Raw genomic sequence first — 57,671 nt, forward strand, 5'->3', positions numbered from 1 at the left:
GCTACGGTTCGGCAAAGCGTTGAGTACGGCGTCGACCACCTGAGCAATCGCCATAAACCCGATCTGGCGCGACAGGAACGCTTCAACAGCAATTTCGTTCGCGGCATTAAGGGCCGCGCTCGCCAGCCCGCCCTCGGCCAGCGCCTTCACGGCGAGCGCCAGACACGGGAAGCGCGTGTAGTCCGGTTTTTCGAACGAGAGCGACGCGACCTGCAGCAGATCGAGTTGCGCCACACCGGAATCGACCCGCTCCGGAAACGCCAGCGCATGCGCGATAGGCGTGCGCATATCGGGATTCCCCAATTGCGCGAGCACCGAACCGTCGGCGTATGACACCATCGAATGAATCACGCTTTGCGGGTGAATCAGCACCTCGATGCGCTCGCCCGGCACGTTGAAGAGCCAGTGCGCTTCGATCACCTCGAGGCCCTTGTTCATCATCGTGGCCGAGTCGACCGAAATCTTGCGGCCCATCACCCAGTTCGGATGCTTGCAGGCTTCGTCAGGCGTGACGTCGACCAGCGTGGCCGGTTCGCGCGTGCGGAACGGACCGCCCGAGGCAGTCAGGATGATCTTCGAGACGCCGCCGTGCAGAGCGGCTTCGCGCGGCAGGCATTGGAAAATCGCGTTGTGTTCGCTGTCGACCGGCAGCAGCACGGCGCCGTTGTCGCGCACCGCGTCCATGAAGATCGCGCCGGACATCACAAGCGCTTCCTTGTTGGCGAGCAGGATGCGCTTGCCGGCACGCGCCGCGGCGAGGCTCGGCGCGAGGCCTGCCGCGCCGACGATCGCCGCTACGACCGTATCGCAGCCATTGCTCTCCGATACGTCGACGAGCGCTTGCGGCCCGTACGTAACCTCGGTCTTGCAGCCGGCTTCTCGCAACTTCGCCGCGACCTGCGCGGCGGTATCGGCATCGCCGACTACCGCGACCTCAGGCTGAAAGCGCAGGCATTGCTCGACGAGCTTGTCGCCGTTGCGATGCGCAGTGAGCGCGTAAACCGAAAAGCGCTCCGGATGACGCGCGACGACGTCGAGCGTGCTGTCTCCAATCGAGCCCGTGGAACCGAGCAATGTCAGACGTTTTTGCATATCTCTTTCTCTAGCCGAGCAGCAGCATGGCAAGCGGCAGCACCGGCAATAATGCGTCGATGCGGTCGAGTACGCCACCGTGCCCAGGCAACAGGCCGCTTGAATCTTTCACTCCGGCCTGGCGTTTCATCATCGATTCGAACAGATCGCCCACCACGCTGAATGCCACCAGCAAGGTCAGTGCGAGCAGTGTACGTACGGCGCCTAATTGCGCCAGCAGCGCAGAATACAGGGTCGGCTCGAACGCATGCAAAAAGACCGCCGCAGCGGCGACGATCATCACGGCCAGCCAGCCGCCGATCGCGCCCTCCCAGGTCTTACCCGGGCTGATGGCAGGCGCGAGCTTGTGCTTGCCGAAAGCCTTACCTGAGAAGTATGCGCCGATATCGGCCAGCCAGACCAACAGCAGCAGCGACAACACGAAAGGCACGCCCTTCATGCGCGCGGCGACGAGAGCATGCCAGCACGCGACGAATACCACAATGCCGGCAAGAAACAGAAACCCGCGCCACGCGCCTTGCGCGAGGGTCGGCTTGCGCAAAAGCACATATGGCCCCGCGATCACCCAGAAAATAGCGGCCGCCTGAAACAGCGGCCGGGGCTCCTCGATACCGGTACCGAGACGGGTGCTCGCGACCAGCGCCACGGCGGCCACCAGCGCGTAAATGACCGGGCCGGCACCGCCGAGCTTCAGCAGGCGCGCCCATTCCCACGCCGCGAATACGACGACGAAGGCGATCAGCGCGCCAAACGCGCCAACCGGCGCGAACAACGTGACCGGCAAGAAAATCGCCAGCAGGATGATCGCCGTGATGACACGGGTTTTTAGCATGGAAGCGAATCGACGTTTTGCGATTGCGGCTCGAGTTGAGCACTGGTGCGGCCAAAGCGGCGCTCACGCTCCGCATAGGAAGCGATGGCGTGGCCGAGCGCGTCGGCGTCGAAATCCGGCCAGAAGGTGTCGGTGAAGTAGAACTCGGTGTAGGCAAGCTGCCACAGCAGGAAGTTGCTGACGCGGCGCTCGCCGCCGGTGCGGATGAAAAGATCCGGCTCCGGTGCATAGGCCATCGACAGGTGTTCGGCGAACGAATCCTCGTTCACTTCGACCGCTTTGCCCGCCAGCGCCGATTGCTCGGCAAGCTTGCGGGTGGCCTGCATGATGTCCCAACGGCCGCCGTAATTGGCGGCGATGGTGAGCGTCAGACGGGTATTGCGCGCGGTTTTGGTTTCCGCGCGCTTGATCAGGTCGCGAATGCGCGTATCGAATCGGGACAGATCGCCAACCACGCGCAGACGAATGCCATTCGCGTGCAGCTTGCCGATCTCGCGCTCCAGTGCGGTGACGAACAGGCGCATCAGGAACGACACCTCGTCGTTCGGGCGGCGCCAGTTTTCCGAACTGAAAGCAAACAGCGTCAGGTATTCGACGCCCTGCCGGGCGCAGGCCTCGACGGCCGCACGCACCGCGTCGACGCCGCGCGTATGGCCGGCCACGCGCGGCAGACGGCGCTGGGTCGCCCAACGGCCATTGCCGTCCATGATGATCGCGATATGTCGCGGCACCGCGGCGACATCAGGCACGCGCACGGTTGAGCTGGTATAGGTCATGGCCGTCGGGACAGTGACTGCAAAAAAAAGAAGTGGAAACCCTGAAGATGCTGAGCCAACCGGCCTCAGACCGTCATGATCTCGGCTTCTTTGGTCACGACGAGTTTGTCGATTTCCGTGACGAACTTGTCCGTCAGCTTCTGAACGTCGTCACCTGCGCGGCGCTCGTCGTCTTCCGAAATTTCCTTGTCCTTCACGAGCTTTTTCAGTTGCTCGTTTGCATCACGGCGCAGGTTACGAATCGCGACCTTGGCCGTTTCCGCTTCGCTCTTGACCACTTTGGTCAATTCGCGACGGCGTTCTTCGGTCAGCGCGGGCATCGGTACGCGAATCACGTCGCCCTGGGTCGCCGGGTTCAGACCGAGGTCCGACTCGCGGATCGCCTTCTCGACGACCTGGACCATCTTCTTTTCCCACGGCTGCACGCCGATCGTGCGAGCGTCGATCAACGTCAGGTTCGCAACCTGCGAAATCGGCACCGGCGAACCGTAGTAATCACACTGGATGTGATCGAGCAGGCCCGTATGCGCACGGCCCGTGCGGATCTTCGACAGGTCGTTCTTGAACGCGTCGATGGAACGCTGCATTTTTTGCTCAGCGCCCTTTCTGATATCAGCCACAGACATTTTTAAACCTCCGAACCTTCAAAACGGTGCGAGCCGGCCAGCGCGCGCATGATGCGGCGGCCTGGGCTCGCGTTAAAGCCCACGTTATGTGAACGAGAGTTTACACGTGGACGAGGGTGCCCTCGTCCTCGCCGAGTACGATGCGCTTGAGCGCGCCGGGTTTGACGATCGAAAATACCCGGATCGGCAGCTTCTGGTCGCGGCACAGCGCGAACGCCGTGGCGTCCATCACCTGCAGGTTGCGGCCGATTGCCTCGTCGAAGCTGATCGTGGCGTAACGGGTCGCACTCGGGTCTTTCTTCGGATCGGCCGAATAGACGCCGTCCACCTTGGTGGCCTTCAGCACGACTTCCGCGCCGACTTCCGAACCGCGCAGCGCAGCGGCCGTATCCGTCGTGAAGAACGGATTGCCGGTGCCGGCCGCGAAAATCACGACTTTGCCTTCTTCGAGCTGGCGAATCGCACGGGGCCGGATGTACGGCTCGACCACCTGGTCCATGCGCAGCGCGGACTGCACGCGCGCTTCGATACCGGCGTGGCGCATCGCGTCCTGCAGGGCCAGCGCATTCATCATGGTGGCCAGCATGCCCATGTAGTCAGCAGTGGCGCGATCCATACCGGCCGCGCCGCCCGCGACGCCGCGGAAAATATTGCCGCCGCCGATCACCACGGCCAGCTGCGTTCCGAGACGGACCACTTCGGCCACGTCCGCCACCATTCGTTCGATGGTCGCGCGATTGATGCCGAAGGCATCGTCGCCCATCAGAGCTTCACCGGAGAGTTTGAGCAGGACGCGTTTATAGGCTGTGGGCATAGGGGTATCCAGATCGCGCAGAACAGGGCAACAACAAGGGACTAATGTAGGGGTGAAATACTGATTCGGGCAAGCGCCGCCAAATTGACGAACCCTGGGGTTCGCCAGCGGCGTGCGTCGCGAGGGTCACCCGCGCGCAGCCTTGCGGCGCCGCCGACCGCGGCAAAGTCTTGCTCCGCCGCGGGTCCAACGGTACTAACTGAAGCTTAAGCGATACTTATTGTTGCTTTGCAGCAGCGACTTGAGCCGCCACTTCGGCTGCGAAGTCGTCCTGCTTCTTCTCAATGCCTTCGCCGACCACGAACAGCGCGAACTTCTGCACGCTCGCGTTGCCTGCCTTCAGCATCTGCTCGATCGTCTGCTTGTCGTTCTTAACGAACGTCTGGTTCAGCAGCGAGACTTCCTTCAGGTACTTCTGCACGCTGCCGTCGACCATCTTGGCGACGATTTCAGCCGGCTTGCCCGATTCAGCAGCCTTCTGCTCAGCAATGCTGCGCTCCTTGGCGATCAGATCCGCCGGCACGTCGTCCGACGACAGCGAGACCGGCTTCATTGCGGCAATGTGCATGGCCACGTCCTTGCCGACCTGCTCGTCCGCGCCGGTGTACTCGACCAGCACGCCGATGCGGGTGCCGTGCAGGTACGCTGCCAGCTTGTTCGACGTTTCGAAACGCACAAAACGGCGGATCGACAGGTTTTCGCCGATCTTGCCGACCAGCGCGAGACGCACGGCGTCGACCGTCGAGCCGTCCAGCGGCAATGCCGACAGCGCAGCGACGTCAGCCGGGTTTTGCGTAGCGACCAGCTCGGCGATCGTCTTCGAGAAAGCCAGGAAGTCGTCGTTCTTCGAAACGAAGTCGGTTTCGCAGTTCAGTTCGACCAGCGAACCCGCGTTGCCGCCGATGAACGATGCGACCACGCCTTCAGCCGTCACGCGCGACGCTGCCTTGCTGGCCTTGTTGCCCAGCTTCACGCGCAGCAGCTCTTCAGCGCGCGCCATGTCGCCTTCGGCTTCCGTCAGCGCTTTCTTGCATTCCATCATCGGCGCGTCGGTCTTTGCGCGCAGTTCTGCAACCATGCTTGCGGTAATTGCCGCCATCATTTGCTCCTTGAGTTCCGTCTGTCACACGCCGCCCGGACTTCGATACCGGCGGCAAGAATTCGTTTCAACGTTGCACGTATTTTTTACGGACTACGTTTGGGCACTACTCACAGCACACCACTACTTTGTCGCGGCTTAAAAAAAGGGGGCCTGTAGAAAGCCCCCTTTTTTGCCGGACACGGGGTAGCTTTACGCTTCCCCGTTGACCTCGACGAACTCGTCGCCGTCACCGCCACGGGCAGCCTGCACCACTTCGTTGACCGCGTTAGCACGGCCTTCCAGGATCGCGTCAGCCACGCCAGCCGTGTACAGAGCGACAGCCTTCGAAGCGTCGTCGTTACCCGGGATCACGTAGTCGATGCCTTCCGGCGAGTGGTTCGTGTCGACCACGGCGATGACCGGAATGCCGAGCTTGTTAGCTTCGGTCACGGCAATCTTGTGGTAGCCGACGTCGACCACGAAGATCGCGTCCGGAATGCCGCCCATGTCCTTCACGCCGCCGATCGACTTTTGCAGCTTGGCCATTTCCCGTTCGAACAGGAGCGCTTCTTTCTTGCTCATGCGTTCGGTTTCGCCTGCTTCCAGCGCTGCTTCCATGTCCTTCAGGCGCTTGATCGAGACCTTCAGCGTCTTGAAGTTGGTCAGCATGCCGCCGAGCCAGCGTGCGTTGACGAACGGCATGCCAGCGCGTTGTGCTTCTTCAGCGATCGTGTCGCGCGATTGACGCTTCGTGCCGACGAACAGGATCGTGCCGCGATTCGCTGCCAGTTGACGCGCGTACTTCAGCGCGTCGTTGTACATCGGCAGCGTCTTTTCGAGGTTGATAATGTGAATCTTGTTGCGATGACCGAAAATGAAGGGGGCCATCTTCGGGTTCCAGAAGCGCGTTTGGTGACCGAAGTGGACACCGGCTTCCAGCATTTGACGCATGGTAACTGCCATGAAAATCTCCGCGAGGGTTGGGTCTTAAGCCGGCTGCCGTATCGGCCGCGCCGCCATTGTGCTCATGCACTTTCTGGCTGAACGCAGCGGACACCCTGGGTGCGCCGGCTTGCGAGTCTGCTGCCTTGGTACTGCCCTATCCCGTAGCGCAGGCAACTATCGCCACGGGAAGCCATTTCCGCCTACTTGCGTTTCGCCCACTGCCTATTAGAACAGCGATACATCAACGAAATAAGACAGAGATCGACTTAGCCAAACATTATAGCACGCGACTATCGACCGACTCAACCCGCGCGGTAGCTCCTGTTTGCCGCGGGCGGTTGCACCCGGGCGCTCACGGCCGCCCCGGAAAGCCATTCGCAATCAGCCGCGAACACGGCAGCAAAGGCACCGCCCTGCTCGCAAAACCCTGCGGCAGGTGGAATATGGTGCGATAATCTTGCAATAAATTGCATTTCAGGCCCGACTCATGGCTATTACGCTGAAAAACGAACACGATATCGCGCAGATGCGCGTCGCCTGCAAACTCGCTAGCGAAGTGCTCGACTACATTACGCCGTTCGTTACAGCCGGCATCACGACCGGCGAACTCGACCGGTTGTGTCACGAATACATGCTCCAGGTTCAGGGCACGGTCCCGGCGCCGCTGAATTATCAGCCGCCCGGCTATCCGCCCTACCCGAAAGCCACCTGTATTTCGGTCAACGACGTGATCTGCCACGGCATTCCGGGCGACAAGACGCTCAAGAACGGCGACGCGCTGAATATCGACGTCACGGTGATCAAGGAAGGCTATTTCGGCGACACCAGCCGGATGTTCATCGTCGGCGAAGGCTCGATCATGGCCAAACGCCTTGTGCAGACCACCTTCGAATGCATGTGGCTCGGCATCGACCAGGTGCGCCCTGGCGCCCATCTCGGCGATATCGGCTACGCCATCCAGAAGCACGCCGAAGCGCAAGGCTACAGCGTGGTGCGCGAATATTGCGGCCACGGCATCGGCACGGTGTTTCACGAAGACCCGCAGATCCTGCACTACGGCCGTCCCGGCACCGGGCTGGAGCTGCAAGCCGGCATGATCTTCACGATCGAACCGATGATCAACGCCGGCCGGCGCGACATCCGCACCATGCCGGACCAGTGGACCGTCAAAACCAAGGACCGCAGCCTGTCGGCACAGTGGGAACACACCGTGCTCGTCACCGAAACCGGCTACGACGTGCTGACTGTCTCGGCCGGCACGCCCGCGCGTCCGCCGGTTGTCGCAGCCACGGCCTGACCGACTTCCGACCTCACCCGCCCATCTGCCAATGAGTAGTGTTCCAGCCGTCACCCAGTCCCACGCCACGTCGCTCAAGGCAGACTATAAAGTGGCCAAAGCCCAGTTGCTGGAACGCTTCAAGACCGCCTCCAACGTCGACTCGCTGATGGCCGCGCTCTCGCGCGCCACCGACGAATCGCTACGCGCCGCCTGGAACACCTGCGAACTGCCGCCCGAACTGGCGCTGCTGGCCGTGGGCGGTTACGGGCGCGGTGAACTCGCGCCCCACTCCGACATCGACATCCTGGTCCTGCTGCCCGACGCGCCGATCGAGCATCTCGCGGCGCGCATCGAGCGCTTTATCAGTCTCGCGTGGGATTTGGGGCTCGAACTCGGCAGCAGCGTGCGCAGCGTGGCGCAATGTATCGAAGAAGCGGCCAACGACGTCACCGTGCGCACCTCGCTGCTAGAAGCGCGGCGCATTACGGGCAGCGCCACGCTCTTCGACGACTTTGCGAAGCGCTACCGCGAAGCGCTCGACCCGCGCGCGTTTTTCCAGGCCAAAGTGCTGGAAATGCGGCAGCGGCACGCCAAGTTTCAGGACACGCCGTATTCACTCGAACCGAACATCAAGGAAAGTCCGGGCGGCCTGCGCGACCTGCAACTGATCCTGTGGATCACGCAGGCGGCCGGTTTCGGCAGCAGCTGGCGCGAGCTCGAAGCGCGCGGCCTGATCACCGAGCGTGAAGCGCGCGAACTGCGCCGCAACGAAGGCTTCCTGAAGACACTGCGGGCTCGCTTGCATGTGATCGCCGGGCGCCGCCAGGACATTCTGGTGTTCGATCTGCAAACGCCGGTCGCGGAAAGCTTCGGCTACAAGCCGACGGCCACCAAGCGCGCCAGCGAACAGCTGATGCGCCGCTATTACTGGGCCGCCAAGGCAGTCACGCAGCTCGCCACCATCCTGATCCAGAACATCGAAGCGCAGTTGTTCCCCAGCACAAGCGGCATCACGCGCGTGCTGTCGGATCGTTTCGTCGAGAAGCAAGGCATGCTGGAAATCGCCAGCGACGACGTATTCCAGCGCGAGCCGAACGCGATCCTCGAAGCTTTCCTGCTCTACGAACAGACGCCGGGCGTGAAGGGTTTGTCGGCGCGCACGCTGCGCGCGATCTACAACGCGCGCGACGTGATGGACCAGCATTGGCGGCGCGATCCGGAAAACCGCCGCCTGTTCATGGACATCCTGAAGCAGCCGGCCGGCATCACGCATGCGCTGCGCCTCATGAACCAGACCAGCGTGCTCGGACGCTATCTGCTGAACTTCCGGCGCATTGTCGGGCAGATGCAGCACGACCTGTATCACGTATACACGGTCGATCAGCACATCCTGATGGTGCTGCGCAATCTGCGCCGCTTCGCGGTAGCCGAGCATGCGCACGAGTATCCGTTCTGCAGCCAGTTGATCGCCAATTTCGACCGGCCGTGGGTGTTGTACGTGGCGGCGCTGTTTCACGACATCGCCAAGGGCCGGGGCGGCGACCATTCCACACTCGGCATGGCCGACGCGCGGCGCTTCTGCCGTAGCCACGGCATCGAGGGCGAGGACGGCGAACTGGTCGTCTGGCTGGTGCAGCAGCATCTGACCATGAGCCAGGTCGCCCAAAAGCAGGACACGAGCGACCCCGAAGTCATCAAGCGCTTTGCCGAACTGGTCGGCAACGAGCGCCGGCTGACCGCGCTCTACCTGCTGACCGTAGCCGACATTCGCGGCACCAGCCCGAAAGTCTGGAACACGTGGAAGGGCAAGCTGCTCGAGGACCTTTACCGCGCGACCCTCGCGGTGCTCGGCGGCGCGCGGCCTGATGCGCACTCCGAGCTGAAGTCGCGTCAGGAAGAAGCATTGGCCCTGCTGCGCCTCGAAACCGTGCCGGAAGGCGCCCAGAAAGCGCTGTGGGACAAGCTGGACATCGGCTACTTCCTGCGCCACGATGCGGCGGACATTGCCTGGCAGACCCGCGTGCTGTACCGGCACGTGGAAACCGCGACACCGATCGTGCGGGCACGTCCGTCGCCGATCGGCGAGGCGCTTCAGGTGCTGGTCTATGTGAAAGACCAGCCCGATCTGTTCGCCGGCATTTGTGCGTATTTCGACCGCAATGGCTTGTCGGTGCTCGATGCGCGGGTCAGCACGACCCGTCACGGGTACGCGCTCGATAATTTCCTCGTCGCGCATACCGAAGAAGACGTGCATTATCGCGATATTGCCAATCTGGTCGAACAGGAACTGACCGCACGCCTCACCGGCGACGGCACCCTGCTACCGGGACCGTCGAAAGGCCGTTTGTCGCGGCTGTCGCGGACCTTCCCTGTTACGCCGCGCGTCGATCTTCGGGCCGACGAGCGCGGCCAATATTACATCCTGTCCGTGTCAGCGAACGACCGGCCAGGCCTTCTTTATTCAATCGCGCGCGTGCTGGCCGAGCACCGGGTCGGCGTTGCGTCGGCGCGGATCAATACGCTCGGCGAACGTGTCGAAGACGTGTTCCTGCTGGATGGACACGGTCTGTCGGACAACCGCCTGCAAATTCAGGTCGAGACCGAACTGCTGCGCGCGATTGCAGTGTGAGATTTCATGCGAGTCAAATTAACAGCCAAGCACCCGCGGCCGGCTTCGTCCGAACGCGCCCCTGTCCGTACCGGAAGCACGTCGGCGCGTAAGCCGACGCGTCCGAGCGGACCACGGCCGTCTACACCGACGGCCGGGTTCAACGGAGCACGCGGTGAAGGCGCCGGCGCGGCAGGCGGCAAGCGGCCCGCCAGCGGTGGCAAGCCGGCAGGCGCTGGCGCGCGTGCGCCACGGGCTGAAGGATCGTTTTCCCGCGAGCGGGATGCGGGTGGCGCCGGCGCTGCACGCCGGGCACCGGCGGATCGGCCGCCGCGACGCGAAGGGACCGGCGGTGCGCCGCGCCGCTTCGAGGGCAGCGGTGATCGCGCGCCGCGCCGGGACGATGGCGAACGTGCGCCGCGTCGCTTTGAAGGCGGTGGCGAGCGTAGCGAACGTGCTCCGCATCGCGCTGATGGTGAACGCAGCCAAGGTGCGCCGCGCCGATTCGAAGGCGGCAGTGAGCGTGCTCCGCGCCGGGACGACGGTGCTCGTGCGCCCCGTAAGTTCGAAGATGGCGGCGAGCGTAGCGAACGTGCTCCGCGTCGCGCTGATGGTGAACGCAGCCAAGGCGCACCGCGCCGGTTTGAAGGCGGTGGCGACCGTGGTCCCCGTCGGGACGACAGTGAACGTGCGCCACGTCGGTTCGAAGGTGGCGCCGATCGCAGCGAACGTGCCCCGCGTCGCGCTGAGGGTGAACGCGGCCAAGGCGCCCCGCGTCGATTTGAAGGCGGTGCAGACCGCAGTGAACGCAGCACGGGCGCACCCCGGCGGTTCGAAGGAAGCTCGGATCGGAGCGAACGCGCACCCCGCAGTTTCGAAGGTAGCCGCGCCCCGCGCCGTGACGACGGCGAGCGCCGCTCGTTCAGTGGCCCGCGTCCGGGCGCAGGCCGGTCCTCAGAAGGCGGCCCACGTGGCGAGCGTCCGGCGCGCGACGCCTCGGATCGCCCCCGTTTCGGCAGCGACCGTGGCGCCCCGCAGGAACGCCGTGGCAGCGAACGCGGGCCGCGCAGCGATAGCGCACCGCGCCGTTTTGAAGGCGAGCGGGGTTCGTCAGGGCGTGGCGAGCGCACTTTCGCGAAGCCCGTCAAAAGCGGCTACGGTGACCGCACGGACCGCCCGGCGCGCGCGCCGCGCGACGACCGCGGCGAACGCGCACCGGCCCGGCGGGAATTCGGCGATCGTCCTGCTCGTGCCGGCGACCGCAGCGAACGTAGCGACCGGGGCGAACGTCCGGCTCGCAACTTCGACAAGGCACTGCCGGCCGCCGGCCGCCGCTTTGGCGACGACAGCCGCCCCGCGCGCGCCGACAAGCCGCGCGGCCCGGCGCCTGCCGCCAGAGCCGAACGCGACAGCGACGACGCCCCGCGCATCCCGCGTCGCGATTATGAAGACGCCCCCGGCACCCTGCGCCTGTCCAAGCTGATGTCGGAACTCGGTCTGTGCTCGCGCCGCGAAGCCGACGAGTGGATCGAAAAAGGCTGGGTGCTGGTCGACGGCGAGCGGGTCGATACGCTCGGCACCAAGGTTCGTCCGGACCAGCGCATCGAGATCGATCCTGCCGCTGAAGCAGCGCAAGCAAGCCAGGTAACGGTGCTGATCCACAAGACCGTGGGCTTCGTCTCCGGTCAGGCGGAAGACGGCTATCAGCCGGCGATCACCCTGGTGACGCCGGAAAACCGCTGGGAAGGCGACCGCTCCGACATCCGCTTCTCGGTCGCGCATCTGCGCCAACTCGCGCCGGCCGGACGTCTGGACATCGATTCGACGGGCCTGCTGGTGCTGACGCAGGACGGCCGCATCGCCAAGCAACTGATCGGCGGCCATTCGGAAATCGACAAGGAATATCTGGTGCGCGTGTCGTTCGGCGAGCACACCACCGACGTCGAAAGCCATTTCCCACCGGAAAGCCTCGCGCTATTGCGTCACGGCCTCTCGCTCGACGACGTGCCGCTGAAGCCCGCACAGGTCAGTTGGCAAAACGGCGAGCAACTGCGTTTCGTGTTGCGCGAAGGCAAGAAGCGCCAGATCCGCCGGATGTGCGAACTGGTCGGCCTCGAAGTGATCGGCCTGAAGCGCGTGCGGATGGGCCGGGTGATGCTGGGCGCACTCCCGCCGGGCCAATGGCGCTATCTGTCGGCGGACGAGTCGTTCTGATGCCGGAAGCTTGACGCTCAAAACAGCAAAAGGACCACGGCGCCCGCGCCGTGCCGTGCCGTTTGCCCAACAAAAAACCCACGCCGCGGCGTGGGTTTTTTGTTTCCAGCAAGACCCGCAGCAAGCAGTCATTGCGGGCGGGTTGCGAGTCATGACACAGCGTCAGTCGTCGCTATTCGGGTCCATGTCCGGAAACAGGACTTCAGTGAAACCGAACTTCGCGAAATCGTTGATCCGCATCGGGTACAGCTTGCCGATCAAGTGGTCGCATTCATGTTGCACGACGCGCGCATGAAAACCTTCGGCGACGCGATCGATCGGTTTGCCGTACTGGTCGAAGCCGTGGTACTTGATCATCGAAAACCGGCTCACCGCGCCCCGCAAACCCGGTACGGACAGACAGCCCTCCCAGCCCTCTTCCATGTCGAGCGAAACCGGCGTAATGGTCGGGTTGATCAGCACCGTCTCAGGCACCGGCGGCGCATCCGGATAGCGTTCGTTATGCCCGAAGCCGAAGATCACCACCTGCAGATTCACGCCGATCTGCGGCGCGGCGAGCCCCGCGCCGTTCGCGTCGTGCATGGTCTCGAACATGTCCTTGATGAGCTCATGCAACTCGGGGGTGTCGAAGTGATCGACCGGATCGGCAATTTGCAAAAGGCGCGGATCGCCCATCTTGAGAATTTCGCGGATCATAACTGCCCCTCCAGGAGCTTGCGCATACCATCTTCGTCGAGTACCGGGATACCGAGTTCCTCGGCTTTCGCCAATTTGCTGCCCGCTTCGGCCCCCGCCACCACGTAGTCCGTTTTCTTCGACACCGAGCCGGCCACTTTCGCGCCGGCCGCTTCGAGCATTTCTTTCGCCTCTTCGCGAGCGAGCGTGGGCAAGGTACCGGTCAATACAACCGTCTTGCCGGCCAGCACGCCTTGCGGCGCCTTGGGTGCGGGCGGTCCTTCCGGCCATGTGACCTTGCCCGGCGCGCGGAGTTGCTCGATCACCGTGCGGTTGTGTTCTTCGGCAAAGAACCGATGAATCGACTCGGCCACCACAGGGCCCACGTCGTTCACCTCGAGCAATTCTTCGACCGAGGCATCCATGATCGGCGTCAGCGAACCGAAATGTTTGGCCAGATCTTTCGCCGTCGATTCGCCCACATGGCGGATACCGAGTGCGTAAATAAAGCGCGCCAGCGTGGTGTGCTTGGCTTTCTCAAGCGAGTCGAGCAGATTCTGCGCGGACTTTTCGGCGAAGCGGTCAAGCTCGGCAAGCGTCGCAAAGCCAAGGTTGAACAGATCGGCCGGCGTCCGCACCAGATTCTGCTCGACGAGTTGATCGATGATCTTTTCACCGAGCCCGTCGATATCCAGCGCGCGCCGCTGCGCAAAATGCCACAAGGCCTGTTTGCGCTGCGCCGGACAGAACAAGCCGCCCGTGCAGCGCGCAATCGTCTCGTCCGGCAGCCGTTCGATGCTCGAACCGCACACCGGGCAATGGGTGGGCATGACAAACTCGCGGGCGTCGTCCGGGCGGCGGTCGAGCAGCGCACCCACCACCTCGGGAATCACGTCGCCGGCCCGCCGCACGATGACCGTGTCGCCGATGCGAATATCCTTGCGGCGCACTTCATCTTCATTGTGCAAGGTGGCGTTCGTTACCGTCGCGCCGCCGACAAACACCGGTTCCAGCCGCGCAACCGGCGTAATCGCGCCGGTACGGCCGACCTGCACGTCGATCGCGAGGAGTGTGGTCAGCGCTTCCTGGGCAGGAAATTTGTGAGCCAAGGCGAAACGGGGCGCCCGCGACACGAAGCCGAGCACGTCCTGTTCATCGCGCCGGTTGACCTTGTACACGACACCGTCGATATCGTAAGGCAGCGCGTCGCGCTTCTCGCCCACCGAGTGGAAGAACTTCAGCAAACCTGCGGCGCCTTGCACCACCGCCCGCTCGCCATTCACCGGCAAGCCAAGTTCCTTGTACCAATCGAGCAGTTCGCTATGGGTGGCCGGCATCTCGAATCCTTCGAGCACACCGATTCCATAAGCAAAAAACGACAGCGGCCGCTGCGCGGTGATCTTCGAATCGAGCTGCCGCAAGCTGCCGGCGGCAGCGTTACGCGGATTGGCGAACTCCTTTTGCTGCGCAGCCCGCTGGCGCTCGTTCAGACGTTCGAAATCGCGCTTGAACATGAGTACTTCGCCACGCACGTCGAGCACGTGCGGGATGCGCTTGCCTTTGAGCTTGAGCGGAATGGAGCGGATCGTGCGGATGTTCTGGGTAACGTTCTCGCCGGTCGTGCCGTCGCCGCGTGTGGACGCCTGAACGAACACGCCGTCGACGTAACGCAGCGACACGGCCAGGCCGTCGAACTTCAACTCTGCCGCGTATTCCACCGGCACCGGCGGTTCGCTCGCATTCTTGCCGAGCGCGTCGCCGACGCGCTTGTCGAAAGCGATGATGTCTTCGTCTGCGAAACCGTTGTTGAGCGAAAGCATGGGTTGATCGTGCACAACCGGCTCGAAGCCGCTTGACGCCTCGCCACCCACGCGCTGGGTGGGCGAATCCGGCACGATCAGGTCCGGATGCTCGGCCTCGATCTGCTCCAGTTCCTTGAAAAGCTTGTCGTATTCCGCGTCCGGCAGGTCCGGCTGGTCGAGCACGTAGTACGCGTAATTGGCGCGTTCAAGTTCCGCGCGCAGCCACGCGGCCCGCTCCGCGGGAGCGCTGGTTGCAGGGTTTGAGGCGGGGGTTCGGACCATGCTGTCGGAAGCTTCTTCAAAGGAATTCAGACATTGGATTATCGCAGGAAGCGTGCCCCTTTACATCGGCCGAATGGCCAGTTTTGGACTAGCCCTAAACGCCAACGGCCGCACATCGTGCGGCCGTTGAATACTGCATGTAAAACTGGCTTGCTGCGAGACGCGTTACTGGCTGAATAAACGCCGGGTGGCCGGCGAACCTGCCGGGATACCCGCCTGTTCAAGCTTCGCGTAGAGCGTCATCAACTGCTTTTCGATCGCCAGCAACGCGGTTTCCGGCAGCGGACGGCGCCCGTCGTCGACCACCCGGCCACCGATTCGCTCAGCCAACGATTTCGCATAGTCGCACATCAGGCGGAACGGCAGAATGTCTTCGTCCGCAACCGGCACGTCGAGCACCAGCGTGATCATCTGGCCGCCCTTATAGGTCAGGTCGTCGCGCAGGAAATTGGTGTCGCCGAATTGCAGCATGAACACCGGGCTCTGCTTCGCGTCGAGCTTGACGAAGCGCGTGCCGTCACGCGAGAGCAGCAAACCATCTTGCGACGCGACCGCCTGCACATAGTTGGCTGACCACGGCGCGCCGTCGGAGAGTACGTTGATCGACAGTTGTGCATCGCACTGCGCGGCGAAACCGTCGAGCTCACGCGCCATGGCAACTGTTTCGAGCATGTCGGGAAATTCCGGCGCCGCATCCAGCGCGTCGGCAAACTGCTGCACGCCGGTCACGAACTCAGAGAATTCCAGTTCGTTGAGCGCGCCACTCCGATTGGCCAGTTGCGCGGCCGCGCGCAGTTCCTCGTAGCGTGCACCGTTTTGCAGCAATTCCCATGTGCCGCCTTCGAGCTTGCCTTCGATATGCACAGGCTTGCTGCCGGCGCGGCGTAGACGTTGCGCGAGCGGAATCACCTTGTCGCCCGCCACCGGGCCGTTCAGACGAATCGGCACGATGCAGTCGATACGGCGATCAACGATAGCCGGCGGCGCCGACGAAATGGTCGTGGCAGCGGGCAGGATCGGCTCGACCGGCTCGTCGGCATTCGCCGCGTGGCCACTTTCGGCTTGCGCAATGCCTTCCGCTTCCGGAAAGCCGTTCGGCGTGGTTGTCTCCGCCTGAATATCGGCCGGCGTATCGAGCGGCGCGGCCGTAGCGCCAAACGTCGGCTCGACGCGCGCCGCCGCGGTGTCCGCCACCGGGTCCGCGCCCACTACCGGCTCGCGCCGCGTGGTCGGCCGGGCCGGTTCGATAAACGGACTCTGCTCTTCCTGATCGTCTCGCGCGAAACTTTCGGCGGTATCGGCCGGCATCGGACGCGGCATCTTGCGACGCACCTTCGCGCCTTGCCATGCGTTGTACACGACCACGCCCCCGACCACCACGGCACCCGCGCCGATCAAACCGAGTGTCAACTCGTCCATGCATGCTCCATCAGCAATTCTTCTGTCTGCGCGGCTATGCGCCCGCTCCACGTGTCGCGCGGCCACCGGCCGCTGCGCTGAACGCGGGCACCCGCGATGATCAACCTAACCGAAAACTCAAACGATATTCTGGGCGAAACCAGCCGCCGTTTCCATGTCGACCGCAACGATGCGCGATACACCCTGCTCCTGCATGGTCACGCCGATCAGTTGCTGCGCCATTTCCATCGCGATCTTGTTGTGCGAAATGAACAGGAACTGCGTCTTGTCCGACATCGCGCGCACGAGGTTCGCGAAACGTTCCGTGTTGGCGTCGTCGAGCGGCGCGTCCACTTCGTCGAGCAGACAGAACGGCGCGGGATTCAACTGGAACATCGCGAACACCAGCGCGGTGGCGGTCAAGGCCTTTTCGCCGCCCGACAGCAGGTGAATCGTCGAATTCTTCTTGCCCGGCGGTTGCGCCATTACCTGCACGCCGGCGTCGAGAATCTCGTCGCCAGTCATGATCAGCCTCGCCTGGCCACCGCCAAAGAGACGCGGGAACAGTTCGCCGAAATGACGGTTCACTTCGTCGAAGGTGCCTTGCAGCAGCGTGCGCGTTTCGCCGTCGATCTTGCGGATCGCGTCTTCAAGCGTTTCGATTGCGTTGTTCAGGTCGGCCGACTGCGAATCGAGGAACGTCTTGCGCTCGGTCGCGGCCTTCAGCTCATCAAGCGCGGCCATGTTGACCGGCCCAAGCGCCGTGATCGCGTTGTTGATGCGCGTGACTTCGCCTTGCAGGTAGGACGGCTTCATGTCCGGCGTGAGCTTGGCCTGCAACTCGGCTTCGTCGACGCCGGCCGCGGCCAGTTGCTCGATGAACTGCTCGCCGTTCAGGCGCGCGGCCTGTTCCTTCAACTGCAATTCGTTGATGCGGTCGCGCAGCGGTTGCAGCGCGCGCTCGGCGGTGAGCCGCGTTTCGTCGGCGGCACGCAGCTTGGCCGTCAGATCGTCCAGTTCGAGACGCGCGGCATGCAGCGCCTCTTCCTTGACCGCGCGGATGTCGAGCGCGTCCTGCAAGCCGGTATGCGCGGTTTGCTCGTTGATCGTTTCCAGCTCGGCGCGCGCATCTTCCAGCGACGCGGCGACGCGTTCGCTCTGCTCGTGCGAGACCTGGATGCTGCGTTTCAATTCGTCGATGCGGTTCGCCATGTTGCGCGCGGCGAAACGCGCGTCGGTAGCGGCCCGATCGAGGTCGCGCGCCTGGGCACGCGCGGCGGTCAGCGTTTCGTCGAGTGCTTCGAAAGCCAGTTGATGGTCTTCGAAACGTGCCTGCAATTCGGCGAGTTCGGCGTCGTGACGCTCGAAGTTCGCTTCCGATTCGCCACGCAGCGCACGCTGCTCTTCGATCTGCGCGGTGATTTCTTCGAGTTCTTCGCGAATTTGCGTGCTGCGTTGCGTGTAGCGCTCATGCGCTTGCGCGAGCTTGAGCACGTCCATCTGCAACGCATGCACGCGCTGCGTCGCGCGCTCCGACTGCTGACGCACGTCGCTCAGCGCCTGCGCGGCTTGCGTGTGCGCAGCTTCAGCGCGGATCGCGGCAGCCTTCGCCTCATCGGCGAGCAAGGCTTGCGCGCGGACCTGGCGCGCCAGGTTTTCGATTTCCTGCTGACGGGCCAGCATGCCGGCCTGCTCGGAATCGGCGGCATATAACTGGACGCCGACCCGCGTCACCACGTGGCCGGCCTTCACGACGAACGAACCGCCTTCCGGCAATTGCGCGCGCATGGCGAGCGCCTGTTGCAGATCGTCGGCGACGAAAGCGAGGCCGAGCCAGTCGTTCAGCACCGCGCGAATGCCTGCATCGTCGATACGAACCAGCGACAGCAGCGGCCGCAAACCCGGCGGCGTAGCAACCGGCTGACCGGCTGCGGGCGGCGCGTAGAACGCGAGCTTGGCCGGCGGCGCGTCGGTGGCGAACGCCTTGACCCAATCGAGGTTCGACACTTCCAGCGCGGCGAGCCGCTCGCGCAGCACGGCTTCAAGCGCGGCTTCCCAGCCCGCCTCGACGTGCAGCTTCTTCCACAGACGCGGCAGGCCGCTCAGCTCGTGCTTTTCAAGCCACGGCTGGATCTTGCCTTCGGTCTGGACGTTTTCCTGCAGTTGCTTGAGCGCGGCAAGGCGTGCGTCGAGCTGATGAATCTGGGCGCTTTCCGACTGCACGCGCTCCTGGGCGGCGCGCCGTTCGCCGTCGAGGCGCGGCAGCGTTTCCTGCGCGTCGGCGAGGCGGGTCTGCGCGTCATGCAGGATTTCTTCGTGCTCGGCGAGTTGCATACGCAGATCTTCGAGCTGCGCTTCGTCGGGCGCGTCGAGGCCGCCCGCTTCCGACTTCAGCCGCTCGTGACGCTGCTGCAACTGCTGCAATTGCTGATCCGCATTGCGCTGATGCGCGGCTTCGAGCTTCAGCGCCTGTTCCGTCTGCGCGATACCGCCGCGCTCGGCGTTCAGTTCGGTCTGCGCGTCGCGCCAGCGCGCTTCGAGCGCCGGCATCGCATCGTGCTTGGCGGCGGCCTCGTCTTCGGCCAGCGCGGCCTTTTCTTCGGCGACAGCCAGTTGTTCTTCAGCGTCTTCGAGATCGTCCTGGGCCTTCTGGGCTTGCGACTGCCATTGCTCACGCTGCGCGGTCAACGCCGCGATTTGCGCCTGCACGCGGTTACGCGATTCGACGATGAACTTGATCTCGGCTTCGAGGCGGCTGACTTCGGCATTCGCCTCGTACAACGCCCCTTGCGCGCCCTGCATCGCGTCGCTGGCGGAGTAATGCGCGACACGCAGCGTTTCGAGTTGCGCTTCGACTTCGCGCAGCTTCGCGGTTTGCGCCTCGAGGTCGATCTGCGCCTGTTCGATCGCGCGTTGCTGGCGTTCCTGCTCACTGCCCGCTTCGTTCTTGCGCAACAGCCACAGCAGACGCTGCTTCTCTTCGCCGTCGGCCTGCAAGTCCTTGTATTTGGTCGCGACAATCGCCTGCGCTTCCAGCTTCTCGAGGTTCGCCCCCAGTTCGCGGACGATGTCTTCGACCCGCGTCAGATTCTCGCGCGTGTCGTGCAGGCGGTTCTCGGTTTCGCGGCGGCGTTCCTTGTACTTCGAGACGCCCGCGGCTTCTTCGAGGAACACGCGCAGCTCTTCCGGCTTCGCCTCGATCAGGCGAGCGATCATGCCCTGCCCGATGATCGCGTAGGCACGCGGCCCGAGACCCGTACCGAGGAAGATGTCCTGAATGTCGCGGCGGCGCGCCGGCAAGTTGTTGATGTAGTAGCTCGAAGTGCCGTCGCGCGTGAGCACGCGCTTCACGGCGATTTCGGCATACTGGCCCCACTGCCCGGCGGCACGGCCGTCGGCGTTGTCGAACACGAGTTCGACGCTGGCGCGGCTGCCGGGCTTGCGCGCGGTCGAGCCATTGAAGATCACGTCCTGCATCGACTCGCCGCGCAGCTCGGAAGCGCGCGATTCGCCGAGCACCCAGCGCACGGCGTCGATGATATTGGACTTGCCGCACCCATTCGGCCCGACCACGCCGACTAGCTGGCCCGGAACCTGGAAATGCGTGGGATCGACGAATGACTTGAAGCCAGCGAGTTTGATCGAGGTCAGACGCACGGCGATTTCGCTGTTTGAAAAGGGAAAATAAAAGGTGGCTCGTGAAGGCTGCGTCAGCCGTTCGCCGATGCTGCGAAACGGCTCGCGAAACTCCGCGATACGGGCACCAGACGCACGCGGTGAAGCGTGCGCCGGCTAATGAGGGGCAATCATACCATCGCGCGGGAGCGGTTCTTACCGTCCTTACGGTCTGCGCTGCCGTTGCTGTCGAGACCCGCGTCCTGATTGGCCGGATCGGGCGGCAATGCCTTGCTCCGGTGCACCCAACTCGAGAGCGCCGACGCCAGCACGATGCACACGCCACCGGCCCATTCGCGCGGACCCGGCGTCTCGCCGGCGAACAGCCACGCCGACAAGGCCGTCACCACGATCTCGAACAGCATGATGATCGAGGCCCGGTTGGCCGGCACCCGGGAAAGTCCGTATTGGACGAGCATATTGTTCGACGCGAGCAGGAAACCGAGGCCGAGCACTAACAGCGCGGCCGTGCCCAGATGTGCGCCGGTGGGTGGCGCGGGCATCGCCTCGAACAGCGACGCGCAGGCGCTGAAAAGCGCCGCGCCGCCGAAGATCGTCGCGGTGCGCATTTCCGGCTTCATCTCGGGCAGCACGCGGCTCGTCTTGAGAATCAGCACGTTGCTCATCGCGAAGCCCATACCGCCGGCCAAACCTGCCCATTCGGCGAGATTGCCGGGCACCGGAATGCCCAGTTGCGGCGACCACAGCATGGTCATCGCCCCGGCCAGCGACAGCGCGGCGAGGCCGGCGCCCGCCCAGGTCAGGCGTTCATGCAGGATGAAGTGGGCAAAGAGCGCGGTCCAGGCAGGGGTGAGATAGAACAGCAGCAGGACGCGCATGACCTCGCCGTGGATCGAGCCCCACACGAAGCCGAGATTGGTCACGCCCGCTGCCAGTGCGAGAGCCGGTAGCAGCCAGTGCCAACGCACGGTCCTGAGCGCGCGATAGCGGACCAGCAGAACGAACAGGCAACCGGCGCCGCTTGTGAGCGCGCTCGCCGCCGTGCCGGTTACGCCGAGCGCATTGAGCATGCGCAGCGGGTACCAGATCATCCCCCACACCGAGGCGCCGAGCATGATCGCGAGCGTGGGCCAGCCATTACGGAGCCAGTTGCTCATGGTGCGAGCCCCTCATGGCTGTTGGGGCTGTAGGGCTTGCTGCGTAAGCCGTACCGGGCCATTTTGCCGGTTTTGCGGAGTCTGCCGAAGGCGGCGGCGTTGCGCCCGCTTCGTCTGAGTGTCCCCATTGCTGCTACGACCATTGCTGCTCCTGCTTTCTTGTTTCGCGAACCGTCCGCGGTTCGCGTCGTTCCCGCTGCGTCGCATGCCTGCGCTGCCTGGCGGGTTCTGCCGCTTTTCAACATCCTGTACACCGGTTGCGCGACCTGCCTGCGCCGCGGCGCGCTGCAGCCCGCGAAGGGCGGCGCGCCACGCTATAATCCTCCACTCGCCGCCGCTGCCGCCCTTTTTCGCGTCACTCACGCAATTTGCGGTCAGCGCGCGTTGCCAGCCTCTCCCAGCATCCGTCTGCGACCATCCTCGATCAGGCTCGATCCGCCCAGTGAACCCGCTACTCGACTCCCTTCAGCCCTACCCGTTCGAAAAGCTGCGCGCGCTTTTCAGTGAAGTCACGCCGCCGGCCGGCCTCGCGCACATCAGCTTTGGCATCGGCGAACCGAAACATCCCACGCCCGCGCTGATTCGCGACGCGGTGATTGCCTCGCTCGGCGGTTTGTCGGCGTATCCGGCTACCATCGGTTCGCCGGCCCTGCGCGAGTCGATCGCCAAATGGGTGACGCAGCGCTACAACCTGCCGCCGGTCGATCCGGCCACCCAGGTGCTGCCGGTGTCTGGTTCGCGCGAGGCGCTGTTTGCGCTCGCACAAACGGTCATCGACCCGAGTCGCGGTGCCGACGGTGAGCCTGCGATCGTACTCTGTCCGAACCCGTTCTACCAAATCTATGAAGGCGCGGCGATTCTCGCCGGCGCGCAGCCGTACTTCGTGAATAGCGACCCGGCGCGCAACTTTGCCTGCGACTATGCGGCGGTGCCGGCCGACATCTGGGCGCGCACGCAGCTGCTGTACGTGTGCTCGCCGGGCAATCCCACGGGTGCCGTGCTCACGCTCGACGACTGGCGCGAACTGTTCGCGCTGTCGGACCGCTACGGCTTCGTGATCGCGTCCGACGAGTGCTACTCGGAAATCTACTTCGACGAAGCCAATCCGCCGCTCGGCGGCCTACAGGCGGCCCACCAGCTCGGCCGCGGCTTCGAGCGCCTCGTGATGCTCTCGAGCCTGTCCAAGCGCTCGAACGTACCGGGCATGCGCTCGGGCTTCGTGGCGGGCGACGCGGCGCTCCTGAAAGACTTCCTGCTATACCGGACATACCACGGCGCGGCCTTGTCGACCGTGTTCCAGAATGCCAGCATCGCGGCCTGGAATGACGAAACGCACGTGCGCGAGAACCGCGCGAAGTACCTGCAGAAGTTTTCCACCGTGACGCCGATGCTCGCCGAGGTGCTCGACGTACGTCTGCCGGACGCCGCGTTCTACCTGTGGGCGGACGTCTCGCGCACGGGCCTGTCGGACACCGGGTTCGCCCAGCGCCTCTACGCCGACTATAATGTGACGGTTCTGCCGGGCTCATTCCTCGCGCGCACCGCGCACGGGGTGAACCCCGGCCGCAATTTCGTGCGCCTCGCGCTCGTCGCCGATGTCGACGAATGCACGCAAGGCGCACAACGGATCGTCGATTTTTGCCGCGCGCTCGCGGGCTGAATTTTTCACTGGGTTTTTCATATTCGGCAACCCCGCGCACCGCACTCCCTTCTTCAGACTTCAACTCTTCAGAAAAGCACGCATATGTCGCAACAACTTCAGCAGATCATTGATACCGCCTGGGAAAACCGCGCCGAACTGTCGCCGAAGGCCGCCCCGGCCGACGTGCGCGAAGCCGTCGCCCACGCCATCGAGCAACTGGACAAGGGCGCGCTGCGCGTGGCCGAAAAGAAGGACGGCGACTGGGTCGTCAATCAATGGCTGAAGAAAGCCGTGCTGCTGTCGTTCCGTCTGGAAGACAACGCGCCGATGCCGGCTGGCGGCTACTCCCAGTTCTACGACAAGGTGCCGTCGAAGTTCGCCAACTACACCGCTGAAGATTTCGCCGCCGGCGGCTTCCGCGTGGTGCCGCCCGCCATCGCGCGCCGCGGTTCGTTCATCGCGAAGAACGTCGTGCTGATGCCGTCGTACACCAACATTGGCGCCTACGTGGACGAAGGCACGATGGTCGACACGTGGGCCACCGTCGGCTCGTGCGCGCAGATCGGCAAGAACGTCCACCTGTCGGGCGGCGTGGGCATCGGCGGCGTGCTGGAGCCGCTGCAGGCGAACCCGGTCATCATCGAGGACAACTGCTTCATCGGCGCGCGTTCGGAAGTGGTGGAAGGCGTGATCGTCGAAGAAAATTCGGTGATCTCGATGGGCGTGTACCTCGGCCAAAGCACCAAGATCTACGACCGCGAAACCGGCGAAGTGACGTACGGCCGCATTCCGGCGGGCTCCGTGGTGGTGGCGGGCAACCTGCCGTCGAAGGACGGCTCGCACAGCCTGTACTGCGCGGTGATCGTCAAGAAGGTCGACGCCAAGACACGTGCGAAGGTCGGCCTGAACGAGCTGCTGCGAGGCGATTGATGGCACGCGGCACCAAAACCGTCGTCTACGGCATCCCGAACTGCGACACCGTGAAGAAAGCCCGTGTGTGGCTCGAAGAGCATAACGTCGAGTTCGAATTTCACGACTTCAAGAAACACGGTGTGACCGAGCCGCTGGTGCAGGACTGGCTCAAGGACGTGAAGCTCGACGCGCTGCTGAACCGTCGCGGCACGACGTGGCGCGGCCTGTCCGACGACATGAAGGCGGCGGCGGACACGCAACCGGGCGCGATCGCGTTGATGATCCACAAGCCGTCGGTGATCAAGCGGCCGGTGCTGGTGGTCAACGGCCGGGTCAAGTCGCTCGGTTTTTCCGCGGACGAATACGCGGCGCTGTTTGCCTGATTTGCGAAGATCGAAAACGCAACGAGTAGCAACAAGCAACAACCAGCAGTAAAACGCGGCCTCGCCGCGTCGCTTAAAAGCTGTTGCCGGCTGCGGTGTCCAACCGCCAGCCGGCATTTTTTCATTTCAACGTGGCTAGCACTGAATCCATGTCCGGCACCCTCGCCCTTACCGAACAACTGATCGCACGCGCCTCTGTGACGCCTGATGACCAGCACTGCCAGCGTCTGCTGATCGAACGCCTGTCCGCGCTCGGCTTCGAGCACGAGACGATCGAATCGAATGGCGTGACCAACCTGTGGGCCGTCAAACGCGGCGTCGACGGCACGCGCGGCAAGCTGCTCGCCTTCGCCGGCCACACGGACGTTGTGCCGACCGGCCCGCTCGAACAATGGCACTCGGCGCCGTTCGAGCCGACCCATCGCGACGGCAAGCTCTACGGCCGCGGCGCGGCGGACATGAAGACGTCGATTGCCGGCTTCGTGGTGGCGAGCGAGGAGTTCGTCGCGGCGCACCCCGCGCATCGCGGCTCGATCGCATTCCTGATTACCAGCGACGAAGAAGGTCCCGCGACCGACGGCACCGTCAAGGTTGTCGAAGCGCTGCAGGCGCGCGGCGAGCGCATGGACTACTGCATCGTCGGCGAACCGACCTCGAGCGCGCAGTTCGGCGACATGGTGAAGAACGGCCGGCGCGGTTCGATGTCAGGCACGCTGATCGTCAAGGGCGTGCAAGGACATATCGCCTACCCGCATCTGGCGAAAAACCCGGTGCACCTGCTCGCGCCCGCATTGGCCGAACTGGTGGCCGAGCGCTGGGACGACGGCAACGAATATTTCCCGCCCACCACCTGGCAGGTTTCGAACATTCATAGCGGCACCGGCGCGACCAACGTGATTCCCGGCCACGCGGACGTAATGTTCAATTTCCGCTTCTCCACGGCCAGCACGGTGGAAGGCCTGCAGGCTCGCGTCCATGCAATCCTCGACAGGCACGGTCTCGTATACGACCTGAAATGGACCGTGAGCGGCCTGCCGTTCCTCACGCCGCGCGGCGATCTGTCAAACGCGCTGGCCAAAGCGATCAAGGACGAAACCGGCGTCACGACGGAACTGTCGACCACCGGCGGCACCTCGGATGGCCGCTTCATTGCCCGCATCTGCGAGCAGGTAATCGAATTCGGCCCGCTGAACGCCAGCATCCACAAGATCGACGAACATATCGAAGTCGCACACATCGAGCCGCTGAAGAACGTGTATCGCCGCGTGCTCGAACAACTGATCGCCTGACCAAGGAATTTCCGCGATGACGCTCCCCTTTTCCACCGTTCGCGACCTGCTGCGTTTCGCGGTGTCGCGCTTCAACCAGGCCGAGTTGTCGTTCGGCCACGGCTCGGCCAACGCCTACGACGAAGCCGCTTATCTGATCCTGCATACGCTGCATCTGCCGCTCGACCTGCTTGAACCGTTTCTCGACGCACGTCTTTCCGCGGCCGAAATCGACGCCGTGCTGAATGTGATCGAGCGCCGCGCCGGCCAGCGCGTGCCGGCGGCCTACATCACGCAGGAAGCGTGGATGCACGGCTTTCGCTTCTACGTGGACGAACGCGTGATCGTGCCGCGCTCGTTCATCGGCGAATTGCTGCAGGACGGGCTGCAACCGTATGTGGAAGATCCCGAGCAGGTGGGCGCGGTGCTGGAACTGTGCACCGGCTCCGGCTGCCTGGCGATTCTCGCGGCGCACGCGTTCCCGAACGCGGATATCGACGCGGTCGACCTCTCCGCCCCGGCTCTCGAAGTCGCCACACGCAACGTCGCGGACTACCATCTCGACGATCGCATCGCCCTGTTCGAAGGCGACCTGTACGCGCCGCTCGCCGAGCGCCGCTACGACGTGATCATCAGCAATCCGCCGTATGTGAACGCCGCTTCCATGCAGGAACTGCCCGCCGAGTACAAGCACGAGCCGGACATGGCTTTGGCAGGCGGGCCGGACGGCATGGATATCGTGCGCCGGATCATCGCCGAAGCACGTAACTGGCTGACCGAAGACGGCGTGCTGGCGGTCGAGATCGGCAACGAGCGCGCAAACGTCGAAGCAGCCTTCGGCGGCCTCGATCTGGTGTGGCTATCGACAAGTGCCGGCGACGATAACGTATTCCTGATTCAGGCCGCGGATCTGCCCGTCTGACGTTTTATTGCAGCACCCTCGAAACGCGCGGCAGGCAATCGGTGCCTGCCGCGCGTTTTGCTTATGGGTGACCTGTGGGTTGCACGTCAGTCACTCCCCCAACACACCCGCGTTCGGTAAGATGGGCCCGGTCTGCTGTGCGCGGCGCCATCGAGCAGCCGCGGCGGCGCTTCGCCAACCCTTCAACCGCCTATGCAATTCGACCTGCTTCATATCGGCCCGCTAGTCGCCCTCGCCCATATCCTCGGACTGGTCGCGGCGTGCCACGCGATTCTGTACACCCGTACGTCGCAAGGCGCGATCGCGTGGGCGGTGTCGCTGGTTGCCATGCCGTATCTGACACTGGTGCCGTATCTGTTTCTCGGCCGCAGCAAGTTTCAGGGTTACGCGGACGCCCGCCGCGTCGAAAACGAATTGCTGCGCACGCGCGCGCATCCTCAGGTCTGGGATACGCAGGCTTCCTCCGCAGGGTTGCCCACCCAGGAACTTGGCGCGCGGCTCGTGCATTCGCTGACACGCCTGGGGGGCATGCCGTTCCTGCCGGGCAATTCCGTACGCACGCTCGTGAACGGCGCGGCAACCTTCGAGGCCATCTTCGAAGCGATCGAAGGGGCTCGCCATTACGTGATCGTGCAGTTCTTCATCGTGCGCGACGACGCGCTCGGCGAAATGCTCAAAGACGCACTGATCGCAAAGGCCCAGCAAGGCGTGCGTGTCTACTTCCTGTACGACAGCATCGGCAGTTTCGACCTGCCCCACCGCTACGTGGCGGCGCTGCGCGCGGCCGGCGTAGAGACGCACCCGTTCGCCACCAATCGCCGCTTCGTCAATCGCCTGCAACTAAACTTCCGCAATCACCGCAAGATCGTCTCGGTGGACGGCGAGCGCGCGTTTGTCGGCGGACATAACGTGGGCGTCGAATATCTCGGCAACAAGCCGCCATTGTCGCCATGGCGCGATACGCATATCGAAGTGCGCGGCCCGGCCGTCGCCAGCATCCAGTTCGTGTTCACCGAAGACTGGCACTGGGCGACCCAACAGCTACCCGATTTCGCCATGCCGGCCTCCCAGCCCGCCGACGAGGGCATGCACTGCCTCGTCATGCCGAGCGGCCCGGCCGACAAGCAGGAGACCTGTTCGCTGTTTTTCGTCGAGGCGATCAATGCGGCGCGCGAGCGGATCTGGATCACCACCCCCTATCTCGTGCCCGACGAAGCCGTATTCGCCGCGCTGCGACTGGCCGTGCTACGCGGCGTGGACGTGCGCATTCTGATTCCGTGCCGGCGCGATCACCGCGTGGTGTTCGCCGCTTCGAAACTGTATGCCTACGATTCGCTGCGCGCGGGCATCCGCATCTTCCGCTACCAGCCGGGCTTCCTGCATCAGAAGGTCGTGCTGATCGACAGCGTGGCGGCGGCAATCGGCAGCGCCAATCTCGACAACCGCTCGTTCCGGCTGAACTTCGAAATCATGGTGCTGACCGTGGACCGCGGCTTCGCCAAAGAAGTCGAAGCGATGCTGCTCAAGGACTTCGCGGAGTCGCTCGAAATCGACCGCAACGAGTACCGCAATGCGAGCGCGCTGCGGCGCGTGCTGATGCACGTGGCGCGGTTGTTCTCGCCGATTCTGTAGCCTCCCTGCTGCCGCGCCAGCGGGGTCGGCACTGGCGCCGGCTCGCACCCGGTTCTTCAGCGCCAGCTTGATCCGCGTTCAACCGCGCCGAAGTGCCCTGCTTCGGCACACGTTACAGCAGCTTTTCGATGTCCTCGACAATCGCCTCAGGCTTGGTCAGCGGCGCATAGCGCTTCACCACATTGCCGTCGCGGCCGATCAGGAACTTGGTGAAATTCCATTTGATCGCTTCGAGCCCCAGCAGACCCGGCGCCTCGCCCGTCAGATAGCGAAACAGCGGATGCGCATTGGCGCCGTTCACGTCGATCTTCTCGAACATCGGGAAGGTCACGCCGTAATTCTTTTCGCAGAAACTGCCGATCTGCGCAGCGTCACCCGGTTCCTGCTTGCCGAACTGGTTGCACGGAAAACCCAGCACCGCGAGGCCGCGCGCCGCGTAGGTGTCATAGAGCTTTTGCAGACCCGCGTACTGAGGCGTGAAGCCACATTCACTTGCCGTATTGACGATCAGCAAGACCTTGCCTTGATAGCGCTCGAGACTCACTTCCTCGCCGCCCAGCGTGCGTGCCGAAAACGAATAAATCGATGTCATGTGCTCTCCCCGTGAAAGCCGTCAGTCTATGCCAAAAGCCGCGCCGGTACAGTCGGCCGAATGGCCGATCCCGGCCGGGCGCCCGGTGTCAGCCCCGGCAGTCTAAAATAGCGGTTTTCTTCAGTCGGCCTCTTCGTGATCCGCTTTAACCAGTTCAGCCTCGCGCGCGGCACCAAGCCGCTGTTTGAAAACACCACGTTCATCCTCAACCCTGGCGAGAAGGCCGGTCTGGTGGGAGCGAATGGCGCGGGCAAGTCGACGCTGTTTGCCGTGCTGCTCGGCGAACTGCATGCGGACGGCGGCGACTTTTCGATCCCGCCGACCTGGCAGATCGCCCACGTCGCGCAGGAAACGCCCGCCGCGGACAAGACCGCCCTCGCCTACACGCTCGACGGCGACGCCGCTTTGCGCACCATTGAAGCGCGCATCGCCGAAGCCTCGGCCGCGCATGACGGCGCAGCCGAAGGCGAAGCACACGCTGCGTTCGCCGACGCCGACGGCTACACCGCGCCCGCGCGCGCCGAGGCCCTGCTGCTCGGGCTCGGCTTTACGCTCGAACAGACGCGCGAGCCGGTCAGCAGTTTCTCGGGCGGCTGGCGCATGCGGCTGAATCTGGCGCAGGCGCTGATGTGCCGCTCCGACCTGCTGCTGCTCGACGAACCGACCAACCACCTGGATCTCGACGCGATCGTCTGGCTCGAGGACTGGCTGCACCGCTATCCGGGCACGCTGATCGTCATCTCGCACGACCGCGAATTTCTCGATTCGGTCTGCAATGTGACGCTGCATCTGGAGCATCAACAGATCAAGCGCTACGGCGGCAACTATTCGCAATTCGAGATTCTGCGCGCGCAACAAATCGCGTTGCAGCAAAGCGCGTATGAGAAGCAGCAGCGCACGGTCGAGCATTTGCAGAGCTACATCAACCGTTTCAAGGCACAGGCCACCAAGGCACGTCAGGCGCAGAGCCGTGTGAAAGCGCTCGAGAAAATGGAGCTAATCGCGCCGGCGCACGCGTCCTCGCCTTTCACGTTCGAATTCCGCACGCCCGATTCCGCGCCGAATCCGATGATGGTGATGGAGGACGTGCGCTGCGGCTATCGGGGTGAAGACGGTGAAATCCCGATCGTCGACCATGTGATGCTGTCAATCCAGAACGGCCAGCGCATCGGCCTGCTGGGCGCGAACGGCCAGGGCAAATCCACGCTGATCAAAACGCTCGCCGGCACACTCGAAGCGCTCGGCGGCCATGTGCGCGAAGGCAAGGGATTGCGTATCGGCTACTTCGCGCAGCACCAGCTCGAAACCCTGCGTCCGGACGACACGCCGTTGCAGCATCTGGCACGCCTCGCGCCGGATACGCGCGAACAGGAATTGCGCGACTTCCTCGGCAGTTTCAACTTTTCCGGTGAGATGGCGACCGCGAAAATCGCGCCCTTCTCGGGCGGCGAAAAGGCCCGCCTCGCGCTCGCACTGATCATCTGGCAGAAGCCGAATCTGCTGTTGCTCGACGAGCCGACCAACCACCTGGATCTCGAAACGCGTCACGCGCTGACCATGGCGCTCGCGCAATTCGAGGGCACGCTGATTCTGGTGTCGCACGACCGGCATCTACTGCGCGCCACCACCGACGTGTTCATGCTGGTCGCCAAACACCGCCTGCAGGAATTCGACGGCGACCTCGACGACTACCGCGACTGGCTGCTCCAGCACGCCGCGGAACAACGCGCGGCGCTGAAAGCGGGCACGGCGTCGAACAACGCGGAAGGTGCTGACAGCGGCGTCAATCGCAAGGAGCAACGCCGCCTCGAAGCGGAAACGCGCCAGAAGCTCGCGCACCTGAAAAAGCCGCTGCAAAGCCGCATTACGAAGATCGAAAAGGAAATGGACGCGCTCAACGCGGAAAAGGCGACGCTCGATGCGTTCGTCGTCGATCCGGCCAGTTACGAGCCCGAGCAGAAGAACAAACTGACGGAAGCGATCCGCCGTCAGGCAGATGTGAACGCGCGCCTCGAAGCGCTCGAAGCCGAATGGCTCGAGACTCACGAGGAACTCGAACAAATCGGCTAGCGGCAGGCTGTTGCTGGACCGCGCCGGCATCGATCGGAGGTAGCCCTTGTCACCCGTGAGCCCGTCTGCGTCTTCATCTGGGTCTTCATCTGAGTCTCCGTCGGGATCTTCAGCCGGGTCCTCACCCGAGTCCTCATCTGAATCCTCACCGGGATCTTCAGCCGGGCCGTCGGCTGCGGCCTCAGTAACGGCGGCGGCACCGGCGCCGCTGCAAGGCCTGCGCGTGCTGGATCTGACGCGCCTGCTGCCCGGCCCGGTCGCCGCCTTGCGGCTTGCGGAACTCGGCGCCGACGTGCTGAAGATCGAAGCGCCCGGCGCAGGCGACCCCACCCGCACGATGATGCAGTCGTCGAGCGACCGGGTGGCAGGCCGCCCTGGCGCGTTCTACCGGCTGGTGAACCGCGGCAAGCGCGAAACGCGCCTCGACCTCAAATCGCAAGCCGGACGCAACGTGCTGCGCGCGCTCGCAGCCGAAGCCGATGTGCTGATCGAGAGTTTCCGGCCCGGCGTAATGGAGCGTCTCGGTATCGGCTACGAAACGCTGCGCGCGCTCAATCCGCGGCTGGTCTACTGCGCGATCACCGGTTATGGCGCGAGCGGTCCGTTTGTCGACCATCCCGGACACGATCTGAACTATATCGGCTACGCGGGCGTGCTCGATCAACTGGCAAGCCGCGACGGCGTGCCGATTCTGCCGAACTTCCAGATTGCCGACCTGCTCGGCGGCGCATTAAGCGCGGTAACGCAGATTCTCGCCGCGTTATGGCATGTGTCGCGCGGCGGCTCTGGCCGCTTCGTCGATGTATCGATGACCCATGTCACGTATGCGCACAACGTCGTCGCGCAGGTGGCGCTCGCCAACGAGGGCGCCGCTCCAGTCGCAGGGGCCGGTCTGCTGAACGGCGGCGTGCCCTGCTACAACCTGTATCGGACGCTCGACAATCGCTGGCTCGCGGTCGGCGCGCTCGAATTGAAGTTCTGGGAAACGCTGTGCATGGCGCTGGACCGGCCTGAATGGGCGACGCGTCACTGGAGCCTCGGCCAGGCAATTGGCGGCCCGGACGCCGGCGCGTTGACGCAGGAGTTGGCCGATCTCATCGGCAAGCGCCCGCTGGAGGAATGGGTACTGCTGCTGGAGTCGCTGAACTGCTGCGTCTCGCCGGTGCTGACGCCGGCGGAAGCTGCGCAGCACCCGCTATTCAATCCTCAGGCGTATGCGGCTATGAGCGACGGCAAAGACAGCGACGATAAAGACGGCAACGACACTGGGGCGACCCGCGCCCGAGCGTAGGCCAAATCGCCCCCAAAATCTCAGCGCTTCAGCGCCGCACCGCCGTTTGCCGCGGCAAGACCTGGCGCGGCGATTTTTCGTCGTCGTACAGAAAATGCTTGCGGCCTTCCACGTGACGGTTGATCGTGGCGCGCACTTCCGCGGCGGTGACGTCTTCGGCTACGACCCGGCGCGAAATCTGCCCGGTCGTGTCGATCCACTCGACAATCCGGCAAGCGCCGCCCCAAGGCTGGCGAATCGGCTCGGAGACGCGGCAGCCGCGCACCTGCATCGGCCGCTCCGCCACGGTTTCATATGACTGTTTCAAGGCGCAATCCCTTTTTTCGGCATCAGAACGGATGCAACACCTTCGCAGCTTAGAAAAAAGGGATGGCGGACAGGTTACAGACAATCTGGCGATGTTTACGGCCCATTACGTTTGCAACAGCGCCCGCAGGTGCTGAAACCCCCGTCTATTCAAGTGTGCGGACCCGGTCGATAGCCTGCTCGATCCGTTCGACAGCAACAACCTGTAAGCCTTCGATGGGCTGCTTCGGCGCGTTGGCCTTCGGAATGACCGCGACTGAAAAACCCAGCTTGGCCGCTTCTTTAAGACGCTCCTGCCCACGGGGCGAGGGCCGGATTTCGCCGGCGAGACCCACTTCCCCGAATACCACAAGCCCCTTGGGCAGCGGCTTGTTACGCATGGAAGAATGGATTGCGAGTAAAACGGCCAGGTCCGCTGCGGGCTCGGTGATTTTCACGCCGCCCACGGCGTTCAGGAACACGTCCTGGTCGAAACAGGCGATGCCGGCATGCCGATGCAGCACCGCCAGCAGCATCGCAAGGCGATTCTGCTCCAGCCCTACCGCGAGACGCCGTGGGTTTGGCGCATTGGCCGCGTCAACCAGCGCCTGCACTTCGACCAGCAGCGGCCGCGTGCCTTCCTGCGTCACCAGCACGCAGGACCCCGGCACGGATTGCTCGTGCTGCGAGAGAAACAACGCCGACGGATTGGCCACGCCGCGCAAGCCACGCTCGGTCATCGCGAACACGCCGAGTTCGTTGACCGCGCCGAAGCGGTTCTTGATCGCCCGCACCAGCCGGTATGACGAATGCGTGTCGCCCTCGAAATACAACACCGTATCGACGATGTGCTCGAGCACACGCGGCCCGGCGAGCGCCCCTTCCTTGGTGACATGGCCGACCATGATGATCGTGGTGCCCGACTGTTTGGCGATGCGCGTCAATTGCGCCGCGCATTCACGCACCTGCGCAACCGAACCGGGGGCAGAGGTCAGCGCGTCGGAATAAACGGTTTGAATCGAGTCGATCACCGCAACGTCAGGCCGCTGCTCGGCGATCGTCGCCTGGATTTTCTCGAGCTGGATTTCCGCCAGCAGTTGCAGCTCGCTGGCCTTCGAGCCAGGTTCGAGCAATGAAAGCCGTTGTGCGCGCAACGCAATCTGCGCGGCAGATTCTTCGCCACTGATATAAAGCGCGCGTTTGTCCGCGGCAATTTCCGCGAGCGACTGCAGCAGCAACGTCGATTTGCCGATACCCGGATCGCCGCCGATCAGCACCACGCCGCCCGGCACGAGACCGCCGCCGAGCACGCGATCGAACTCGCTGACGCCGGTCGAAAAGCGCGGCACGTCGGACGCTTCGATATCGGCGAGACGCCGCACCGGCGCGCTCTTGGCGAGCGACTGGAAGCGATGGGTGGACGGCGCTTCCGCGACCGATTCCACCAGCGTGTTCCACGCATTGCATGACGGGCACTGCCCGGCCCACTTCGGCGATTGACCGCCGCATTCACTGCATATGTACAACGTCTTCTGTTTAGCCACGCGCCCTTGCCTGTGTTGCTGTTCTTTGGATTGATACGCTTGCCGTGCCTTACTCCGCACGCACCGCGACGCGCGGCGCGACCGCGCACATCAGCTCGTAGCCGATCGTGCCGCACGCCTGCGCGACGTCGTCGATCGGCAGTGCGTTGCCCCACAACTCGACACGCGAGCCGATGTTGGCCGTCGGGATCGGTGTGAGGTCGACCGTCAGCATGTCCATCGATACCCGCCCGACGATCCGCGTACGCACACCGTCGACGATCACCGGCGTGCCTTCCGGCGCGACCCGTGGATAACCGTCCGCGTAGCCGCAGGCCACCACGCCAATGCGCATCGGCGCGCGCGCCTTGAACGCCGACCCGTAGCCGACCGTATTGCCTTCGACAAGCGTCTGCACGGCGATCAGTTCGGAGGTGAGCATCATGGCCGGTTGCAGGCCGGTGCCGGCAATCGCCGACGTCACACCCGAGGGTGACGCGCCGTACAGCATGATGCCCGGTCGCACCCAGTCGAAGTGCGCGGCCGGATGCCACAGCGTTGCCGCGGAATTCGACAGACTGCGCGCCCCCGCAATGCCTTGCGCACCGCGCTCGAACGCTTCCATCTGATGGGCGATGCCGTGCTCGCCGTCGGCATCCGAGAAATGTGTCATCAATGTGATCTGGCCGACGCCCTGGCAGGCCCGTGCGCGCTCCCACGCCGAGCGGAATTTTTCCACCGTGTAGCCGAGCCGGTTCATGCCGGTGTTCATCTTCAACTGGATATTGACGGGCTTGGACAGGCGCGCCATTTCGAGCATGCGCAGTTGTTCGTCCGAATGCAGCGCCGTGGTGAGGCTGTAGCGGTCGATTACGTCGATATCGGTCGGACGAAAGAACCCTTCGAGCAAGAGAATTGGCCCGGCCCAGCCCAATTCACGCAACTTCACGGCTTCTTCGAGGTCCAGCAAACCAAAGCCGTCGGTGGCACGCAGCCCCGGAAAAGCGCGCGCAAGGCCATGTCCATAGGCATTCGCCTTGACCACAGCCCAGATTTTGGATTTCGGCGCATAGCGCCGGGCGACGGCGAGATTATTGGCGAGTGCGGAGGTATGAATCGTGGCTGAGAGCGGGCGCGGCATAGGTAATTTTCGTAAAGACGCTTGCGAATCAGGAGCTTACAGGGCGTTTTCAACGCTCGATAGCCCGCTGGGCGGTGCGATCAAGGATTTTGCTAGTCCGAATTCAGCTATTTTCGTGATATAAAGCCGTGCGCACAACCCATTTCGAACGGTATAAGCCCGGACGCCCAGCACGCGGCCGGGGCGGACAGACCGCAGCGAGGACAGCATCGCATCAGATGAAAAAAGGTTTTTACACCATCATGGCCGCGCAATTTTTTTCGTCGCTGGCCGACAATGCGCTTCTGATCGCCGCTATCGCACTGCTGAAAGATCTTCACGCCCCAAACTGGATGACGCCGCTGCTCAAGTTGTTCTTTGTGCTGTCGTACGTCGTTCTGGCTGCCTTCGTAGGCGCCTTCGCGGATTCCCGCCCGAAAGGGAACGTGATGTTCATCACCAATACCATCAAGGTAGTCGGTTGCATCACGATGCTGGTCGGCGCACACCCCTTGCTCGCCTATGGCATCGTGGGCTTCGGCGCGGCGGCCTATTCGCCCGCCAAATACGGGATTCTTACCGAACTGCTGCCGCCTGACCGGCTGGTCGCGGCGAACGGCTGGATCGAGGGCACCACGGTCGGCTCGATTATTCTCGGCACCGTGCTCGGCGGCGCGCTCATCAGTCCGCACATCGCCGCGCCTATCCTGCGGCATCACATTCCCACCGTGAACACGCCCGCCGAAGCGGCGATGCTGGTGATCATGGCCATCTACGTGATCGCGGCGTTGTTCAATCTGCGCATTCCCGACACCGGCGCGCGCTATCCGAAACAGGAACGCGGGCCGATCAAGCTGGTCACCGATTTCGCCGACTGCTTTCTGGTGCTGTGGCGCGACAAGCTCGGTCAGATCTCGCTTGCCGTCACCACGCTTTTCTGGGGCGCGGGGGCGACGCTGCAATTCATCGTGCTGAAGTGGGCCGAGGTGCAGTTGAACATGTCGCTTTCGGAAGCCGCGATTCTGCAGGCGGTCGTGGCGGTGGGCGTGGCGGCCGGCGCAATTTTCGCGGCCTCGCGCGTCCCGCTGAAGAAGTCGCTGACGGTGCTGCCGGTCGGCATCATGATGGGCATCGCCGTGATGCTGATGGCCTTCTACACGCGCAATCTGTTTCCCGCCCATTGGGGTCTGTATTTTGGCCGCGTGCACGTGCCGGGCTATCTGATCGTCGCGTATATTTTCCTGATGATCGTCGGCGGCCTGTCGGGCTTTTTCGTCGTACCGATGAATGCGCTGCTGCAACATCGCGGCCACGTGCTGCTGTCGGCGGGTCACTCGATCGCCGTGCAAAATTTCAATGAAAATCTCTCGGTGCTTGTGATGCTGTGCCTGTATGCCGTGCTGGTCTGGCTCGACGTGCCGGTCACGGCGGTCATCGTGCTATTCGGCACCTTCGTCTGCCTGATGATGTGGCTGGTCATGCGGCGCCACCAGGCGAATCAGCGCGCGTTCGATTCGGTCGCGCTGATCGGCGAAGTCAAGCATTGAACCGCGCCGGGCAGCGCACTGCCTGTCCGCGCCTCTCTCCTTTCCTCGCTTTGCCATGACTCAATCCATTCCCAACGTGCTGACGATCGCCGGTTCCGATTCCGGCGGCGGCGCCGGCATTCAGGCCGATCTGAAGGCTTTCTCGGCGCTCGGCGCCTACGGCGCGAGCGTGATCACCGCGCTCACGGCACAGAACACGCGTGGCGTCACGGCAATTCATGCGCCAGACGCCGCCTTCGTCACCGCGCAACTCGATGCGGTGTTCGACGACATCCGTATCGACGCCGTGAAAATCGGCATGCTGGCGAATGCGCAGATTGCGCGTGCGGTCGCCGACGCGCTGCGGCGGCACAAGCCGAAGCACGTCGTGCTCGACACGGTGATGATTTCGAAGAGCAATCACGCGCTGCTGCTGCCGGATGCGGTCGCGGCCGTGCGCGACGAGTTGTTGCCGCTGGCCGACCTGCTGACGCCCAATCTGCCGGAAGCCGCAGCCTTGCTAGGTGTGCAGGCGGCCACCGATGAAGCGGCCATGGTCGAACAGGGTGAAGCGCTGCGCGCGCTTGGCGCGCGGGCGGTGCTGATGAAGGGTGGCCATCTGAGCGCGGCGGACAGTCCCGACTGGCTCGTTCAGGATAGCGGGACGCTGCGCCTGGGCGGCCCGCGCGTGCCGGTGAAGAATACGCATGGGACGGGCTGCACGCTGTCGTCGGCGATTGCGGCGCTGATTCCCCAGCGCGCCGATCTGGCAAGCGCGGTCGCTGACGCCAAGCTGTACCTGACCGGCGCGTTGCAAGCGAGCGACCGGCTCGACGTGGGCAGCGGCGTCGGGCCGGTGCATCATTTTTATCGGTGGTGGTGAGAGGCGAAAGCGCTTTGGCCTCGCGGCGGCGCTGGGCGTAGAGGTGTAACAGCCGGCTTCAGGCCGCTAATGCTGGCGGCCGCCCTATTTTCCCGCGGTTCCTGCGCCTCTCGCGCCTTCCGCGACGCGCGCGATTTCTACGACGCACGTAACTCGTGCGGCTCCCGCGCATAGGCCTGCGCCAACTCGGGCCACGTATCCGGCACGATAAAACCACGCGAAAGTTCGATCAGCTTGCCGCTGCTATCGGCAGCAAACGCGGCGACCATGGTCGGCCCGTGCTGGGATGACGTTTGCTCTGCCAGCTTCTGCGGATCGACAAAGGCGAATGCGAGAGCCTGCTCTTTACCCTGCTCATGACGCCGCGGCGCAAGCCATTCCAACCGGGGCAACACGCGCCATATCCGCGCATGCGCCGCGGCAAAGTCCGGCCAGTCGCTGCGTGTGACCCACCAGCCTCGTTCGTGCGACGGATCGAGTTCGGCAGGATCGGCAGGCGTTTCGCCCGCCCGATAGAACAGCCAGCCCTTGATAAACATCTGCGGCGTCCACGGCCCTGCATAGCCGACCGAGGCAAACTCTTCACGCGCGCTCAACGGCAGTTGATGATTCAGCACATGCGCGAGCTTCAGATCGAAGCGGTCCTTCAGATTTGGACCGACGTAATCGGCTAATCGCGCTGGCGACTGCGAGCCACCCTCGCCCGCATGGAGATAGCACTTCACCGCCAACTCCCAATGCAGGCGCGCACCGTGCCGCGTCTGCACCAGAAAATCGCATTCGCCCAGCGTCACGCCCGAGCGCCGCAACGGTACGCCGGCAGCGACCAGACGCGCCGCCGGCCCATGTTGCAGAAACCATCCAAGGAGCCGCTCGGCGTAGCGGCCAAGACGGGTGATACGCGTGGCGGCGAGCTCACGCTGCAAATCGGACGGCTCGACATCCAGCGCGCGTAACCAGTCAACGGTCGCCGCCGCTTCCTGCGACGAGCCGAAAGGGCTGGCGAGTGCGCCGACCGGTGGTTGCGCGCGCAACAAATCGGCGCTGAGCAGCAGCCAGGCGAGATCGCGCACGGCCGGCACGCGCAAGGTGTCGAGCAAAGTCCCTAGAATCGCAGCGGATGGGCTCGGCGCGGCAGCAACACGCGCAGCCGGCCCGCTCGCCTCCGTCACTTTGCCACGCCGGACGGCACGCCGCCCGCCGCGAGCCACGTGTCGCGCGCGAGGCACAGGTCCGCCCAAGCCTTCGCCTTGTCGGGCAGGCTGCGCAGCAGATACGCCGGGTGATAGGTGACAATCACCGGTACTCCTTCATATTCGTGCACGCGGCCGCGCAGCGACGAAATGCTCGCCTCGGTCCTGAGCAGACTTTGCGCGGCGAAGCGGCCAAGCGCGACGATCAGCTTAGGCTTGACCAGCGCGACCTGGCGTTGCAGATAAGGCTCGCAACGCGCGACTTCATCCTGTTCGGGATTGCGGTTGCCCGGCGGGCGGCACTTGATCACGTTGGCGATGTAGACGTTGCTGTCACGCGCGAGCGTGAGCGAACGCAACATATTGTCGAGCAGCTTGCCGGCCTGGCCGACGAACGGCTCGCCCAGACGATCTTCGTTCTCACCGGGCGCTTCGCCGATCAGCATCCAGTCGGCATTGCGATCGCCGACGCCGAATACCGTGTTCGTGCGTTTCTCGCACAGCCGGCAGCGCTCGCAGTGGGCGACCCGCTCGCTCAGCGCGTCCCAGTCGAGCGTCTGGATCGCGGCGGGCTCCGGTGCCTCGTGACGCGCCTCAACCGACGCGTGGGCTGGCTGATCATCGAACCACGCGAAATCGTCGTCGGGCGGAGCATCGAACGCTGGCGGCTCCGATGCTCGCGACGGCTGCGACGGCTGTCTCGTCGGCTGCCGTCCTTCGGCTGGCGCCTGCATCCGCCGTTGCGCCTGTTCCTGAATCTGGTCCTGCGCGGGTGGCGCTGCGCGACGTTCGTCCTGCGCCGGTATGGCATCGCCTCGGGGCGCTTCGCTCACAAGCGTCGCAGGCCGCGATGCGTCAGCCACGGGCACTGCCTGCCGGCGCTCCGGCTCAGATGCAGCCGGCGACGCTTGACGCGCCGCCACACGCGGCTCATCGAGCGGTGCCGCCTGATTCGCTAACGCGCCGGCGCCCTGCTCGAGGCCGGCTTCAACCACGTGCTCCTGCGCCGCCGACATACCTCGACGGACCCACAGCGGCGCGAGTCCGAACTCTTCCAGTACCGATTCATGCAGCGCCATCTGCGCCCTCCGTGGCAAACGAGAAACGCATCACGATGGCGTCCTCCCGGCTGCGATGCCGCGCCGGATAATAGTTTTTGCGCCGGCCAATCGACGCAAAGCCAAAGCGCTCATAAAGCCGGATCGCCCGATGATTCGACGGCCGCACTTCGAGCAGCATGCCTTCGAGTTTTTCCGCGCGGGTGATGCGCACCGCTTCGCGCAGCAGCGCGAGCCCGGCGCCGGCGCCTTGCGCGGCAGGCGCCACACACAAATTGAGCAGGTGCATTTCATCGACCACCGGCATCAGCACGCAATAACCGATCAGCGTGCCGGTTACGTGACGCAGACAGATGCCGAAATAACCGTTGCGCAGCGAATCGCCGAAATTACCGCGACTCCAGGGAAATTCGTAGGCAATTTTTTCGATGGCCGCGACCTCGTCCAGATCGGCCTCGGTCATCGGCGACATATAACGGTCCGCCAGCAACACGCCACTCATTGCCGGCCCTCGCCTTGATGCGCGTCGTGCGCCAGGCTGGCAGCCTGCCCGGCCTTGGCGGCTTTCTCGGCCACGCGCTCCGCCGTGGTCTGGGCTACCTTGTCGCGAATGTATTCCGGTGCCGCCTGATCGGCGGGCACGGTGCGGCCGGCGCGAAGTGCGCGCAATGCCGCGTGCGCAAGCGGCACCGCGTGCGGCAGCGCTTCGCTATCGACGGTTCGCGCCGCGGCAACCGCGGGCAGCCGCGCACCGAAAGCCGCCGCCGCATTGCCTGCGAGCGTAAAGGGGACGTTGGGCAAAACAAGCCGTTCCGGCGCGTCCAGCGATGCCGGCTGCAACGTGCGCCATTCGCCGAGCGCGGTATCCCATGCGTAGTCGGCCCAGTAAATCTCGTCCATCCGGGCATCGAGCGCAGAGAGCACGCGGGTCGCCGACGGATCGCGCCGCCGGGCGCTCTCCGCGCAGGCCAGCAGCGTGCTGATCGGCACGACCGGCAGATTCAGGCCGAATGCGAGGCCCTGAGCGACGCCCGTCGCGGTACGAAGACCGGTGAACGATCCCGGGCCGGAGCCGAAGGCAATGGCGTTGCAATCCGCCAGTTTCAGACCGGCTTGGTCGAAAAGTTCGCGAATGGCGGGCAGCAGGCGCGTGCTGGATACCGCGCCGGTTTGCTCGTGGCGCACCCAGATTCGCGGTTCGGCCCGATCAGGAATCGCGGCCCCGCTTGCGGCATCGCCGACGGCGGACAGGAGCGCTACCGAGCAGAATTCGGTCGAGGTATCGAGGGCAAGAAGCACAGTTTGAGTCATGGACCGTATTGTAATCGGCACGGCGCATGCAGATGCGGTTTTGGATTTGCCCGCGGGGCGGCGCCGAACGTTTGGAATAAGCCCTCGGCCCCGCGGCAGCATGCAGTTGTTATGATCATCGGCCCAGCCTAAACCAGCCCCGCCAGCCGGGCAAAACCACCATGACAGACATCAACGCGCAATTCGTCCAGGCCCAGGAAGATGCAAAGCAGCTGCCCGAGCGTCCCGGCAACCTCACTCTTTTGCGCCTCTACGCCCTCTTCAAGCAGGCTACCGACGGCGACGTCCACGGCGACAAACCGGGTTTCACCGATATCGTCGGCAAATACAAGTACGATGCGTGGGCCGCGCTCAAAGGCACCGCTCAGGACGCCGCGAAGCAGCAATACGTCGACCTCGTCGAATCGCTGAAAAGCGGCGCGTCGGCCTGAGCCGGCCCCGCGGCGGAAAACAGCGGCCAGCCGGATCGACGGCTGGGAAAGCCCCAAGCCTGTCCCAACGCAGCCGGCCAAGCCGTGAAGGCAAAGTTTTCCGCCAGGAAATATCTTAACGGTGGCGCAGTGCAACAAAACTCTATACAATACTGCCTGCGCTTCACTGCTTTGCCCGGCTTTCCTCTAGCGGCCCTTGCGGCGCAGCGCCTCGTAGCGTTTAGCTCCAATCCAGTTTAGAACCTGTCCCCTCCTGCCTAGCCCCCTACGGGCGATCATGTCCCAGGCTGGCGGCACGCCGTGTTGGCATGTCGCATCCGATACAGCTTCTAACGAAAAGCTCGCCTTTATTGTCGCGAGCTGCCCCCGTTTTTCGATTTGCTCGCTGCTTCTTTGCTCGCTGAATCCGACGACTTGGGTATGCCGATTGGCGCCGACGTTTTAATTCCGTGTGTACCAAGGATTTACCAAGGATTCTCATGACTTCGAGCAATACCCCCAGCAGCCCGTTGAACGCCATCGCCGATCAAGCCCTCGGTCTAGCCGACGCACCCGCACAAGCCGCAGCCGTCGCTGCCGCTCCGGAAGCTGTCGCCGCAGAAGCCGCCGCGCCCGCCGGCCCGTCGTTCGCGTCGCTCGGTCTGTCCCCGGACGTCGTCTCCGCGCTGACCGCCGCTGGCTATCAAATCCCGACTCCGGTTCAGCAACGCGCGATCCCCGCCGGCATCGCCGGCCGCGATCTGCTGGTCTCGAGCCCGACCGGTTCGGGCAAGACCGCCGCGTTCATGCTGCCCGCGATCGAACGCTTCTCGCAACTGCAAAAGGCGCAAGCCAGCCAACCGCGCGAACCGCGTCCGGCTGACGGCGCCCGCACGCGCCGCCCGCAACCGGTTGCCCGTCCGACCATGCTGGTTCTGACGCCGACCCGCGAACTTGCGATGCAGGTCACCACCGCCGCTGCCACGTACGGCAAGCACCTCAAGCGTCTGCGCACCGTCAGCATTCTGGGCGGCGTCGCTTACGGCCAACAGCTGATGCTGCTGGCAAAGAACCCGGAAATTCTGGTTGCCACGCCGGGCCGTCTGATCGACCACCTGGAACGCGGCCGGATCGATCTGTCGCAACTGCAGATCCTCGTGCTCGACGAAGCTGACCGCATGCTCGACATGGGCTTCATCGAAGACATCGAAACGATCGTGGCGGCTACGCCGGCTTCGCGTCAAACCATGTTGTTCTCGGCCACGCTCGACGGCAAGATCGGTTCGCTGACCGGCCGCCTGCTGAAGGATCCGGAACGTATCGAGATCGTTCAACGCCTCGAACAACGCACCAACATCGCGCAAACCGTCCACTATGTTGACGACCGCGATCACAAGGATCGTCTGCTTGACCATCTGCTGCGTGACGAAGGCCTCGACCAGGCTATCGTCTTCACGGCAACCAAGATGGACGCTGACCAACTGGCTGGCCGTCTGGCCGACGCCGGTTTCGAATCGGCTGCTTTGCACGGCGATCTGCCGCAAGGCGCGCGTAACCGCACCATCAAGGCATTGCGCGAGCGTCGTGTGCGCGTGCTGGTGGCAACGGACGTCGCGGCTCGTGGTATCGACATCCCGGGCATCACGCACGTGTTCAACTACGACCTGCCGAAGTTCGCTGAAGACTACGTGCACCGTATCGGCCGTACCGGCCGTGCTGGCCGCTCGGGTATCGCAGTGAGCCTCGTGCACCACGCGGAACAAGGCGCGCTCAAGCGCATCGAGCGTTTCGTGCGCACCCCGCTGCCGGTCAACGTCGTCGCTGGCTTCGAGCCGCGCAAGTCGGCTCCGTCGGGCGGTGGCCGTCCTGGCTTTGGCGGCCGTGGCCGTCCGGGCGGTGGCAATGGCGGTGGCCGTCGCTTTGGTAGCGGCGCTGGCAAGCCGGCTGGTAACGGCGGCGGTTCACGCAGCGGTAGCGGCAATGGTGGCGGCTGGGCCGGCAAGTCGGCTGGCGGCGGTTCGCGTGACGGCGGCTTCGGTGGCGGTTCGCGTGAAGGCGGCTTCGGCGGTGGTTCGCGTGACGGCGGCTACGGCGCACGCCGCAGCGACGGTCCGCGTACGGCACGTCGCGGTAGCTAAACAAGCGACCCAGCAGTCATCAGGCAAGCGCATTCACGCAGCTCATTCAGTGCGTAACGCGGCCTGAAATGACCCGGATGGCCTCCATGCGGTCCGTCGGTCAGAAGAAACCGGTGCTCAGGCGCCGGTTTTTTTTCGTCCGTACTTCGGCGACCATTAATATTTCACGATGTGAAAAATTTTTTTGCGTCGTAAAAAATCGTGCTGCACGGCACAAGACGGCCTATTGCAAGATGGAAAAAGACGTTTCTTAATGTGAAACAGTACCACCAAGCAATTGATTTTAAATAAAAATAAATATTCAAAAAACGCTCCCCGCCCGCTATTGCGCGACAACCGATTTGCCTAGACTCTTATATAAGACTTCACGAAACGAAACGCCTTAAACGGCCAAACGCTTCGACGAAGACAAAGAGTCACCCTATCCATTACAGGCAACCAAGGAGCACACCATGTCGCGCGAACAACAAGCCAAACAACTTCAACAGCAATGGGAAACCGATCCGCGCTGGAAAGGCGTGAAGCGCACGTACACGGCCGAAGACGTGATCCGTCTGCGCGGCTCGCTGCAAGTGGAACACACGCTTGCCAAGCGCGGCGCGGAAAAGCTGTGGGAAAGCGTCAATAACGAGCCGTTCGTGAACTCGCTCGGCGCGCTGACCGGCAACCAGGCGATGCAACAGGTCAAGGCCGGCCTCAAGGCGATCTACCTGTCGGGCTGGCAAGTGGCGGGCGATGCGAACGTGGCCGGTGAAATGTACCCGGACCAGTCGCTGTATCCGGCGAACTCGGTGCCGCTCGTCGTGAAGCGCATCAACAATACGCTGACGCGCGCTGACCAGATCCAGTGGTCGGAGGGCAAGAATCCGGGCGACGAAGGCTATATCGACTACTTCGCCCCGATCGTGGCCGACGCGGAAGCCGGTTTCGGCGGCGTGCTGAACGCGTTCGAACTGATGAAGGCGATGATCGAAGCGGGCGCGGCCGGCGTGCACTTCGAAGACCAGTTGGCTTCGGTAAAGAAGTGCGGCCACATGGGCGGCAAGGTGCTCGTGCCGACCCGCGAAAACATCGCCAAGCTGACGGCCGCGCGTCTGGCCGCCGACGTCTCCGGCACGCCGACCGTGCTGCTGGCTCGCACCGACGCGGAAGCCGCCGACCTGATTACGTCGGACGTGGACGACAACGACAAGCCGTTCCTGACGGGTGAGCGCACGGTGGAAGGTTTCTACCGCACGAAGCCGGGTCTGGAGCAGGCAATCTCGCGTGGTCTCGCCTACGCGCCGTACGCCGACATGATCTGGTGCGAAACCGGCAAGCCGGACCTCGAGTTCGCGAAGAAATTCGCCGACGCGATCCACAAGGAATTCCCGGATCAACTGCTGTCGTACAACTGCTCGCCGTCGTTCAACTGGAAGAAGAACCTGGACGACGCAACCATCGCCAAGTTCCAGCGCGAACTCGGCGCGATGGGCTACAAGTTCCAGTTCATCACGCTGGCCGGCTTCCACGCGCTGAACTACTCGATGTTCAACCTGGCGCACGGCTATGCCCGCAACCAGATGACGGCGTTCGTCGAAATGCAGCAGGCTGAATTCGCTGCGGCTGAAAAGGGTTTCACCGCGGTCAAGCATCAGCGCGAAGTCGGCACCGGCTACTTCGACGCCGTGACGCAAACGGTCGAGCGCGATGCATCGACGACCGCGCTACACGGTTCGACGGAGGACGAACAGTTCTTCGACAAGAAGGTTGCTTAAGGCATCCGGCGCTCTGATCGCGGAAACGGCAAGGCAGACGACAAAGCGGCCCCGCCAGAGGGCCGCCTTCAGGGAGGACTGAAGCCATCAGGGCTGGAACGCCGTCTGTCCTGATGGTTGGAATCTGGGAGTGATGGCGGCAGTGGAGACAAAGCCAGCGCAATGGATTGTGCGGCGAACACAGGACGCGCCGGCCTCATCGCCGGCGCGTTTTTTTACGCCGTGCCTGTCAGCGATGCGAATCGTGCGCGGGCCGCCTAGCGGTACACGATCACGGGAATCTTCGTATGCGTCAGGACCCGTTGCGTCTCGCTGCCGATCAGCAGGCTGCCGAGACCGCGCCGCCCATGCGAAGCCATGAAAATCACATCGCAGCCACCCTGCTCCGCGGCTTCGATGATGCCGAGATACGGTGCCGGATGCACGCTGGTGCGGCTATCGAATGCGACACCGACACGGCGCGCGGCCAGCTCCACTTCCCGCAGATGCACCCGTGCTTCACGCTCGCTGCGTTGCAAAAACTCGACCGGCGGCTCGATCACCACGTCGGAAAACGGCGAGTACGGATATTGCGGCAGACAGGCGTACGCGGTAACGCGAGCGCCCACCGCCTGCGCGAGGTCGATGGCGCCGTCTATCGCTTTGCGCGACAGGTCTGAACCATCGGTCGGAACCAGGATGTGCCTGAACATGATGCCCTCCGTCGCCGGCTTCGTGCAGCGCGGCGTCAGCGTCCGACGAGGTTCGGTATGGAAGCCGCTCCAATCGATTGTAGGTCGCAGAAATGAGCGCAAGGCCATCGTGCGGGTCTGTCCGCATATCGGAAACCCGCTGCACGGATGGTGCGGGGCGCAGTCGCGCCACCTTGCACCTATGCGGCACCGCGGCCGGCGTCAGTTCCAGTAATCAGGATGGCCGTACGTATGCTTGAGAAAGTCCAGAAACAGACGCACCCGCAGCGGCAAATGCCGGCGTTGCGGAAACACCGCATGGATGCCGATCGGCGGCGCGGCGAACTCGTCGAGCACGCTGACGAGGCGCCCGGCCGCGATATCCGCGCCGACCTCCCACCACGAACGCCATGCGAGCCCGTAACCCTCAAGGCACCACTCGTGCAGCACGGCGCCATCCGAGCATTCCATCGTGCCGGACACCTTGATCGACACGACCTTGTCGCCCTGCTGAAACATCCAGCCACGTTGCTGATTGGCACTCGCACCGAGCGCCAGGCAGTTGTGGTGCGCGAGATCGGCCAGTGTGTGCGGCGAGCCGCGCCGGCTCAGATACGACGGCGAAGCCACACACACGCGGCGGTTCTCGCCAAGCTTGAGCGACACCAGGGACGAATCCGGCAGCTCCCCCAAACGCACGGCGCAGTCGAAGCCCTCGTTGACGAGATCAACCAGCCGGTCGGACAGGTCGAGCGTAATCGACACATCCGGATGGGCGACGGTGAAGGCAGGCACCAACGGCGCAACATGCCTGCGTCCAAACCCGGCCGGCGCCGACAGGCGCAAATGGCCGCTCGCCTTCACGCCCCCCGCCGACACGCTGGCTTCGGCATTCTGCATGTCGTGAATGACGCGCTGGCAATCCTCGAGAAACGCCGAGCCTTCGAAGGTCAGCGTGATCTTTCGAGTGGTCCGCACAAGCAGTTTGACGCCGAGGCGCTCTTCCAGCGCATCGATACGGCGGCCAATGATGGCGGGCGCGACGCCTTCGGCGAGCGCCGCGGCAGACAGGCTGCCTCTCGCCGCGACAGTAACGAAAGTTTCGATCTGCTTGAAACGGTCCATGGGCAGTGGAGCCGCAGTGCCCCGAAGGAAGTCCTCTGGGACTGCGCGGGAAAGTGGTCGGTGCGCGTCAGATTAGGTGGATGAAAGTAAAAGATCAAGTGATCTTTAGCCTCTTTTTTAGCGCATACCATCACTAATACAATCCGTCCTGACCTCTAATGGAGTGCACGGCAATGTCGGCCACAACGACACCTTTCCCCAAAGCAGTGATTTTCGACGCCTACGGCACGCTTTTCGACGTGCATTCGGTGATCGCTGCCGCGGAGCAGATGTTCCCGGGCCAAGGCGACGCGCTTTCGCAGTTGTGGCGCCAGAAACAGATCGAATACACGCAGTTGCGCACGCTCGCCGATCCGGCCGGCGCACTGGGCGCGCACTACCGGCCGTTCTGGGACATCACGCTCGACGCCTTGCGCTTTTCCGCCAGGAAACTGCATCTCACGCTGGGCCGCGCGGCGGAAAAGCGTCTGATGGACGAATACGCGTGCCTGTCCGCTTTTCCCGATGCCGTCCCCGCACTGCGCCAATTGCGCGACGCACCGTCGCCGTTGTCCGCCTCCATGCCTGCGCCTGCGGGCGGCAAAACCGCGCCGATGGTAACTGCGACGCCCGGTCTCGCGATCCTCTCGAACGGCAATCCGCAAATGCTCGACATTGCCGTGAAGAGCGCCGGCATGACGCGCCTGTTCGACCATGTTCTATCCGTCGATACCGTGCGCGCGTACAAACCCTCGCCCGCGGCCTACTCGCTCGGCACACAAGCCTTCGGCGCCGAGCCGCGCGAGATCGTCTTCGTATCGTCGAACGGCTGGGACGTGGCTGGCGCGAGCTGGTTCGGCTTCACCACTTTCTGGCTTAACCGGCAAAACGCACCCGCCGAAGAACTGGGCGTTACGCCGCATGGCGCGGGCGGAGGCATGAACGATCTGCTCGCTTTTTTGAAGTCTCTCGCGTCGCCCAATCGCAATAGCGGCACCGGCAATCCCGGCGGCAGCCGCCCGCGCCACAGCCCTGGCGCGTGACGGCTATTGCCTGGATTCCACGACGCAATTCAAGCGCATCTCAACATTTGCACCTTTGCAATCTGACCGACCAAGGAGAAACCATGGCGAATCCGCTGTCATCGCAGTCCTCACTGCAGTTGCCGCAGGGCATGGAAATCACGGCTGAGATCAAGCCGGGCTATGAAGCAATCCTCACCCGCGAAGCGCTTGAGCTTGTCGCCGCGCTGCATCGCACGTTCGAACCACGCCGCCAGCAACTGCTGCAGGCGCGCGTCGAGCGCACTAAACGGCTCGACGCCGGTGAGCGTCCGGACTTCCTCGCCGAAACGAAGAGCGTGCGCGAAGGCGACTGGAAGATCGCACCGCTGCCGCAAGATCTGCAGTGCCGCCGCGTGGAGATTACCGGTCCGGTCGAGCGCAAGATGATCATCAACGCGCTGAATTCGGGCGCGGATTCATACATGACCGACTTCGAGGATTCGAACGCGCCGAGCTGGGATAACCAGATTACCGGCCATATCAATCTGAAGGACGCGGTGCGCCGCACGATTTCGCTCGAACAGAATGGCAAGTCGTACACGCTGAACGACAAGATCGCCACGCTGATCGTGCGTCCGCGCGGCTGGCACCTGGACGAAAAGCACGTGACGGTGGACGGCAAGCGCGTCAGCGGCGGTATCTTCGACTTCGCGCTCTTCATGGTTCACAACGCGAAGGAACAGGTCGCGCGCGGCACGGCGCCCTACTTCTATCTGCCGAAGATGGAAAGCCATCTCGAAGCGCGCCTGTGGAACGACATCTTCCTCGCCGCACAGGAAGCCGTGGGCGTGCCGCGCGGCACGATTCGCGCGACCGTGCTGATCGAAACGATCGTCGCCGCGTTCGAAATGGACGAAATCCTGTACGAGTTGCGCGAGCACAGCTCGGGTCTGAACGCCGGCCGTTGGGACTACATCTTCTCGGCAATCAAGAAGTTCAAGAGCGACCGCGATTTCTGCCTCGCCGACCGCTCGCAGATCACCATGACCTCGCCTTTCATGCGTGCCTACGCGCTGCTGCTGCTGAAGACCTGCCATCGCCGCAATGCCCCGGCAATCGGCGGCATGAGCGCGCTGATTCCGATCAAGAACGATCCGGCAGCGAACGAAAAGGCCATGGGCGGCGTGCGCTCGGACAAGGCACGCGATGCGGGCGACGGTTACGACGGCGGCTGGGTGGCGCACCCGGGTCTCGTGCCGATCGCGATGGAAGAATTCGTCAAGGTGCTCGGCGACAAGCCGAACCAGATCGGCAAGCAACGCGATGACGTGCTCGTCACGGCCTCCGACCTGATGGACTTCCGCCCGGAAGCGCCGATCACCGAAGGCGGTCTGCGCAACAACATCAATGTCGGCATTCACTACCTGGGTTCGTGGCTCGCGGGCAATGGCTGCGTGCCGATTCACAACCTGATGGAAGACGCCGCCACCGCGGAAATCTCGCGCTCGCAAGTGTGGCAGTGGATTCGCTCGCCGAAGGGCAAGCTCGAAGATGGCCGCAAGGTCACGGCGGAACTGGTGCGTGCCTTGTCGGCAGAAGAGCTCGACAAGGTGAAGCAGGCCGTCGGCGGCGATACGAAGCCGTACGATCGCGCCGCGCAAATCTTCGACGAAATGTCGACATCGGAGCAATTCACCGACTTTCTGACGCTGCCGCTGTACGAAGAAATCTGAGGCATCCAGGCTGCCTCAGGCACCAGCAATAACGACGTCGTACCAGGCCCGCTTTCACCAGCCACGCAAGATGAAAGAGCGGCCCGGGTCGCAAGGCTGACCGACCGGACGGCCCGACAGGCGCATGCCTGCCGGGCCGTTTTTTTATGCGCACGCGATGTAGCCGCTATGCGTTGTTACGTACACTTGGTGCGCTCGCCGCGAACCGGCGCGAGCATCGCTCAGCGCGTGCTGCGATGCTCGACCCAATCGCCCGATCTGATTTCCGGCAGGCCCTTCACCGCATTGGGCGAGACCGGATAGAAGCGGCAGTTCACGACGTTGCCGTCTACTTTCACCATCACTTCCCGCGCGAGGAAACGATCTTCGACGCCAGGATACACCGCTTCGATCTCATCGAGCACCGCGACCAGTTCATCTTCGATTTCGTAGACGTCACCCGTGACGTCTACGCCCGCTTCGTCGACCACCAGACCTGGATACAGGCCGAAGTCGAACAGATGGCCGCGCACCGTGGCCGTGCCGAGCAGATTCGGCTCGGCGATTTCGTTGCGCGCGGCAGCCTCTCTGAGGTCGTTCACTTCGCCGGCACGCAACGTGCCATATACAAAAACGGTCTGCATCGTCGTTTGCTCTCCTTGATGATGAATTCGGTTCGCCCCGGCTGACGCCGGCGCTTCAGTTCAGCGGCGCGCTCGCCACCAGCACGCCGTCGATATCCGCATAGATCCACTCGCCCGGACGCACCAGCGCGCCCGGCAACTGCACCGGCACGTCGCGCTCACCCGTGCCGAGTTTCTGGCCACGCCGTGGGCAGGTCGCCAGCGCCGCCACCCCGACATTGATTTCGTTGAGTTCCAGCGTATCGCGCACGCAGCCGTTCAGCACGATGCCCGCCCAGCCGTTCTGCTCGGCAATTTGCGCGAGGTTGCCGCCTACCAGCGCGCAACGCAGACTGCCGCCGCCGTCGACCACCAGCACCCGGCCGGCGCCCTTCTCCTCGAGCGTGGCGCGCACGAGCGCGTTGTCTTCGAACACCTTGAGCGTCACCGCCTCGCCGCTGAAACTCTCGGCACGGCTGAAGAGATGAAAGACCGGCTCGAGCACACGCAACGTGCCCAGCGCCAGCAGGTCCTCGTGCGCATCGCACAAGTCGGCGGTGGCGAAGCTCATGGGGGTTCTCCTCGGAATCCGTGCAATCGGGACATTATGCAACGTCAATTCCGACGCAACACCTACAATGAGAAGCCCGCGGTAATTTTGAGCCCGTACCGCCGGGGCCGCACGCCCGGGTCCACGCACGAACGCGCGGTGCCTGGGCGCCGCATGCTCATGGGTTCCACGTCTTCGCAGGCGCTGCTTTATTTGAGTTCCATCCCCTGGATCGATCTTCAATATGAATTCGTCCACTGACCCGGACCCGTCGAGCCAGACCCGCTTCGCCGACATTCCGCCCGAATTCCAGCCGACGCAATCGCATCCGATTCGCGTACGCTCACGGTTGATGCCGTCGGGCTGGCGTATCGCGCGACACACGCATGCGTGGGCGCAGGTGGCCTATGCGTCGCGAGGGGTGCTGCGAGTTGCGACAACCGGCACAACATGGATGGTGCCGCCATCCCGGGCGATCTGGGTGCCGCCGCATGTGACGCACGAAGTGGTCGCGATTGAAGACGCGTTTCTGCGCACGCTCTACATTACCGAAAGCACGGTCCCGGCCGGCCTGGATAGCCCGCGCGTGGTTGAAGTATCGAACCTGCTGCGCGAAGTCATCGCCGCGCTCGACACACCTGGCATTTCAGCGACACGCGAACAACTGCTAGGCGCGCTCGCGCTCGACGAACTGACGCGCTCGGAGCCCCTGCCGCTATCGGTGCCGATGCCCAACGAGAAGCGCTTGCGCGCGCTGTGCGAGGCCGTGATCGCGGATCCGACGCACGGCGACTCGCTCGAACAATGGGCATCGAGTGTCGGTGCGAGTACGCGCACGATCGCCCGGTTGTTTCGTCAGGAGTTAGGCGTGAGTTTTTCGCAATGGCGGCAGCAGGCCATTCTCGCGCGTGCGATTCCGCTATTGAGTCAAGGGCGGCCGCTTTCACACGTCGCACAAGAACTGGGCTACCAGAGTCAGAGCGCGTTCTCGGCGATGTTCCGGCGGGCATTCGGCGCCAGTCCACGCGCGTTCATCGAGCGTGGCGCCGAGCACCGCGTGGAAAGCGCAGCTAGCAGTGCTGCTTCGGAAGCGGACGAAGAGACCGCGCAGAAGTGACGGTGCAAGGGATAACCGCTCGCGGCAATGCGTCAGACGCGCCGCGCCAGATGACGGATCGCGCCGAGTTGCGCCAGACGCGGCCCGGTCAGCTTATACCCCTTGCGCTGATACAAGCGCGCGGCGGGATTGTCGACGAACACGCGCAACTGCAACTCGCGTAGCCCGCGCTCGCGTGCCCACTGATGCGAGATGTCGAGCAGATACGTGCCGGCGCCGAGCCGCCGATGCCCTTCGGCAATCTGCACGTCGCGGATGTGCAGCGAATCCCCTTCTTGCGTGATGCGCAGCACGCCGATCGGCTCGCCATCCACTTCGAGAATGAAATTTTCCGACTCGCGCCAACTGCCGAGAAAGAGATCGCCACGCCAGACCAGATGGTGCCGGCGATAGTAGCCACCCATGTTGTTGCGGGTCAGCGCCTCAGCGAACTCGAAATCGTCCATGCTGGCCTGGCGCAGATAAAACGGTGACGGAGCTTCGGTTGGGTCGAACATGGCGGGACGACGAAGATAAGTCAGGTCAACGGTAAAACAGCCCGCGCGCGCTGGCAATGGCTGTTTGTCCCGAGCATACCCGGACGATACCCAGGCGGACCGGCGGCGGAAATAAAAAAAGCCCACTTCTTTCGAAGTGGGCTTTTTAAAATCTGGCGGAGCGGACGGGACTCGAACCCGCGACCCCCGGCGTGACAGGCCGGTATTCTAACCAACTGAACTACCGCTCCAGATTTTTACAGCGCGGTTTATGAGCCAGGCTCTTTCAACCGCCGCACCGTTCATACTGCCAACCGAACGACGCCGATGTTCTGGCGTCCCCTAGGGGATTCGAACCCCTGTACTCACCGTGAAAGGGTGATGTCCTAGGCCTCTAGACGAAGGGGACAACGTACTGCTTACACCTTTAATGAAAAAGCCCGTTCAGATTTGTATGAACGGGCTTTGTCTGGCGGAGTGGACGGGACTCGAACCCGCGACCCCCGGCGTGACAGGCCGGTATTCTAACCAACTGAACTACCACTCCAGTTTGCCTATCATGACTTGCGAGCGTTGGTTTTTTCTCTGCAAGCTGCGCTGCTTCACTGCTACCAAGCGACGCTGATGTTTGGCGTCCCCTAGGGGATTCGAACCCCTGTACTCACCGTGAAAGGGTGATGTCCTAGGCCTCTAGACGAAGGGGACATAATCTTTTCAGATCTGTCTTTATCTTGCTGCCAACTGACGTTAATTTCGTTTCGCCTGCAGCAAAGACCGATATTCTAACTACGTTACAGCCGTTTGTGAAGTCTTTTTTGCTACAAGCTCCAGACTTCGGAACGACTTCACTCTGCTCTGATGGTGGAGGTAAGCGGGATCGAACCGCTGACCTCTTGCATGCCATGCAAGCGCTCTCCCAGCTGAGCTATACCCCCCTTGCAGAACAGAAACGAGATTCTAGAGGCCAATTTGCGCTTTGTAAATACCCTTTGAGCAATTGCATGCGACTTTTTTCGCAAGTCGCATGCAAACCCTCTCAAGGCAGGCGCGAATGCGCTCAAGCCAACGCTTTTTCGATACGGCTCACGACGACATCGCGGCCAAACAGCATCAGCACGCTGTCGATCGACGGCGTATGCGTGGTGCCCGCCACCAGCAGACGAACCGGCATGGCGAGTTGCGGCATCTTCAGCTTGTGTGCGCCAAGCGTTGCTTTCAACGCTGCGGCGATCGCCTCCTTGGTCCACTCCACCGTCTTGAGCGATGCAGCCAGCTCGGCCAGTGCCGGACGCACGGCATCCGTGACGTGCTGCGCGAGCGCCTCGGCGTCCGGCGCCGGCACGCGATAGAACATCGCCGCGTTCTCGGCGATTTCCTTCACCGTGGAAGCGCGGTCCTTCAGCAGCCCCACTACCGAAGTCAGATCGGCGCCTTGCGCAATCGCGGCTTCGTCGATACCCAACTCGGCGAAGAAAGGCTTGGCGAGTTCCGCGAGGCGCGCGTTGTCCGCTTCCTTGATGTAGTGCGCGTTGAGCCAGTTCAGCTTGTCGTGGTCGTACTGCGCCGGCGACTTGCCCAGATGCTCCAGATCGAACCATTCCACGAACTGCTCGCGCGTGAAGATTTCCGCGTCACCATGCGACCAGCCCAGACGTGCCAGATAGTTGACCACCGCTTCCGGCAGATAACCGGCGTCGCGATAACCCATCACGCTCATCGCGCCATGACGCTTGCTCATCTTCTCGCCCTGCTCGTTCAGCACGGTCGGCAAGTGCGCATACACCGGCGGCTCGGCACCAAGCGCACGCAGAATGTTGATCTGGCGCGGCGTATTGTTGACGTGATCGTCGCCGCGAATCACGTGCGTGATGCGCATGTCCAGGTCGTCCACCACCACGCAGAAGTTGTACATCGGCGTGCCGTCCGGGCGTGCGACCACGAGGTCGTCGAGTTCTTCATTCGATATCTCGATGCGGCCTTTCACTGCGTCGTCCCATGCCACGACACCCGTCAACGGATTACGGAAGCGCAGCACCGGTTGCACGCCTGCCGGCGGCTCCGGCAACACCTTGCCGGGCTCCGGACGCCACGTACCGTCGTAACGCGGCTTTTCGCCCGCTTCACGCTGACGCTCACGCAATGCGTCGAGTTCTTCGGTCGACATGTAGCACGGGTACACGAGGCCGGCATCCCGCATCTGCTTGAGCACTTCGCGATAACGGTCCATGTTCTGCATCTGGTAGAACGGGCCTTCGTCGAAATCTAGGCCCAGCCACTCCATACCTTCGAGAATGGCATCGACGGCTTCGGTACTCGAGCGCTCGACGTCGGTGTCCTCGATCCGCAGCACGAAGCTCCCTTTCATCTTGCGCGCGAACGCCCACGGATAAAGCGCGGAGCGAATGTTGCCGAGGTGGATGAAGCCGGTGGGACTCGGTGCGAAACGGGTGCGAACAGAGGTGGTCATTTGCGGTTACTCGGAAGACAGGCGCCGGCGCCGTGACAGACATTGCCCGTGAAGCGCGGCAGCGGACCGCGCCCATGCAACAGAAAACGCCAGGCATGGGCACGCAGGAAATAAATGTGAGAGCGGAATTATACCTTCCGAACCCGGCTTGCCTGCCCTCGTCCGAACGGCCAGCGGCAGCACACGGGGCGCGCGGAACGCATGCCCCATTGCGCCTGGGCGCTTCGTCTGCAACGTTTCATTACCAGGCCGACGCGCGCCCGGAGCTTTGATTTATGATGTGCGCGCGCTGCGAGTGGGGATAGAACCGCAGCGCATGAGATCGCCGCCGGCGCTCCCGTCCGTTTGACTATCCGTCTGATCGCGGCGCAGCTTGCGCCCATTGTTCCGATCGCGCGCCGGCCATGCCGTTGCTGGAGAACCCGTTGAAACCGTCATCCCCTCGCCTCGCCCGTCGTAACTTCTCATTGGCGGCCGCCTCCGCGGTGCTGGCTGCCTGCACCACGACCGGCGGCAGCAAGACCGATAGCACGCCGGTCGCCGTCACGCCCACGGGCAACATGCCGCCGCTCGACAAACCGCAGCGGCCAATCCGTGTCGGGCTCGCGCTAGGCGGCGGCGCTGCGCGCGGCTTCGCGCACATCGGCGTGATCAAGGCGCTGGAGGCGCGCAATATCCAGGTCGACCTGGTGGCGGGCACCAGCGCGGGCTCGGTAGTCGGTGCGCTGTACGCCTCGGGGATGAACGGCTTTGCGCTGAACAAGCTCGCGCTTTCCATGGACGAAGCGTCGATCAGCGACTGGGCCATGCCGTTTCGCACACGCGGTTTTCTGCAAGGCATCGCGCTGCAAAACTACTTGAATACGACCCTCAACAATCGTCCGATCGAGAAGATGGCCAAGCCCCTCGGTGTGGTCGCCACGGATCTGAAAACCGGCCAGCCGATCCTGTTCCAGCGCGGCAACACCGGCATTGCCGTGCGCGCATCGTGCAGTGTGCCGTCGATTTTCGAGCCGGTGAAAATAGGCGGCCATGAATACGTGGACGGTGGCCTGGTGAGCCCGGTGCCGGCCTCGTTCGCACGCAGAATGGGCGCGGATTTCGTGATCGCCGTCGACATCTCGCAGCGCCCGGAAAGCGGGCTCACCGCCAGTTCGTTCGATGTGCTGATGCAGACCTTCACGATCATGGGCCAGACGATCAAGACCTATGAACTCGACAAGTACGCGGATGTCGTGATCCGGCCGAATCTCGCCGCCATGAGCGGCAGCGATTTCTCGCAGCGCAACGCCGCGATTCTGGCCGGAGAGGAAGCGGTGGCGAAGATGATGCCAGAGTTGCAGCGCAAGCTCGCCGCGAGCCGCGCCGCGGCCTGACCCGCCGCCGAAGTAACGCCGGGTACACCACCGGCATACTCCAACTCCCGTCACGCGCGTTGCGTCGAACGGGCCGGAGTTCAGCCCGAAAGACTCGCCGGCAGCTAGGCAAGCACCCAAACGCAAAAAGCCTGCTTCAGAAGAAGCAGGCTTTTTTCGCACCGGCACTACCCGTGCGGGCCGAATCAGTTACTGATTACCGCCGATCGACGCATTCACGCGCTTGCGCAGATCTTCACCGTCCTGATAGGACGTTTCGATCCGGCGTGCGCCCGTGAAGCGCTTTTCCCAGTAACCGCTATCCATATCGTCGACGCGGATCGTGCTGCCCGTGGACGGCGAATGCACGAACTTGTTGTCGCCGATGTAGATGCCCACGTGCGAGAACGTACGGCGCATCGTATTGAAGAACACCAGATCGCCCGGCTTCAGGTCGCTCACGCGAACCTTTTCGCCCACGCGGCTCATTTCCTCGGCGCGACGCGGCAGCGCCATACCGAGCGTGTCTTGGAACACGTAGCGAACGAACCCGCTGCAATCGAGCCCCGAATCGGGCGTATTACCCCCCCAACGGTAGCGAACGCCGATCATGTTCAGCGCACCGACCACCACATCGCCCGCTTTGCCGGCCATGCCGGACAGGAACGATTTGGCGCCGCCGTCGTTGTCGGTAGCGGGCTGTTGCGAACTGAGAGGGGACAAAGAATTCGACCCAGTGGGGGTCGAATATGAGGCATTCTGACTCAAACTGCTTACTTCGTCGGCGAACGCGCCGGGAGCTGCTGCCATCAAGACGCCAATGAACATCCCGGCGACGACGCGCGTGCAAGCCTGGGTTAGGTTTCTGTGCTGCATTGGTCGGTATTTTTTGCCTAAAAATCAGTGGGCTACGGAAAAAAGTTTGGTCGATACTAGCCAGTAAGTATTCGTGTGTCAAAACAAATAGAAAAATACAATCGAGACACGCACCCAATTGGTGAAAGAGTGCAAAATCAGTGATCCAGCGCCGCTTTCAGCAGCTTTCGAGTGTAAGGGTGCGCCGGTGTCGCAAAAATCTGCTCAACGTCGCCGCTTTCGACGATCGAACCGTTTTGCATGACCGCAACACGATGTGCCATCGCCCCGATCACGGCCAGATCGTGGCTGATGAAAACGAAGCCGAGGTTGTACTTCTGCTGCAATCCGGCGAGCAGTTTCAGCACCTGCTGCTGGATCGACACGTCGAGCGCACTGGTCGGTTCGTCGAGGATCAGAATGCGCGGCTCCAGCACCAGCGCGCGCGCAATCGCGATCCGCTGACGCTGGCCGCCGGAAAACTCATGCGGATAGCGGTACAACACAGTCCGATCCAGACCGACTTCGCGCAGAACCGACACTACCTTGTCGCGCCGTGCCTCCTGGCTCATTTGCGGCCGATGCAAAGCGAGCCCTTCTCCGA

At 63.4% G+C, this 57,671-nt stretch carries 48 protein-coding genes and 5 tRNA genes (2 of these 53 cut by a window edge); 20 read left to right on the forward strand and 33 right to left on the reverse strand.

From position 1 onward, the window contains the following. The 7 genes from AC57B6_RS17410 to rpsB form a co-directional block, all read right to left on the reverse strand. A protein-coding gene (locus tag AC57B6_RS17410) for a 1-deoxy-D-xylulose-5-phosphate reductoisomerase (protein WP_028199367.1) crosses the window boundary here: on the reverse strand, positions 1-1,092 show its 5' portion. The gene continues 114 nt to the left of window position 1, outside the view; only the first 1,092 of its 1,206 coding nucleotides appear in the window; its start codon is at positions 1,090-1,092; its stop codon lies off the left edge, out of view. 10 nt (positions 1,093-1,102) lie between these two features. Next, entirely contained in the window at positions 1,103-1,924 is an 822-nt protein-coding gene (locus AC57B6_RS17415) for a phosphatidate cytidylyltransferase (protein WP_028199368.1), read from the reverse strand. Continuing rightward, entirely contained in the window at positions 1,918-2,700 is a 783-nt protein-coding gene (gene uppS, locus AC57B6_RS17420; RefSeq protein ID WP_028199369.1) for a polyprenyl diphosphate synthase, read from the reverse strand. Before uppS ends, AC57B6_RS17415 begins: the two co-directional genes overlap by 7 nt. Positions 2,701-2,765: 65 nt before the next feature. Further along, positions 2,766-3,326, reverse strand: a complete 561-nt coding sequence (gene frr, locus AC57B6_RS17425) for a ribosome recycling factor (RefSeq protein WP_028199370.1) — start codon at positions 3,324-3,326, stop codon at positions 2,766-2,768. A gap of 100 nt (positions 3,327-3,426) precedes the next feature. Beyond that, complete coding sequence (gene pyrH / locus AC57B6_RS17430) at positions 3,427-4,140, reverse strand: UMP kinase (protein WP_028199371.1); 714 nt, start codon at positions 4,138-4,140, stop codon at positions 3,427-3,429. Positions 4,141-4,357: 217 nt separating this feature from the next. Further along, entirely contained in the window at positions 4,358-5,239 is an 882-nt protein-coding gene (gene tsf, locus AC57B6_RS17435; protein ID WP_028199372.1) for a translation elongation factor Ts, read from the reverse strand. A gap of 192 nt (positions 5,240-5,431) precedes the next feature. Next, on the reverse strand, positions 5,432-6,184 hold the full coding sequence (gene rpsB / locus AC57B6_RS17440) for a 30S ribosomal protein S2 (RefSeq protein ID WP_028199373.1): 753 nt from the start codon (positions 6,182-6,184) through the stop codon (positions 5,432-5,434). Positions 6,185-6,653: 469 nt separating this feature from the next. On the opposite strand from rpsB, the gene map reads away from it, so the two are divergent. The 3 genes from map to AC57B6_RS17455 are packed head-to-tail and all read left to right on the forward strand — an operon-like array spanning position 6,654 to position 12,267. Further along, on the forward strand, positions 6,654-7,463 hold the full coding sequence (gene map / locus AC57B6_RS17445) for a type I methionyl aminopeptidase (protein WP_028199374.1): 810 nt from the start codon (positions 6,654-6,656) through the stop codon (positions 7,461-7,463). Positions 7,464-7,494: 31 nt separating this feature from the next. Further along, entirely contained in the window at positions 7,495-10,074 is a 2,580-nt protein-coding gene (locus tag AC57B6_RS17450) for a [protein-PII] uridylyltransferase (RefSeq protein WP_028199375.1), read from the forward strand. 6 nt (positions 10,075-10,080) lie between these two features. After that, positions 10,081-12,267, forward strand: a complete 2,187-nt coding sequence (locus AC57B6_RS17455) for a pseudouridine synthase (protein WP_496421785.1) — start codon at positions 10,081-10,083, stop codon at positions 12,265-12,267. A gap of 162 nt (positions 12,268-12,429) precedes the next feature. Here AC57B6_RS17455 and def read toward each other — a convergent pair whose 3' ends face one another. From def to AC57B6_RS17480, 5 genes are all read right to left on the reverse strand, one after another. Then, positions 12,430-12,963 (reverse strand): peptide deformylase, encoded by a 534-nt coding sequence (gene def / locus AC57B6_RS17460; protein WP_028199377.1) that lies wholly within the window; start codon positions 12,961-12,963, stop codon positions 12,430-12,432. After that, positions 12,960-15,026 (reverse strand): NAD-dependent DNA ligase LigA, encoded by a 2,067-nt coding sequence (gene ligA, locus AC57B6_RS17465; protein WP_496421786.1) that lies wholly within the window; start codon positions 15,024-15,026, stop codon positions 12,960-12,962. The genes def and ligA overlap by 4 nt, the downstream gene beginning before the upstream one ends. 165 nt (positions 15,027-15,191) lie before the next feature. Then, positions 15,192-16,445 carry a cell division protein ZipA C-terminal FtsZ-binding domain-containing protein gene (locus tag AC57B6_RS17470; protein WP_046568857.1) on the reverse strand — a complete coding sequence of 418 codons (1,254 nt, stop codon included), beginning with the start codon at positions 16,443-16,445 and terminating at the stop codon, positions 15,192-15,194. 117 nt (positions 16,446-16,562) lie between these two features. Further along, complete coding sequence (gene smc / locus AC57B6_RS17475) at positions 16,563-20,081, reverse strand: chromosome segregation protein SMC (protein WP_046568855.1); 3,519 nt, start codon at positions 20,079-20,081, stop codon at positions 16,563-16,565. Between the two features lie 149 nt (positions 20,082-20,230). Next, the gene (locus tag AC57B6_RS17480) at positions 20,231-21,217 is read right to left on the reverse strand and encodes a DMT family transporter (protein WP_106351747.1); all 987 of its coding nucleotides are present in this window, start codon (positions 21,215-21,217) and stop codon (positions 20,231-20,233) included. A gap of 442 nt (positions 21,218-21,659) precedes the next feature. Between AC57B6_RS17480 and dapC the strand changes: the two genes are divergently transcribed. The 6 genes from dapC to cls all read left to right on the forward strand — a co-directional run bounded on the left by dapC (position 21,660) and on the right by cls (position 27,976). Beyond that, positions 21,660-22,877: a succinyldiaminopimelate transaminase gene (gene dapC / locus AC57B6_RS17485; RefSeq protein WP_216749745.1), complete on the forward strand. Its 1,218-nt coding sequence runs from the start codon at positions 21,660-21,662 to the stop codon at positions 22,875-22,877. Between the two features lie 84 nt (positions 22,878-22,961). Beyond that, complete coding sequence (dapD, locus tag AC57B6_RS17490; RefSeq protein ID WP_027213332.1) at positions 22,962-23,789, forward strand: 2,3,4,5-tetrahydropyridine-2,6-dicarboxylate N-succinyltransferase; 828 nt, start codon at positions 22,962-22,964, stop codon at positions 23,787-23,789. Next, a complete protein-coding gene (locus AC57B6_RS17495) occupies positions 23,789-24,154 on the forward strand; it encodes an ArsC family reductase (protein WP_028199383.1) in 366 nt (121 codons plus the stop codon). Before dapD ends, AC57B6_RS17495 begins: the two co-directional genes overlap by 1 nt. 149 nt (positions 24,155-24,303) lie before the next feature. Next, positions 24,304-25,443 (forward strand): succinyl-diaminopimelate desuccinylase, encoded by a 1,140-nt coding sequence (dapE, locus tag AC57B6_RS17500; RefSeq protein WP_281664836.1) that lies wholly within the window; start codon positions 24,304-24,306, stop codon positions 25,441-25,443. Between the two features lie 16 nt (positions 25,444-25,459). After that, positions 25,460-26,344 carry a 50S ribosomal protein L3 N(5)-glutamine methyltransferase gene (prmB, locus tag AC57B6_RS17505; protein WP_216749743.1) on the forward strand — a complete coding sequence of 295 codons (885 nt, stop codon included), beginning with the start codon at positions 25,460-25,462 and terminating at the stop codon, positions 26,342-26,344. Between the two features lie 192 nt (positions 26,345-26,536). After that, positions 26,537-27,976: a cardiolipin synthase gene (gene cls / locus AC57B6_RS17510; protein ID WP_028199386.1), complete on the forward strand. Its 1,440-nt coding sequence runs from the start codon at positions 26,537-26,539 to the stop codon at positions 27,974-27,976. A gap of 112 nt (positions 27,977-28,088) precedes the next feature. On the opposite strand, the gene AC57B6_RS17515 is transcribed toward cls, so the two are convergent. Then, the gene (locus AC57B6_RS17515) at positions 28,089-28,568 is read right to left on the reverse strand and encodes a glutathione peroxidase (protein ID WP_028199387.1); all 480 of its coding nucleotides are present in this window, start codon (positions 28,566-28,568) and stop codon (positions 28,089-28,091) included. Between the two features lie 135 nt (positions 28,569-28,703). Here AC57B6_RS17515 and AC57B6_RS17520 point away from each other — a divergent pair, with 135 nt between their 5' ends. After that, the gene (locus AC57B6_RS17520) at positions 28,704-30,638 is read left to right on the forward strand and encodes an ATP-binding cassette domain-containing protein (protein WP_496421787.1); all 1,935 of its coding nucleotides are present in this window, start codon (positions 28,704-28,706) and stop codon (positions 30,636-30,638) included. 223 nt (positions 30,639-30,861) lie between these two features. Beyond that, entirely contained in the window at positions 30,862-31,929 is a 1,068-nt protein-coding gene (locus AC57B6_RS17525; RefSeq protein ID WP_216749742.1) for a CaiB/BaiF CoA transferase family protein, read from the forward strand. A 28-nt stretch (positions 31,930-31,957) separates the two neighbouring features. Here the strand turns inward: AC57B6_RS17525 and AC57B6_RS17530 are convergent, their stop codons facing one another. From AC57B6_RS17530 to alr, 3 genes are all read right to left on the reverse strand, one after another. Continuing rightward, complete coding sequence (locus AC57B6_RS17530) at positions 31,958-32,236, reverse strand: DUF2866 domain-containing protein (RefSeq protein ID WP_106351743.1); 279 nt, start codon at positions 32,234-32,236, stop codon at positions 31,958-31,960. Positions 32,237-32,381: 145 nt separating this feature from the next. Continuing rightward, complete coding sequence (gene radA / locus AC57B6_RS17535; protein WP_106351742.1) at positions 32,382-33,758, reverse strand: DNA repair protein RadA; 1,377 nt, start codon at positions 33,756-33,758, stop codon at positions 32,382-32,384. A 49-nt stretch (positions 33,759-33,807) separates the two neighbouring features. Next, positions 33,808-34,878 (reverse strand): alanine racemase, encoded by a 1,071-nt coding sequence (gene alr, locus AC57B6_RS17540; RefSeq protein ID WP_496421788.1) that lies wholly within the window; start codon positions 34,876-34,878, stop codon positions 33,808-33,810. 218 nt (positions 34,879-35,096) lie between these two features. On the opposite strand from alr, the gene lplT reads away from it, so the two are divergent. Beyond that, positions 35,097-36,404 (forward strand): lysophospholipid transporter LplT, encoded by a 1,308-nt coding sequence (gene lplT, locus AC57B6_RS17545; RefSeq protein WP_028199393.1) that lies wholly within the window; start codon positions 35,097-35,099, stop codon positions 36,402-36,404. Positions 36,405-36,459: 55 nt separating this feature from the next. Then, positions 36,460-37,266: a bifunctional hydroxymethylpyrimidine kinase/phosphomethylpyrimidine kinase gene (thiD, locus tag AC57B6_RS17550; protein ID WP_028199394.1), complete on the forward strand. Its 807-nt coding sequence runs from the start codon at positions 36,460-36,462 to the stop codon at positions 37,264-37,266. A 137-nt stretch (positions 37,267-37,403) separates the two neighbouring features. Here thiD and AC57B6_RS17555 read toward each other — a convergent pair whose 3' ends face one another. The 4 genes from AC57B6_RS17555 to tsaB are packed head-to-tail and all read right to left on the reverse strand — an operon-like array spanning position 37,404 to position 40,828. Further along, positions 37,404-38,438 (reverse strand): DUF1853 family protein, encoded by a 1,035-nt coding sequence (locus tag AC57B6_RS17555; RefSeq protein WP_496421789.1) that lies wholly within the window; start codon positions 38,436-38,438, stop codon positions 37,404-37,406. Then, positions 38,435-39,538, reverse strand: a complete 1,104-nt coding sequence (locus AC57B6_RS17560) for a uracil-DNA glycosylase (RefSeq protein ID WP_406867282.1) — start codon at positions 39,536-39,538, stop codon at positions 38,435-38,437. Before AC57B6_RS17560 ends, AC57B6_RS17555 begins: the two co-directional genes overlap by 4 nt. Next, positions 39,525-40,019, reverse strand: coding sequence for a ribosomal protein S18-alanine N-acetyltransferase (rimI, locus tag AC57B6_RS17565; RefSeq protein WP_030102953.1), 495 nt, complete (start codon positions 40,017-40,019; stop codon positions 39,525-39,527). The genes AC57B6_RS17560 and rimI overlap by 14 nt, the downstream gene beginning before the upstream one ends. Continuing rightward, entirely contained in the window at positions 40,016-40,828 is an 813-nt protein-coding gene (gene tsaB, locus AC57B6_RS17570) for a tRNA (adenosine(37)-N6)-threonylcarbamoyltransferase complex dimerization subunit type 1 TsaB (protein ID WP_106351738.1), read from the reverse strand. The genes rimI and tsaB overlap by 4 nt, the downstream gene beginning before the upstream one ends. 161 nt (positions 40,829-40,989) lie before the next feature. Between tsaB and AC57B6_RS17575 the strand changes: the two genes are divergently transcribed. The 3 genes from AC57B6_RS17575 to aceA all read left to right on the forward strand — a co-directional run bounded on the left by AC57B6_RS17575 (position 40,990) and on the right by aceA (position 45,133). Continuing rightward, a complete protein-coding gene (locus tag AC57B6_RS17575) occupies positions 40,990-41,259 on the forward strand; it encodes an acyl-CoA-binding protein (RefSeq protein WP_030102951.1) in 270 nt (89 codons plus the stop codon). A gap of 479 nt (positions 41,260-41,738) precedes the next feature. Further along, positions 41,739-43,376, forward strand: a complete 1,638-nt coding sequence (locus AC57B6_RS17580) for a DEAD/DEAH box helicase (RefSeq protein ID WP_030102950.1) — start codon at positions 41,739-41,741, stop codon at positions 43,374-43,376. Positions 43,377-43,828: 452 nt separating this feature from the next. After that, complete coding sequence (aceA, locus tag AC57B6_RS17585; RefSeq protein WP_028199401.1) at positions 43,829-45,133, forward strand: isocitrate lyase; 1,305 nt, start codon at positions 43,829-43,831, stop codon at positions 45,131-45,133. Between the two features lie 257 nt (positions 45,134-45,390). Here aceA and AC57B6_RS17590 read toward each other — a convergent pair whose 3' ends face one another. Next, entirely contained in the window at positions 45,391-45,825 is a 435-nt protein-coding gene (locus AC57B6_RS17590) for a universal stress protein (RefSeq protein ID WP_028199402.1), read from the reverse strand. Between the two features lie 201 nt (positions 45,826-46,026). Then, a complete protein-coding gene (locus tag AC57B6_RS17595; protein WP_046568836.1) occupies positions 46,027-46,929 on the reverse strand; it encodes a LysR family transcriptional regulator in 903 nt (300 codons plus the stop codon). 173 nt (positions 46,930-47,102) lie between these two features. Between AC57B6_RS17595 and AC57B6_RS17600 the strand changes: the two genes are divergently transcribed. Next, complete coding sequence (locus AC57B6_RS17600; RefSeq protein ID WP_496421790.1) at positions 47,103-47,951, forward strand: (S)-2-haloacid dehalogenase; 849 nt, start codon at positions 47,103-47,105, stop codon at positions 47,949-47,951. 83 nt (positions 47,952-48,034) lie between these two features. Beyond that, positions 48,035-49,645, forward strand: a complete 1,611-nt coding sequence (aceB, locus tag AC57B6_RS17605; RefSeq protein ID WP_106351734.1) for a malate synthase A — start codon at positions 48,035-48,037, stop codon at positions 49,643-49,645. A gap of 221 nt (positions 49,646-49,866) precedes the next feature. Here the strand turns inward: aceB and AC57B6_RS17610 are convergent, their stop codons facing one another. Further along, entirely contained in the window at positions 49,867-50,268 is a 402-nt protein-coding gene (locus AC57B6_RS17610; protein WP_030102947.1) for a gamma-glutamylcyclotransferase family protein, read from the reverse strand. Positions 50,269-50,323: 55 nt separating this feature from the next. Continuing rightward, entirely contained in the window at positions 50,324-50,818 is a 495-nt protein-coding gene (rraA, locus tag AC57B6_RS17615) for a ribonuclease E activity regulator RraA (protein ID WP_028199407.1), read from the reverse strand. A 223-nt stretch (positions 50,819-51,041) separates the two neighbouring features. Between rraA and AC57B6_RS17620 the strand changes: the two genes are divergently transcribed. Beyond that, positions 51,042-51,914 carry an AraC family transcriptional regulator gene (locus tag AC57B6_RS17620; protein ID WP_030102946.1) on the forward strand — a complete coding sequence of 291 codons (873 nt, stop codon included), beginning with the start codon at positions 51,042-51,044 and terminating at the stop codon, positions 51,912-51,914. 32 nt (positions 51,915-51,946) lie between these two features. Here AC57B6_RS17620 and AC57B6_RS17625 read toward each other — a convergent pair whose 3' ends face one another. From AC57B6_RS17625 to gltX, 7 genes are all read right to left on the reverse strand, one after another. Continuing rightward, a complete protein-coding gene (locus tag AC57B6_RS17625) occupies positions 51,947-52,411 on the reverse strand; it encodes a GNAT family N-acetyltransferase (RefSeq protein ID WP_028199409.1) in 465 nt (154 codons plus the stop codon). A gap of 153 nt (positions 52,412-52,564) precedes the next feature. Next, positions 52,565-52,641 (reverse strand) — tRNA-Asp (locus tag AC57B6_RS17630). An 82-nt stretch (positions 52,642-52,723) separates the two neighbouring features. Then, positions 52,724-52,799 (reverse strand) — tRNA-Glu (locus tag AC57B6_RS17635). A gap of 61 nt (positions 52,800-52,860) precedes the next feature. Beyond that, a tRNA-Asp gene (locus tag AC57B6_RS17640) sits at positions 52,861-52,937 on the reverse strand. An 82-nt stretch (positions 52,938-53,019) separates the two neighbouring features. Next, positions 53,020-53,095: transfer RNA gene (locus AC57B6_RS17645), tRNA-Glu, on the reverse strand. 154 nt (positions 53,096-53,249) lie between these two features. After that, positions 53,250-53,325, reverse strand: a tRNA-Ala gene (locus AC57B6_RS17650). A 122-nt stretch (positions 53,326-53,447) separates the two neighbouring features. Then, positions 53,448-54,857, reverse strand: coding sequence for a glutamate--tRNA ligase (gene gltX / locus AC57B6_RS17655; protein ID WP_030100906.1), 1,410 nt, complete (start codon positions 54,855-54,857; stop codon positions 53,448-53,450). A 425-nt stretch (positions 54,858-55,282) separates the two neighbouring features. Between gltX and AC57B6_RS17660 the strand changes: the two genes are divergently transcribed. Then, positions 55,283-56,233 (forward strand): patatin-like phospholipase family protein, encoded by a 951-nt coding sequence (locus tag AC57B6_RS17660; RefSeq protein ID WP_046570343.1) that lies wholly within the window; start codon positions 55,283-55,285, stop codon positions 56,231-56,233. Positions 56,234-56,422: 189 nt separating this feature from the next. Here AC57B6_RS17660 and AC57B6_RS17665 read toward each other — a convergent pair whose 3' ends face one another. Both AC57B6_RS17665 and AC57B6_RS17670 read right to left on the reverse strand, forming a co-directional pair. Continuing rightward, the gene (locus AC57B6_RS17665; protein WP_496421791.1) at positions 56,423-57,088 is read right to left on the reverse strand and encodes a C40 family peptidase; all 666 of its coding nucleotides are present in this window, start codon (positions 57,086-57,088) and stop codon (positions 56,423-56,425) included. Between the two features lie 137 nt (positions 57,089-57,225). Next, positions 57,226-57,671, reverse strand: partial view of an ABC transporter ATP-binding protein gene (locus AC57B6_RS17670; protein ID WP_496421792.1) — the final stretch only. Its footprint extends 1,189 nt past the window's final position; the window shows 446 of its 1,635 coding nt (coding positions 1,190-1,635); the start codon falls outside the window, past its right edge — the gene reads right to left on this strand; its stop codon occupies positions 57,226-57,228.

The sequence above is a fragment of the Paraburkholderia sp. BGA-UO-ETr-F12 genome (assembly GCF_059567945.1).

What these genes read in the sequence shown, in the direction of transcription:
- AC57B6_RS17415 (WP_028199368.1), bottom strand. Translation starts at nt 1,924, where the DNA reads ATGCTAAAAACCCGTGTCATCACGGCGATCATCCTGCTGGCGATTTTC.
- uppS (WP_028199369.1), bottom strand. Translation starts at nt 2,700, where the DNA reads ATGACCTATACCAGCTCAACCGTGCGCGTGCCTGATGTCGCCGCGGTG.
- frr (WP_028199370.1), bottom strand. Translation starts at nt 3,326, where the DNA reads ATGTCTGTGGCTGATATCAGAAAGGGCGCTGAGCAAAAAATGCAGCGT.
- pyrH (WP_028199371.1), bottom strand. Translation starts at nt 4,140, where the DNA reads ATGCCCACAGCCTATAAACGCGTCCTGCTCAAACTCTCCGGTGAAGCT.
- tsf (WP_028199372.1), bottom strand. Translation starts at nt 5,239, where the DNA reads ATGGCGGCAATTACCGCAAGCATGGTTGCAGAACTGCGCGCAAAGACC.
- rpsB (WP_028199373.1), bottom strand. Translation starts at nt 6,184, where the DNA reads ATGGCAGTTACCATGCGTCAAATGCTGGAAGCCGGTGTCCACTTCGGT.
- map (WP_028199374.1), top strand. Translation starts at nt 6,654, where the DNA reads ATGGCTATTACGCTGAAAAACGAACACGATATCGCGCAGATGCGCGTC.
- AC57B6_RS17450 (WP_028199375.1), top strand. Translation starts at nt 7,495, where the DNA reads ATGAGTAGTGTTCCAGCCGTCACCCAGTCCCACGCCACGTCGCTCAAG.
- AC57B6_RS17455 (WP_496421785.1), top strand. Translation starts at nt 10,081, where the DNA reads ATGCGAGTCAAATTAACAGCCAAGCACCCGCGGCCGGCTTCGTCCGAA.
- def (WP_028199377.1), bottom strand. Translation starts at nt 12,963, where the DNA reads ATGATCCGCGAAATTCTCAAGATGGGCGATCCGCGCCTTTTGCAAATT.
- ligA (WP_496421786.1), bottom strand. Translation starts at nt 15,026, where the DNA reads ATGGTCCGAACCCCCGCCTCAAACCCTGCAACCAGCGCTCCCGCGGAG.
- AC57B6_RS17470 (WP_046568857.1), bottom strand. Translation starts at nt 16,445, where the DNA reads ATGGACGAGTTGACACTCGGTTTGATCGGCGCGGGTGCCGTGGTGGTC.
- AC57B6_RS17480 (WP_106351747.1), bottom strand. Translation starts at nt 21,217, where the DNA reads ATGAGCAACTGGCTCCGTAATGGCTGGCCCACGCTCGCGATCATGCTC.
- dapD (WP_027213332.1), top strand. Translation starts at nt 22,962, where the DNA reads ATGTCGCAACAACTTCAGCAGATCATTGATACCGCCTGGGAAAACCGC.
- AC57B6_RS17495 (WP_028199383.1), top strand. Translation starts at nt 23,789, where the DNA reads ATGGCACGCGGCACCAAAACCGTCGTCTACGGCATCCCGAACTGCGAC.
- dapE (WP_281664836.1), top strand. Translation starts at nt 24,304, where the DNA reads ATGTCCGGCACCCTCGCCCTTACCGAACAACTGATCGCACGCGCCTCT.
- prmB (WP_216749743.1), top strand. Translation starts at nt 25,460, where the DNA reads ATGACGCTCCCCTTTTCCACCGTTCGCGACCTGCTGCGTTTCGCGGTG.
- cls (WP_028199386.1), top strand. Translation starts at nt 26,537, where the DNA reads ATGCAATTCGACCTGCTTCATATCGGCCCGCTAGTCGCCCTCGCCCAT.
- AC57B6_RS17515 (WP_028199387.1), bottom strand. Translation starts at nt 28,568, where the DNA reads ATGACATCGATTTATTCGTTTTCGGCACGCACGCTGGGCGGCGAGGAA.
- alr (WP_496421788.1), bottom strand. Translation starts at nt 34,878, where the DNA reads ATGCCGCGCCCGCTCTCAGCCACGATTCATACCTCCGCACTCGCCAAT.
- lplT (WP_028199393.1), top strand. Translation starts at nt 35,097, where the DNA reads ATGAAAAAAGGTTTTTACACCATCATGGCCGCGCAATTTTTTTCGTCG.
- thiD (WP_028199394.1), top strand. Translation starts at nt 36,460, where the DNA reads ATGACTCAATCCATTCCCAACGTGCTGACGATCGCCGGTTCCGATTCC.
- AC57B6_RS17560 (WP_406867282.1), bottom strand. Translation starts at nt 39,538, where the DNA reads ATGGCGCTGCATGAATCGGTACTGGAAGAGTTCGGACTCGCGCCGCTG.
- rimI (WP_030102953.1), bottom strand. Translation starts at nt 40,019, where the DNA reads ATGAGTGGCGTGTTGCTGGCGGACCGTTATATGTCGCCGATGACCGAG.
- tsaB (WP_106351738.1), bottom strand. Translation starts at nt 40,828, where the DNA reads ATGACTCAAACTGTGCTTCTTGCCCTCGATACCTCGACCGAATTCTGC.
- AC57B6_RS17575 (WP_030102951.1), top strand. Translation starts at nt 40,990, where the DNA reads ATGACAGACATCAACGCGCAATTCGTCCAGGCCCAGGAAGATGCAAAG.
- AC57B6_RS17580 (WP_030102950.1), top strand. Translation starts at nt 41,739, where the DNA reads ATGACTTCGAGCAATACCCCCAGCAGCCCGTTGAACGCCATCGCCGAT.
- aceA (WP_028199401.1), top strand. Translation starts at nt 43,829, where the DNA reads ATGTCGCGCGAACAACAAGCCAAACAACTTCAACAGCAATGGGAAACC.
- AC57B6_RS17590 (WP_028199402.1), bottom strand. Translation starts at nt 45,825, where the DNA reads ATGTTCAGGCACATCCTGGTTCCGACCGATGGTTCAGACCTGTCGCGC.
- AC57B6_RS17595 (WP_046568836.1), bottom strand. Translation starts at nt 46,929, where the DNA reads ATGGACCGTTTCAAGCAGATCGAAACTTTCGTTACTGTCGCGGCGAGA.
- AC57B6_RS17600 (WP_496421790.1), top strand. Translation starts at nt 47,103, where the DNA reads ATGTCGGCCACAACGACACCTTTCCCCAAAGCAGTGATTTTCGACGCC.
- aceB (WP_106351734.1), top strand. Translation starts at nt 48,035, where the DNA reads ATGGCGAATCCGCTGTCATCGCAGTCCTCACTGCAGTTGCCGCAGGGC.
- AC57B6_RS17610 (WP_030102947.1), bottom strand. Translation starts at nt 50,268, where the DNA reads ATGCAGACCGTTTTTGTATATGGCACGTTGCGTGCCGGCGAAGTGAAC.
- rraA (WP_028199407.1), bottom strand. Translation starts at nt 50,818, where the DNA reads ATGAGCTTCGCCACCGCCGACTTGTGCGATGCGCACGAGGACCTGCTG.
- AC57B6_RS17620 (WP_030102946.1), top strand. Translation starts at nt 51,042, where the DNA reads ATGAATTCGTCCACTGACCCGGACCCGTCGAGCCAGACCCGCTTCGCC.
- AC57B6_RS17625 (WP_028199409.1), bottom strand. Translation starts at nt 52,411, where the DNA reads ATGTTCGACCCAACCGAAGCTCCGTCACCGTTTTATCTGCGCCAGGCC.
- gltX (WP_030100906.1), bottom strand. Translation starts at nt 54,857, where the DNA reads ATGACCACCTCTGTTCGCACCCGTTTCGCACCGAGTCCCACCGGCTTC.
- AC57B6_RS17665 (WP_496421791.1), bottom strand. Translation starts at nt 57,088, where the DNA reads ATGCAGCACAGAAACCTAACCCAGGCTTGCACGCGCGTCGTCGCCGGG.